Source organism: Sphingopyxis sp. (assembly GCF_050725615.1).
In the GTDB taxonomy this organism is placed as follows: Bacteria; Pseudomonadota; Alphaproteobacteria; order Sphingomonadales; family Sphingomonadaceae; genus Sphingopyxis.
Genome location: NZ_JBOHHU010000014.1, coordinates 1 through 56196, shown reverse-complemented (window position 1 = coordinate 56196; position 56196 = coordinate 1). Strand labels below are relative to the sequence as shown.

Genomic DNA, 56196 nt, shown 5'->3' with positions numbered 1-56196 from the left:
GTCCTCGCGGCCAACCGCGCCGCAGCGCGCAAGATCGCGGTTGCCGAAAGCTGCACCGGCGGCATGGTGTGCGCGGCGCTGACCGACATCGCGGGCAGTTCGGACGTCTTCTCGGCGGGGTTCATCACTTATTCGGGCGCGGCGAAACAGGCGCAGCTCGCCGTGAGCAGCGAAATTCTCGAGACGTTCGGCGAGGTGTCGCTGGCAACCGCCTGGGCGATGGTGACGGGGGCGCTGGCGAACAGCGACGCCGATGTCGCGGTGGCGATCACCGGCATCGCGGGCCCGGGCGGCGGGTCGGAGAAAAAGCCGGTGGGCCAGGTCGTCTTCGCGCGCGCGCTGCGCGGGCAGGACCCCGACGATTATTTCACCCAGCGGGTGCAGTTCGAAGGCGGCGACCGCGCGGGCATCCGCCATGCGGCGACCCTGTTCGCGCTCGACCTGCTTCAGCCCGAGAGGGACGCGCTGCGCCCGTCGGAGGATATTGCGCTGCCGGCGTGATGGCGAAGCCGACACGGCGCAGGGCTGGCCCGGGCGCGACGTCGCGCCTTGCCAAATGCGATGAAATCGGCCCAATCATGGCGCCATGAATCCACATCGCCGCACCCTGCTGATCGGTGGCTCGCTGATCGCGATGATCGCCCTCTATGGCGGCCTGAAGTCCTGCGCCTCGCCCGCGAACCGGTGGGGCAAGAAAGCAGGCCAACCGCCCCGAAAACCGGCTGGCGCGCCAAAGCCGCTGCGGGCGGAGGATATCGCGCCGGCGCTGGCTCGACTCGACACATGGTATGCGGCCCATCTTTCGCTCGATCGTTATGCCTTCAATCCGCCCGCGACGGACGACGCGCTGGACGCGCTCGCAAAGGTCCTCGGGGTCGAACTTCCGCCGTCCTACCGGCAATTATATCGCTGGCACGACGGCGAAAACGACGATCGGTCAGGTCATTTCTATGGCCTGCCCCTGCTGCCGCTCAAGGAGGTCGAGAATCAGTGGCGGGCGTGGAGCAAGGTCCTCGCCTATTTCAAAGGCGATCGTTACGCGGCCCCGGGCGGCGGCTGGCCGGCGGGAGCGGTCGACCCCGCCTATATCAATCCGCGCTGGATCCCGCTGACGCACGACGGATCGGGAAACCATATCGGCATCGACCTCGATCCCTGGCCGAAGGGGCGCGTCGGACAGGTCATCCTGTACGGCCGCGACGAAGATGTGAAGGTGGTGCTCGCCGACTCGCTCGGCGGGTTTCTCGGCTGGATCGCCGACCTGCTCGAGAGCGGGAATTACCGGCTGACGACTGGAGCCGGCGAACAACGGTTGCGCGATTTCGCGCTGCGCGATCCCCCGGTCGATCATTTTCACGACGGCGCGCGGAAGCTTCTGGGCGCGCCCGGCCTCTATATGTAGGTCAGGCGCGCGAGGGCGACGCGAGCGCGCCATATAGTTCGTCCGCCCGCGCCTCGAACGCCGCGATCATCTTGCGCAGCGCCTTGTCGAACATCTGGCCCGCTAGCGCCTCGAACATGCGGCTGCGGAACGCGAAATCGACCATGAAGTCGACGCGGCAGCCGCCCTCTTCACGAGCGGTGAAATGCCATTCGTTGGTGAGGTGGCGCATCGGGCCGTCGATATAGCTGACCGAGACCTTGTCCGGCCTTTCCTTGTGGACCCGGCACGAGAAGCTTTCGCGCAGCCCCTTGAAGCCGACGATCATGTCCGCGACCGCCTCCTGCTCGCTGTCGCTGCGGATACGCAGCGCGACGACCCAGGGCAGGAAGTCGGGATAATGTTCGATATCCGCGACCAGCGCGAACATCTGGTCCGCGCTGTACGGCAGGACGCGGCTTTCCTGATGCCTCGGCAAGTCGGGGATCAGTCCGTCGCGACGCGGGCGAGTTGCGCTTCCCGCGCCGCGCGCATGACCTCGAAATCGTCGCCCGCGTGATAGCTCGAGCGGGTCAGCGGCGACGCCGCGACCTGCAGGAAACCCTTGGCACGCGCGATTTGCGCATAGGCGTCGAACGCCTGCGGCGTCACGAAATCGATCACCTTGGCATGGCGCGGCGTCGGCTGGAGATATTGGCCCATCGTCATGAAGTCGATGTCGGCGCTGCGCATGTCGTCCATCACCTGGTGGACCTCCATCCGCTCCTCGCCGAGGCCCATCATGATCCCCGACTTGGTGAAGATCGACGGGTCGCGGCGCTTGACGCTTTCGAGCAGGCGCAGCGAGGCATAATAGCGCGCGCCGGGGCGGATCGTCGGATAGAGCCGCGGCACGGTTTCGAGATTATGGTTATAAACGTCGGGACGCGCATCGACGATCGCGGCGACCGCACTTTCGGGCTTGTTGCGGAAATCGGGGGTCAGGATCTCGATCGTCGTCGTCGGCGTTTCGCGGCGCAGCGCCTCGATCACCTTGACGAACTGGCTGGCGCCGCCGTCGGGCAAATCGTCGCGATCGACCGAGGTGATGACGATGTGGCTGAGGCCCATCTTCGCCGCGGCGATCGCGGTATGCTCGGGTTCGAACGGGTCAACCGCGCGCGGCATCCCGGTCTTGACGTTGCAGAAGGCGCAGGCGCGGGTGCAAGTGTCGCCGAGGATCATCACCGTCGCGTGCTTCTTGGTCCAGCATTCGCCGATGTTCGGACAGGCGGCTTCCTCGCACACTGTATTAAGGTTGAGCTCGCGCATCAGCTTGCGCGTCTCTGCATAGCCGGGGCTGGTCGGCGCCTTGACGCGGATCCAGTCAGGCTTGCGGGTGCGTTCGGACGGTTTCGGCAGCGGAGCGTTCATTCGGCCCACATAGGCGCGCACGTCGCTCTTCTCAACCATGCATCTTATGCTAAGGCGCGCGCATGACTCGCTTTGCAGATATGATCGATGGCTACCGGCGTTTCCGTAACGGCGGCTGGCGGGAACAGCGCGAACGCTGGGAGCAATTGGCCGAGGGGCAGTCCCCCAAGGTGATGGTGATCGCCTGCTCCGACAGCCGGTCCGAACCGTCGCAGATTTTCGACACCAATCCGGGCGAAATCTTCGTCGTGCGCAATGTCGCGGCGCTGGTGCCGCCGTTCGAGACGACGCCGGGCCGTCACGGCGTCTCGGCGGCGCTGGAGTTCGCGGTCCAGTTCCTGAAGGTCGAGGAAATCGTCGTCATGGGCCACGGCCTTTGCGGCGGCTGTCACGCCGCGCTCCACAAATCGATGGAGGGCGCCGAACCCGGGCGCGGCGGCTTCATCGCCGACTGGATCGCGATGCTCGACGATGCGAGCGCCGTGGTGCGCGCCGACTATCCCGATTTCGACAATCGCGACGCCGGGCGGGCGATGGAAATGGCAGCTGTGCGCGTGAGCATAGCCAATCTGCGCACTTTCCCCTGTATTCAGGAGAAGGAGAAGCGCGGAACGCTGAAATTGCGCGGCGCCTTTTTCGCGATCAGCGACGGGGTGCTGCATGTGATGGACGACGCGACGGGAGATTTTGCGCCCGCCTGACAGGGAGACGGACATGAGCAAGAATGCGATGTGGCTGACGATCATTTTCGTCGCCGCCATTGTCGGGGCGCTGCTGGGGCCGTCGCTCGGCAGCCTGGTCGGCGAAGGCACGATGCTCATTCTCGCTCCGCTGTTCCTGATCGGCGTCGTCATTTTCTGCATCTGGGCGCTGTCGAGCAACAAGAGCGGCAAGAAGGCCGATCCGGCGGCGCTCGCCGAGGCGCGGCGGATGGTGGCGCCCGAGGGAAAGGCGCGCATCTATATCACGCGCCGCGGCTTCGTCGCCGCGTTGCAGGGCATGAATGTCACGCTGGGCGGGGCGCAGGGGCAGATCAAGTCGGGCCAGATGCTGGTCGCCGATGTCGCGCCGGGCCAATATGTGATCCATGTCGCGACCGCCAAGGCCAAGCTCGCCAAGCCCGCCGAGATCATGGTCGATGTCGGCGCCGGTGGCGTCGTGGTTGTCGATGCGATGATCGAGATGGGGGCGCTGAAAGGCAGCGTGAAGCTGACCCGGCTCGACGCGGCGCAGGCGCGCGAGAATGTGTACGCGACCAAGCTGATCCTGTGGGAAGTGCCGCCGGCATAATTTTCGGGGCACGCGGCAACTCATCGCCGATATCGGGCGTTTCCCGGTCGAGGCGCCCCGCATCTGCGGGCAGCCGATTTTGCGCTTTTCCGGCAAAATGGCAAAGCCATGACAGTCGCAAACAGGGAGACAATATGGTCCTTCGCCAACATTTATTGGCCGCCCCGGCGCTCGCGTCGCGGCGGCGCCCCTTTCCCGGCGAAGACGATGATTATGCCAAGGCCCGCAAATCGCTGCTGGCCGAAGAGATCGATCTCCGCCGCAAGATGACGCGGATTGCCGAGCAGAGGCGCGCATTGCCACCCGGGCCGCTGATCACCGCCGATTACCGGTTCCGGGACGCCGATGGCGCCGACCTGTCGCTCGCCGACCTGTTCGGCGACCATGACACGCTGGTCGCCTATTATTGGATGTACGGCCCCGAGCGCGCACGCCCCTGCCCGATGTGCACCAACTGGCTGGGCGCGGTGAACGGCAACGCCAACGACATCAAGCAGCGCGTCGCGCTCAAGATTTTCGGCCGCAGCCCGGTCGAGCGGCAACAGGCGTTCGCGCAGGAGCGCGGCTGGCAGGCGCTCGATTTCGTACAGACCGTCGGCGACGATTATGCCCGCGACTATCATTTGCTGAACAAGGATGGATCGGAGAATCCGGCGCTGGTCGTCTACAAGCGCAACGGCAGCGGCATCCGGCTGTTCTGGAAGAGCGAGATGACCGCCGACATGGCCGACCCCGGCCAGGACCCGCGCGACGCGCCCGATATCGCAAGTTTGTGGAATGTGCTCGATCTGACGCCGGGTGGGCGCGGGACCGATTGGTATCCGGCGTTGGAATATTGAGCGCTTAAAGCCTCAAAAGCCCGGCATCGCGAGCTCCGGATTGTGGCCTTTGTGGCCTTAAGGCGACAAAGGATACGGTCGTGGACGTCCGGATTGTCTCCTTTGTCGCTTTAAGGAGAGGGTGCTGGCGCCTTACGAGGGAAAGAACAGAATAAGAACATATCGCAGCGAGGGATATTAGGAAAGCGAATTATTCGGGCTGGTGGGTTGACCGTTTTGGGGTGGGCAGCGGACGCCCATTTCGTCGTCATCCCGGGCTTGACCCGGGACCCGCCTTCTTTCTTTCGCCATCGGATCAAAGACAAGGCAGGCCCCGGGTCAAGCCCCGGGGTGACGGGAAACGAAACGTCGCGTTCCGCCCGATAGCGGGCGTTCCCGCTCACGGAATCGCGTAGGTCACCTGCGCCTGCCCGACCGGCTTGTCGGCATCGTCGGTCCAGATCCGCACGTCCATCACCGCCAGCCGCCTCCCCAGCCGCAGCAAATAGGCGTCGGCGAAGAGCGGGCCCGGGCGGCAGGGGCGCAGGAACTGGTAGTTGAGCGCGCTCGTCACCGCCATCGCGACGGGGCCGATATGCGCGAGCACGAGCGCATAGGCGGCCATGTCGGCAAAGCCCATCTGGGTCGGGCCCGAAATCAGCCCGCCGGGACGCAGCGCCTTGTCATTCGGATCCAGCCGCGCCTGGATATGGCCGGGCGCGGCGGACACGACATGACCGCGCGACCCCGGCGCCGACTGGGGAAAGGCCTCCGCCATGAAGGCGTTGAGCGCGTCGGCGTCCAGCCGGATCGCGTTCGATGAAATAGGCACGCCCTCCCCCATGCCGGTCAGCGCGTCAGCTTCTTGTACGACGTGGCGTGCGGGCGGGTCGCGTCGTCGCCGAGGCGGCGGATCTTGTCTTCCTCATAGGATTCGAAATTGCCCTCGAACCATTCGACATGGCTGTCGCCCTCGAAGGCCAGGATGTGGGTCGCGAGGCGATCGAGGAAGAAGCGGTCGTGGCTGATGACCACGGCGCAGCCGGCGAAGTTCTCGAGCGCTTCTTCGAGCGCGGCGAGGGTTTCGGTGTCGAGATCGTTGGTCGGTTCGTCGAGCAGCAGGACGTTGCCGCCCTGTTTGAGCATCTTGGCCATATGGACGCGGTTGCGTTCGCCGCCCGAGAGCTGGCCGACCTTTTTCTGCTGGTCGACGCCCTTGAAATTGAAGGCGCCGACATAGGCGCGCGTCTGCATCTCGTGCTTGCCGATGTTCATCATTTCGGCGCCGCCCGAGATTTCCTGCCAGACATTATTGTCGGGCTTGAGGTCGTCGCGGCTCTGGTCGACGAAGCCGAGGCGGACGGTGTCGCCGATCGTCACCTTGCCATTGTCGGGAGTTTCCTGCCCCGTGATCAGCTTGAACAACGTCGACTTGCCCGCGCCGTTCGGGCCGATCACGCCAACGATGCCGCCGGGGGGAAGCGAGAAGGACAGGTCTTCGAACAGCAGCTTGTCACCATAGGCCTTGGAGATGCCTTCGACCTCGATCACCTTGCCGCCGAGGCGTTCGGGGACCTGGATGACGATCTGCGCCTTGCCGGGGATGCGCTTTTCCTGCGCCTCGACCAGCTGATCGAAGCTTTTGATACGCGCCTTCGATTTGGCCTGGCGGGCTTTCGGCGACTGGCGGATCCATTCGAGTTCATCCTTGATCGCCTTCTGGCGACCGGCGTCCTCGCGCGATTCCTGTTCGAGGCGCTTGCCCTTCTTTTCGAGATAGGTCGAATAATTGCCCTCATAGACAAAATAGCGGCCGCGATCGAGTTCGAGAATCCAGTTCACGACATTGTCGAGGAAATAGCGGTCGTGGGTGACGAGGATGACGTTGCCCGGATAGTCGACCAGATGTTTTTCGAGCCAGGCGACGCTTTCGGCGTCCAAATGGTTGGTCGGTTCGTCGAGCAGCAGGATCGAGGGCTTTTCGAGCAGCAGGCGGGTGAGCGCGATGCGGCGCTTTTCACCGCCCGACAGATTTTCGACGCTCCAGTCGCCAGGCGGGCAGCGGAGCGCTTCCATCGCGATTTCGAGCTGGTTGTCGAGCGTCCAGCCGTCGACCGCGTCGATCTTTTCCTGGAGCGTGCCCATTTCCTCCATCAGCGCGTCGAAATCGGCGTCGGCGGGCGGATCGGCCATCAGCGTGCTGATCTCGTTGAAGCGGTCCATCATGTCGGCGACGCCGCGGACGCCGTCCATGACATTCTGTTTGACGGTCTTGGTAGGGTCGAGCTCGGGTTCCTGCGCCAGATAGCCGACGCTGATATTCTCGCCCGGCCAGGCTTCGCCCGAAAATTCGGTGTCCATGCCGGCCATGATCTTCATCAGGGTCGATTTACCCGTGCCGTTCGGCCCGACGATGCCGATCTTGGCATCGGGGTAGAATTGCAGGCTGAGATTGTTGAGTGTCGGCTTTTGCGCGCCGGGATAGGTCTTGGTCAGACCCTTCATCACGAAACTATATTGGGCGGCCATGGGATATGCTCCGGTCTTGGCTGGGCCGCGCGCGGGCGGCCGGGAGAGATGTTGCGCGCCGGTTAGCGAATGGGCGGCGGCTTGGCAATCGACGCTTGCGCGGGGCGGACGGGTGGTTACGACAGCGGCATGAAAAACAGCCTCCGCACCCTCGCCCTCGCCTCGGCCGTACTCGTCGCCGGCAGCGCCGTCGCCATTCCGCCGCCGCCGCCGCCCACCGCGACCGAACTCGCGCAAAGCGGCGACGATCCCGCCTGGTCGATCACCGAGGATCTGACCACCGAGATCGGCCCGCGCATGGCCGGGACCGAGGCCGAATCGGCGGCGCGGCGCTGGGCCGTCGCGCGGCTGCAGGCGATGGGTTTCGCCAATGTCCGCGAGGAACAGTTCGACATGCCCGTCTGGGTGCGCGGCGAGGAAGAAGCATCGCTGGTCGGCCCCTTCCTGCCGCAAAAGCTCGCCATCACCGCGCTCGGCAACAGCGCCTCCACGGGCGCGAAGGGGATCGAGGGGGATATCGTCTATTTCCCGAGCTATGACGCGCTGGTCGCAGCGCCCGAGGCGCAGGTGAAGGGCAAGATCGTCTTCATCGACCACCAGATGGAGCGCGCGCAGGACGGCAGCGGCTATGGCCAGTACGGCCGCGGCCGTTTCATCGGCGCCAATGCCGCGTCGAAGAAGGGCGCGATCGCGGTGGTGATCCGTTCGATCGGCACCGACAATCATCGCACCCCGCACACCGGCGGCACCAATTTCGAAAAGGGCGTGACGCCGATCCCGGCGGGGGCGCTGTCGAATCCCGACGCCGACCAGCTGGTGCGCCAGTGGCAGCGGACGCTGCGGATGCGGACCAAGGAAACGGCGTTGGGCTATACGCCCGAACCGCTGCGCCTGAAATTGCTGCTGACCCCGAAGCAGGTCGGGCAGCAGCATTCGGGCAATGTGATCGCCGAAGTGCCGGGCAGCGACCCCAACGCTTCCCCTGTCATCATCGCCTGCCACCTCGACAGTTGGGACCTTGGCACCGGGGCGATCGATGATGGCGCGGGATGCGGCATCATCACCGCGGCCGCCAAGCATGTGATGACCGCGCGCCAGCCGCGCCGCACGATCCGCGTATTGTGGGCGGGCGCCGAGGAGGTCGGGGTGTTCGGCGGCAAGGCCTATTTCGAGAAGCACGGGACCGAGAAGCATGCGGTGGCGCTCGAATCCGATTTCGGCGCCGACCGGGTGTGGCGCGTCGATTTCAAACTGCCCGCGAGCGCCAAGGCGCTGGAGGACCGGATCGCCGCCGAGCTGTCGGCGTTCGGGATCGTGCGCGGCAAGGAGCCGGCGGGCGGCGGCGCCGACATCGGCGCGCTGGTCGCGGCGGGGGTTCCCACGCTCGACCTGCAGCAGGACGGGACGCGCTATTTCGACCTGCACCACACTCCCGATGACACGCTCGACAAGATCGACCCGGTCCAACTGCGGCAGAATGTGGTGGCCTGGACCGCGACTCTGGCGATTCTCGCGAACAGCAGTGACGCGGAACTGCCATGAACTCAACCAAAAAGGTAGGATTTCCGCCGCGCCCGTTCCAACTCAATTATTTTTGTTGACGATTGTTACGGAACGGCTAAATCCCGCCGCTCGCGGGACGGGAAAGTTCCCCATCGCGTAAAGGCATTTTAGGGAGCCACACATCATGAAGAAATTTGCTGCTATCGCCGTTGCTGCCAGCATGTTCGCCCTCGCCGCTTGCGGTGAAAAGGCTGCTGAAGAGCCCGCCACCACCGAAGCTCCGGCCGCAGACGCCGCTGCTGAAGCTGGTGCCGACGCGACCGCCGCTGCTGCTGACGCGACCGCCACTGCCGCTGACGCGACCGCCAAGGCCGCTGACGCGACTGCCGAAGCCGCTGCTCCGGCCGCTGACGCCGCTGCCGCTCCGGCCGCTGCTCCGGCTGAAGAAGCCAAGAAGTAAGTCCCAGCCCTTCGGGGCATAGGACTGAACCGAAAGAGGCGGTCTTCCCCAGGGAAGGCCGCCTTTTTCGTGGGCGGTACCCGGGTTCAGCGGCGGATGGCCGGTCGTCCCGGCGCGCACGCTCAAAACCATCATCCCCTCGCCTTTCCGCTTGCCCTTCGGTGGCGGCAAACCTAAGGCGACGGCGGTTCGGGGAGTAGCGCAGCCCGGTAGCGCGCCTGCTTTGGGAGCAGGATGTCGCAGGTTCGAATCCTGTCTCCCCGACCACTATCCAAAAACTTGGCCAACCGGCCTCTATTTGCACCGGCCTTCAGTCAAAGGCCGATGGCAGACGGTCCGCTTTTTTCTGAATATTATGGCAAGCAGACGAACGAAACTTGCCGATCCGCGGCACGGGTGCCCGCGCGGGGACATCAAGCGCGTCGCCCACACTCGCCGCCGCTTGCATAGCCTGTTGTCATGCATGCATCTGATCTTTGCGGTCGCCATGGATCGCCTTCCTTCCTAATCGCTGGAACGACCGATTTTCCGGAGAGAGACGCCATGCCCTTCCGCCAGCCGCACCATCTCGTCGTCGCGCTTTGCCTTGGCCTCGCCGCGCCCGGGCCTGCTTCCGCGCACGAACCGGCCTCGCCGGATCCGCGCAGCGAGATCGTCTATCATGTATCGATCGGTGCGCCGGGCGAGGTCCCGCTCGTGGCCGTCAACGGCGGCCCCGGCTTCGATCACAGCTATCTCGTCAACGAGCCGGTCTGGAAGGAGATGTCCGCCCGCCGTCAGATCATCTTCTATGACCAGCGCGGCACCGGAAAATCGCCCCCCGCGCGAAGCCCCGACGATATGACCGTCGACGGCATGGTCCGCGATCTCGAAGCGCTGCGGCAGGCGTTGAAGGTCGAGCGGATCGACCTGCTCGGCCATTCGTTCGGCGGCATAATCTCGATGGCCTATGCCGCGCGCTACCCCCGGCATGTCGCGCATCTCGTGCTGGTCGGATCGGGCGCGGCCAAGCCCGCCGAACATGAATTTCTCTTCGACAAGCTTTATCCGGATATCGTCGCCACCATCCCCCCCGACTCCAGTCCGGCGGGTCAGATGGGATGCATCGCGATCGACGCCTATGACCGCATGTCCTATTACGATCAGCGCAATCGCGCCCTGGAAAGCGGCGACCCCGGCACCTTCTCGCAGCAGGTCTGCACCGAGGTCATGCTCGACGCGATGAAGGTCGACCTTTACCCTGCCCTCGCCACGCTCGATATCCCGACACTCGTCATCAACGGACGCTTCGATGCGAATGTCTCGCCGACCGTCGCCTACAAGATCAGCCAGACCATTCCCGGCGCCCGGCTGGTGTATTTCGAGCGCAGCGGGCATTCGCCGCAGGTCGAGGAGCCCGAGAAGTTCGCCCTCGAGGTCGAGCGCTTCCTGGCCGGCAGCGTCAGGAGATAGCGGCGACCGTCGGCGGTTGGGGGTTCGCCAGCACTTCGATCACCGCCTCGATCACCGCCTCGGCGGCATCCGCGCGGTGAACGACATAGAAGGCGTGGCCCGAGGTCATCGACCGGTTCGCCAGGCGCACGAGCTGGCCGGTTTCCAGATAGGGATCGACGATGCCGCGCCAGCCGAGCACCACGCCACGTCCTGCGAGCGCTTCCTGGAGCATCGGCGTATAGGCGCTGAACATCGGGCCGTGCTGCGATGGCGCGATGCCAAGATCGCCGAACCAGTCGAGCCAGTCGACACGGCCCTGGGCATCGGGAGCAAAGTGCAGCAACGGCGCTTGCGCCCATGCCTGCGGGCTATCTTCGGCGAGCCCCGGAAACTGCGCCAGCATCGCCGGCGCGCAAACCGGGAAAACTTCCTCCTCGAGAAGTTTGCGGTGGCGGAGGCCGGGCCAGTCGGACGGTTCGCCATAACGGATCGACAAATCCACCTCGTCCGCATCGAAGCTCTGATAGGTGTCGGAGGTGATCAGGCGGAGCTGCGCCTTGGGCAGCACAGCGCGCAGCATGCCGAAGCGGGGCATCAGCCAGTCGTGCGCCATCGCATAGGTGCAGGCGATGGTGAAGCTGTCGGCTTCGCCGCGCCGGCGACGAATGGCCTCCACGCTGTCGCGAATGCGGCCCAGCCCGGACAGGATCGCATCGGCCAGCGTTTCTCCCGCCCCGGTGAGCGCAAGACGGTTGCCGCTTCGCATGAAGAGGGTGACACCAAGGTCCGCTTCGAGGTTCGAGACGTGGCGACTGACCGCCGATTGCGCGATATTGAGCTCGGCGGCCGCGCGCGTGAAGCTGCGGTGACGCGCCGCCGCCTCGAATACCGCGAGCGCGTTGAGCGGTGGCAGGGACTGGCGCAGACTCCTCATCGCCTTTGCATATCAAAAAGGCATCGAGTGTCCACATTTCTCTTGTTACGGGACGGCTCCGCCGCGCCTAGGCTATCCGCCTTCTGGCCAGACCGATGGGGGACAAGTTGACCATAATCGTGTTCGAGAATGCCCGCGTGTTGAACGAAACTGCGGACGGTTATCGCGAGGATTGCCATGTGGTGGTCGAAGACGGCCGGATCGCGGCGGTCGATACCGGTCCGGCGCGCGTCGTCGATGCCGATATCGTCGACGTGCGCGGCGGCGCACTGCTCCCGGGCCTGATCGATGTCCATATCCATGCCAGGCTTTCCAGCGCCAATGCGGTCCAGCTTCTCGATCATCCGGCAACCTATTCCTCGGCCCATGCCGCGCGGATGCTGCGGCACGCGCTCGATTGCGGATTCACCAGCCTGCGCGATGTCGGCGGCGGCGACCAGGGCCTGGCGCAGGCGATCGAAGACGGGCTGATCCCGGGACCGCGTTTCTTCTATGCCGGCCGCACGCTGTCGATGACCGGCGGTCACGGCGACATGCGCCCCAGCCATGAGGATGTCGAGCCGTGCGGATGCAGCCGGATGAACATGATCGCGCATGTCGTCGACAGCGCCGACGCGGTGCGCCGCGCCGCGCGCGAGGAATTGCGCATGGGCGCGCATTGCATCAAGATCATGCTGTCGGGCGGTGTGCTTTCGCCCACCGATCCCATCTGGATGCAGCAGTTCACCGATGACGAGGTGCAGGCGGCGGTCGAGGAGGCGACGCGGTGGCGGCGCTATGTCGCGGCGCACGCCCACACGGCCGAAGCGGTGAAGCGCGCCGCGCAGCTCGGCGTGCGGACGGTCGAGCATGCGACGCTGATATCGTCGGAAGCCGCCGACGCGCTGCGCGAGTCCGGCGGCTTCGCCGTGCCCACCCTGTCGGTCGTGATGGCACTGACCGAGCGCGGCGCGGCGCTCGGTCTGCCCGCCGCAGCGGCGGCGAAGGCAAAGGAAATTTCTCATCTCGCCATGCAGGGTTTCGAGACCGCATGGCGCGCCGGCGTGCCGCTGGGTTTCGGCACCGATTTGCCCGGCGATGTATTCGACATGCAGGCGCGCGAATTCCTCTATCGCCGCGAGATCCAGCCCGCTGCCGCGATCCTGCGATCGGCGACCCTCACCGGCGCCGACATATTGGGGCGGCCCGACCTCGGCCGTATCGTTCCGGGTGCCACGGCGGACTTGCTCGTCGTCGATGGCGACCCGCTCGAGGATATTGCGCTGCTCGCCGAAGATGGCCGGCGCCTGCGCACGATTATGAAGGCGGGGCAGTTCCACAAGCGCGAGCCCCGGTCGGCATGACGGCACATATCTCGCCCGCCGACTCGCCGACGACTTTCGTTTCGACGCCGCCCGCTGCGACAGGGGCGGCGATCTATCTGGGCGTCGCGGCGGCAACGCTGCCGGCGGTCCTGCCGGTCATGGTGGGCGTCTTCGCGGATCGCTTTGGTTATGGCGTGGCGGGAGCGGGCACGATTGCCGCTCTCAACATGGCGGGAATCCTCGTCGGCAGCCTGCTATGCCCGCTGATCACCGCGCGTTTCGGCTGGGCTGCCGTCGTTCGTGCCGCTCTCGCCGTGATGATCGCCGGCAATTTGCTGACCATGCTCGACGGTCATTATGGCTATGTCGCGGCGACACGCGTCCTCTCGGGGCTGGGTGAAGGCGTCGTCGGCGGCATCTGTTATGCAGCGATGGGCCGGTCGGCACGCCCCGAGCGCAGCATCAGCATCTATTTCGCGGGTCAGTCGATCGTCGGCATGGTCGGCATGGGCAGTTTTGGCTGGATCGCAGCGAGCCTGGGATGGCCATGGCTTTTCCTGATCCTGTCCGCGATCGCCCTTCCCGGCTTCTGGCTTGCCCCCGTCATCGGCAGGGCGCAGCCCGCGTCAGAGGGCCCGCGCCGGGGTCGCCTGTCGGCCAACCCGCTCGTCATCGGGGCGCTGGCGTGCATCCTCCTCTATTTCATCGGCATGGCCTCGTTATGGCCGTTTCTCGAACGGATCGGCATCGGCAAGGGTCTCTCGCCCGGGACTGTCGCCTTTGCGCTGTCGGCATCGGCTTTCGGCGGTCTCGCGGGTTCGCTCGCCGCGAGCCTGGTGGCGGGTCGCTTGCCGCGAACCGCCGGCCTGTTGTCGGGACTCTGCCTGCTTGTCGCCGGGGTCGGCGGCCTCACCTTCCTCCCCGGCACCGCGCCCTTCATCCTGTCGGTCGGCCTGTTCGCCTTCGCCTGGCCCTTTCAATATGCCTTTCAGTTCGGCCTGCTGGCGTCGGTCGACCGCGACGGGCGGCTGATCGCGCTCACCCCGGCGATGACGGGGGGCGGCCTGGCCATCGGGCCGGCGATCGGCGGACTACTGCTCCAGAATCTGTCGCTGGGCGCCGTCACCGCCTTTTGCTTGCTGTGCGTGGCTGTCGCCGTCGCCGGGACGATCAGTCTGCGCCCCCGATCGACGGACTGAGGAAAATCCTTCCATCACATTTCGAGATGCTAACACAGAAATACTCTGCTGGCGGGCAGCGTTTTGCATGCGATTATCTCATGGAGCGGATTTCTTCCGACCGTCTTTGTCAGGAGCCTTCATGTCGATCGTCAACGCCACGCTATATCCCTTGTCCGATCCCGATCATCGCACCGCGATCGTCGGCAGGGCCGCCAGCCAGCTCGGGGAGGATGGCGCCGCCGCCTTCCCCGATTTCATAGCGCCCGCTGCCCTGGCCGACATGGTGGCCGAGGCCGCAGCGAAATTCCCGCTCGCCTATCGCCGGGACCAGCGGCTCGGTTTCAATCCGCAGGGGCCGATCGCGGACATGGCCGATGAAGAGCTGCGCAGCCGCACCTCGCCCTATTCGATGTGGATATTGGGCTCTGACCTTCTCGATCCGGCGGGTGCGCTGCGCCGCTTCTATGAATCGGAGGAGTTGATGTCGCTGGTCCGCGACGCGCTGGGCATCGACAGCCTTCACACGATCGCCGATCCGCTCATCAACATCAACCTCACCTACATGGGCGTCGGCGACCAGCAGGGTTGGCATTTCGACGACAACGACTTCGTCGTCTCGCTGTTGTTGCAGGAGGCCGAAACGGGCGGCGCATTCGAATATGCCCCCGGCGTCGACGATGCGCCGCCGGAGGATATCCACGCCATTCTCGACGGCGCGTCGCCCCGAACCCGGCTCCAGAAGGTCGGCGCGGGCACGTTGTTGCTGTTCCGCGGCCGCCGGGCGCTGCACCGGGTGACCGAGGTAGCCGGAAGCACCCAGCGGATCATCGCGCTGCTCAGCTACCATCGCGAGCCCGGCTTCATTTACGCCGACACGGTCAAGCAGAACGGGCTCGGCCGCACCGAGGTGCTCGCGGCGCGGTAAAGCCGGTCCCCCGCGCGGGCGGGGGTCGATACCAAAACAAGAAGATATTCGAGAGGGATTGATATGTTGAAGCGGACCATGATGATTTCCTTGCTGACGGGCTGCGTCCTTGCCCCGCCGGCTTATGCGCAGACCGAAGCCGGCACCGAGGACGGATCGAGCGGCGATATCGTCGTCACCGCCCAGCGCCGCGAAAGCCGGCTGCAGGACGTGCCGCAGGCGGTGACCGCCTTTGGCAGCGAGACGCTCGAACGCCTGGCGATCCGGGATACCGAAAGCCTGGCTCGCAACACGCCGAGCCTCACCTTCACCCCGGTCGGTCCCGGCGAATCCAATGTCGGGCTTCGCGGCCTCAGCACCGACCTCGGCCTCGCGCCGGCGGTCGCGGTCTATATCAACGACACGCCGTTCGATTTCCGGACCGACGTCTACAGCGGCACGCCGAGCATCGATTTGTTCGACATGCAGCGCGTCGAGGTGCTGCGCGGGCCGCAGGGCACGCTGTTCGGATCGAGTTCGACCGGCGGGACGATCCGCTACATCACCAACCAGCCCGACCCGTCGGGCTTCGCGGCGCATGGCGAAGCCATTGTCAACAGCGTCAAGGGCGGCGGACAGGGGTATGGCGCGAAAGCCGTCGTCAACGTGCCGATCTCGGCCAACGCCGCGCTGCGGGTGACCGGGACATATGAGAAGATCGCCGGCTATGTCGATCGCTACGACGGGACGCTTGCGGGCTTTTCGGCGCCGCAATCGAATGACAGGCTGGTCGAAAAGGACGCTAATAGCGCCGAAATCTTCGGTGTCCGCGCCGCGGTACGGCTGGAAGCCGGCGACGACCTCACCCTCACCCCCAGCCTGTTCTTCCAGCGCATCAACGGCGACAATCCGATGGCGACGCAAACCAACCTGCCGGGCTTCGGCCGCGCGAGCGCGATCGGCGAGGAGCCGTCGCGGACCGACCTGTTCGTCGCCAATCTGACCATCGAGAAAAAGCTTGGCGATCTCGACCTGGTTTCCTCAAGTTCCTTCCTGCGCAAGAAGGCGGACTCGCTGCACGACTATAGCTTGCTCAGCTATAATATTTTCGGCGAATTCGCCCCATTCGGCAGTCGAACACCGGGGAAGGCGGACACCTATGCGCAGGAATTGCGACTGACCTCGTCGAACAGCGGTCCGTTCAACTGGATCGCGGGCCTCTATTTCAGCCACACCGATCAGACACTGGGCGAGGATTTCGAGGGGCAGGCCTTTTCCGATCTGCTCGACGACCTGTTCGGCCCTGCGGGTGGGCCCATCGGACCCAACAGCTATAATTATCTCCAGAAGACGTCCGAGCAGCAGATCGCGGGCTTCGCCGAAGTCAATCTCAAGGCCACCGACAAGCTCGAACTGATCGCCGGGGTTCGCGTCTATCAATTGAAGAACACGCTGGAGGCGAGCTGCCGGGAAGCCATCCCCGGCGTCCTGTGCGGCGCCGACTCGCCGCGCGGCACGGCGAAGACGACAAGCGCGAGCCCGCGTTTCACGGTGAAATATCAGCCCATCGACAACGCGACGCTCTACGCCACCGTCTCGCGCGGTTTCCGGGCCGGCGGCGCAAACGCAGCGATTTCGCCGGCGCTCGGATGCGGGCTCGCCGAAGCCGCGGGCCAGGTCTTCGCCCCCGATTCGGTCTGGAATTACGAGGTCGGGGCAAAGGTCGAGACCGCCGACCGGGTGCTGACCCTAAACGGCGCCGCCTATCGCATCGAGCAAAAGGGTATCCAGCTTTCGATCCCGGACCCTTGCGGCATCCAGTTTTTCGCCAATGCCGGCGATGCCCGCATCGACGGCGCCGAACTGGAAATGAGCCTGCATCCCTCGCTCAACATCACCATCAGCGGCCAGATGAGCTATACCGACGCCCGGTTCTCGAAGGTCCCCGTCGATTTCGGCACGTCGGCGGGCTATGCCGAGGGCGACCCGATCCCCGAAACCCCGCGCTGGAAATTCTCGCTTTCGTCCGAATTGCGCCATCCGGTCAGCGACAGCTGGGAAGCCTATGCGCGGGCCGCCTGGCAACATGTCGGAAAGACGCCCTTCGGCATCGACGGCGCGCTCACTTCGGGACGCTTCCGCCCGGCGTATGATATCGCGAATTTCGACATCGGCGCCGAGGGCGACACGCTCGACATCAGCCTGTTCGTCCGCAACGCCTTCAACAAGCGCGGCATTCTCGGTATCGGTTCGGGTGCGGTGAGCACCATTGCGGGAGTGTTTGAAAATGTGACCTATGTGACGCCGCGAACGATCGGCCTCACCCTGCGCGTCAAGGGCTGATCGGCTGCTTCTCGGGGAGACGGAATGTGACCGGCAACAATTATTTCCCGCGCGAGGAATATGAGGCGCGCTGGAAGCGGGTGTGGGACGCGATGCGCGCCAAAGGCTATGACCATCTTCTCGTCTGGTCGCGCGGCGCCGGATCCTATGACCGGCTCGGCAATGGTCTCTGGCTCACGAACTTCGCCAACACCGGCACCGGCCAGGATTGGGCGGATGACGTCCAGATGGGCGCCTGGACCTTTTCGGCGGTGCTGTTCAGGGACGGCCGCGCGCCCGAACTGCACAGCGCGCAGCCGCCGCAAGAAACCGAATATGCCAAGGCCGTTTGCGGAGAGCTGATCGTCCACGAGCCGAGCCTGATCACGGGACTTCCCGAATATTTCCGCAAGCAGGGCATCGAAGGGCGCGTCGCGGTGGTCGGCGACGACGTGCTTCCCGGGCTTTACGACCGGCGCCTGCGCAGCCTGACCCCGCAGATCGAATGGGTGACCGACGAATGGTTCCTGCTCGAGCCCCAACGCGTGAAGTCGAAGCGCGAACAGGAGGCGTTCCGGACCGCCGGCGACATCACCACCCATGCATTGGCAGCGGGCATGGATGCGCTGATCACCGGTGAAAGTTCGGCGGAGGCCGCGGCGCGCACGGCGATGGAGATCATGCGGCGCGGCGGCTGTTTTTCGCGCATCGACATGCATCACGGTGCGCATGCCGAGCGCTTCCTGCTCGGCGACATGCTGTACGGTTACGACACCAGCGCGCCGAACAAGGGCGATATGGTGCGCGGCTGGATTCAGGGGCCGATCTTCCAAGGCTATTGGCTCGATCCCGGCCGCACCGCCGTTTGCGGGGGCCGCCCGACGAAGGAGCAGCGGCATATTTTGGAGGGCGCGACCGAGGTGTGCCGGGCAATCATCAAGGCGATCCGCCCCGGCGTCACCCCCCGGCAGCTCGGCGTGATCGGCGAAAAAGCGGCGTCGCGCTACGCGGGCGACGGAATCGACCTCAATCTGGGGATTTTCGGCCACCAGATGGGCACCTTCTATGGCCCGCATCTCATCCCGGTAGGCGACCCCGGCCCGCTGGACGAGGTGAAGGAAAAGCAGAGCCCATCGGCGAACGAAATCATGGTCAAGGAATATGAAAAGATCGACGAGCCCTATGAGCCCGGCATGCTGATTGCGGTCGAAGCCTTTATGAAACATCCGGGCGTGGGCATCAGCGGCCTCGAAGACCATGTCCTGGTGACCGCAGACGGCTGCGAGCAGATAACGAATACGCCATCCTATCTTTGAAGATGGCGCGATCGGCGGACGCCAGCTCTTCTTGCGGGACCCATCTTTCTTCTGAGGAACGAGGAATGCCAACGAACCGGCGACAATTTATCGCACGATCCGCGATCGGCGGGCTCGGCCTGGTCGCTGCGCCGCTTCTGCCGACGCAATCGGCGCGCGCGGGGGCGACGCGCCTGCCCGCCGATGAACGACGGATCATCGCCTCGATCGCGCGCTATTACCGGCTTGCACCCGAGGATGGCGAGCAAGGGGGCGGTTTCAGTTGGCTTCAGGTCGATCTGGGCGCCAGCCGACCGATCGACGCGATCCGCTTGCGCCCGCCCGAGTCCGACAGCGGGACAGGACACGGGTCGTCGATCCATTTCTGCATCGACGGTTCGGATGATCGGGATTTTGCAGAAATGCGGCCGCTCGCCAACTGGCGCGCCGAGCATTCGGCCGACCCCGCGAGTTTCCTGGCCCGCTTTCCGCAGAAAGCCGTGAATGCCCGATACATCCGGCTGAGCGCGAGCGCCGCCCTCCCCTATGGCGGCGCGCTGTTGCCGTCCGGACTTGCCACAATGGAGATCCTGACGGGCGGCACGACAATGTCTGTCGCGGTGCGGCGTCGGGACGCCAAGCGCCGTCGCGGCTGACGGCTCGCCGGTCGACGTCCATGCGGCGCCACGTTTCCCGCTGCGCCCCGATCAGGCCAATTTCTGAAATTGTTCGAACCGGCCCAGCGCAGCCTCGATCCGGCTTCGCAGGCCCGGCATTTCCGGGACGAGCCAGGTCCATTTCTGGATCGCCAGCGCGCCGGCCTTGCGATCCATCTTCGTGTCGATCGCGGCGATGACCCGATCGCCGACAAGCACCGGAAGCGCGAAATAGCCAAGCACCCGCTTGGCCGCCGGAACATAGGCCTCGAACCGGTGATCATGGCCGAAGAGCGCCGCGAGGCGCTTGCGCTGGATCACCAGCGGATCGAAGGGCGACAGGATATGAACCCGCCGCGTCCGTTCCAGGGTAGCACCCTCGTCGAGCGCGGCGGGCGTAGCCCAGTGGTTCGCACGCGCCAGGCCTGCAATCTCGATCGGCACAACAGCGCCGCTTGCGACGCGCTCGGCAACCAGCCGCGCCACCGCCGCCTTGGCCGGCGCGTCACCATAGGTCATGCTCTCCAGGCTGACGACGCCCTGTGTGCGCAGCCCCCGATCGAGCAGATAGGCCGCAAATTCATCCGGCGTCGCCGCCGTGACGGGCTCGGTCCAGCCAAAATGCCGGTCGGTCAGTTCGTAGGATTTTACCATCCCGGTCCGGGCGCTGATGGTGAGGTCGCCGACCCAGAAGCCATAGTCGAGCAGGCGCTTCGAAGGCTTCCGGCTCGCCCAGGGGTGCCGCTTCTCCTCCAGCTTCTCGTCATCGATGTCGCGCAGCGAAAGCGGCCCCTGATCGCGGATACGCGCAAGCATCGCGGCATAGGCGTCGGGGTCGACCCGGCCATGAAACGGATGGGCCTTGCACCGGCGGGCCGCCATCGCCGGAACGAAGAACCGGTAGTCGCTGGTCGGCACATAGGCGAGCGCATGGGTCCAATATTCGAACGCGGATTTCTCGCCCGACTGCACGGCGGCGAGCGACGTCGTCCGATATCCGGGGATCCGCGACCACAGGATGTGATGATGGCAGCGTTCGATGACGTTGATCGTATCGATCTGGACATAGCCGAGATGCCCGATCGCCGCAGCGACCGCCGACGGCCCCGCGCCAAACGGCGCTTTCTCATCGAGGCGCTGGGCGCGAAGCCATAACCGCCGCGCATCGGCCTGGCTGATCCCGACGATTTTTCCGCCCATAATATGCCCCTGACGTCGCCTGACCGACAACGCTTAGAGTCGAAGTGCGGTGGAGGCTATGGCGAGTGTCAACCTGACGCTTGTGGGCGGTTGCGGCCATCGCCAAAGAACGGAGCCCACCGGATCGGCGCGGGTCAGAACCCCGCGTAGAGGAACGGCGAAACCTGACCGATATGATAGAGACACACCGCCACCAGCGCCGCGAAGAATAGCGCCCAAGGCCAGGTGTCGCGCCACGCCGGGATCGTGCGGAACAGGCTGTAGCTTTCGTTGTCATAGGGCAGCAGCGCCGGTCGATAGCGCCGCATCAGTTCGACGCTGTTGGGCAGCAGATAGATGATCGCAAAGGCGAAGACGATCAGCCCCGCATATTTGGCGAGCGCCGACGGCAACGACCCGTCGCCGGCGAACAGCAGCGTCAGCAAATCCCATGCCGCCGCCGGCGAAGCCGAACGGAACGACGCGAAGGTCAGCATCATGGGGACCAGAAACAGCGCGCGGCCGAGGAAGCGGCGGAGCGTCGACGATGTCATTTTGCGCCAGCGTTTCCAGGCCTTTGTCGCACGAACTTCGGTTTCGATCACATACCAGATGCCGTGAATCAGGCCGAAGATCAGAAAGGTTTGCGCCGCGCCGTGCCACACGCCGATGACCTCGAAGTTGACCAGCAGCGGGATCCACAGCGACAAGGGCCTGGCCAGGGCCCGGGGCAGGCGGCGGCGCAATGCGAAGCGCGTTCCCCACAGCGACAGCGGCGTGAACAGGAAGCGCGCGATCACGCGGGTCAGCGTCATATGCCAGCGCCGATAGAAATCGACGATCCCGACCGCCTTCAGCGGCGAATAAAAATTGGCGGGATAGCGGATGCCGAACAGCAGCCCGATACCGAGCGCCATGTCCGAATAGCCTGAAAAATCGAAATAGAGCTGAGCATAATAAGCGGCAACGCCCCACCAGGCGTCGCGCGCGCCCATCGCGGGATCGATCGGCAGCGTGTCGAAAACCAGCGACGCGGGAATCGCGAGATTGTCGGCGATCGCGAGTTTCTTGAACAGACCGATGGCGATCAGCATTAGCCCCGCGACGATGTTGGCGCGGCGCACGCGTCCGAACCCCGTGGCGGCAACCTGCGGCTGAAATTCCTTGAGATAGGTGATCGGGCCGATGACGAGTTGCGGGAAGAAGGTCACGAACGCGGCATAGCGGACATAGCGTGCGACCAGCCCGGCGCCGTGACCAAGGAAGGCCTTGACGCTTTCCTCGCGAGCATGGGCGTCGGCGAGGAAGGCAGCCTGGTGGAAGGTGTAGAAGGAAAGGCCCGCCGGGATCGCGATCGCCCAAAAACCGCCGCGGTCGCCGATGTCGACGATCCCCGAAAAGATGCGATATTTGAACCAGCAAAGCAGCAGCAGGTTGAAGACTTCGCCTGCGATGAACAGCGAGCGCCGCGCAGCGCGCCGATCGTCGTCCATCCGGATCAGCAGCGTGCCGATCGCGAAATTGACCGTGACCGACGCCGCAAGCAGCACAAGGTTGAACAGACCGTGCGGCGCGTAGAAGATGAGCGATGCGGCGAGCATCACGCCCATGCCGACATTGGCGCCGAACCGCCCCGCCGCCAGATAGAAGATCAGGCACGCCAGCGGCAGGAACGCAAAGAGAAAGAGGGGATCGCTGAAAACCAAGTGCCGCCTGCCCCTTCCCTCGCCAGTCGGCGGCTATCTTACGCCCCGCCGCGTTGCAACGCCCGAGTTCGGTCCGTAAAGCCGCGATCGGCATTTGCCTCCATGACGCCGCAGCGATAGGGCGGGAGCTGCCGACCGGACCGCGCCGCAAACAAACGGGTTCGGGGCGGATTTTCAGGGGCGCCGATGGGCCGATCTTTTCCTTCTTCCGGTCGCGGCAGGCGCCGTTGGTGGCGCAGTCCCGCCGCGGTCGTCGCGGCGTTGGTTCTTGCCGGTTACTGGGCGATCGCGGCGCTCGTCATCGGCTCCGACGTGCGCGACATCTATCCCTGGGGCGTCGAACCAAGGCTTGCCTCCCGCCATCCGCTGAACGCCTCGATCGACCTGTTTTCGGTCGCCGCGAAAGATCGCGCCTCGAATTTCATCCTCGTCGGCGGATCGACGACGATGCGCTATACGCCCGAGCAGCTCGAGCGGAGCTTTCCCGGCGCGCACAACGCCTGGAACCTCAGCTATAGCGGCAGCCGCCCCGTCGATCGCGACACGCTGCTGCGCCTGCTCGCCGAATCCGGCACGCCGCGGCGGATATTGGTCTCGCTCGACTGGTCCTATGCCCTCGATCCCGATGAGATGCGGGCGGGGTTCAGCGCCTATCTCTATGACCGTTCCGCTCTGAACGACCTGAAGATGATCAACCGCGATACACTCGGCGCGATCCGGACCCTCGCCCGAACCGGTCGTCTCGGCATCGCGGCAAAACAGCCGCAGGCCGGGCGCGGAAGCCGCTGGCAGCTCTGGCATTCGCCCGCGCGGCTCACCGCAATGCGCCGGTCGATCGCGCTGCACAACTCGAAGCTGGCGACGGCGGGGCGACCGGGTTGCGATGCGCTGGCTCCGCTCGCCGACCAGTTGGTGCCGATGCTGAAAAAGCTCGCGGCCAGGGGGAACCGGATCGACCTGTTGGTGCCGCCCTATTCGCCGCTGATCTATTATCCCGTCGCCGGTTCGCGCGACCGCTCACAGGAAACGGGCGATGGTTTTTTTGCCGACCAACTGCTGCTCCGTCGCTGCGCGGTGACGATGACCGCCGATATTCCGGGCGTGGCGGTCTGGGCGCCCGACCGCGACCTTTCGTTGATCGCCGATTTCGACGGGTTCGACGATCCGGGCCATCTGGGTGACGCCGCGTTGCTGACCAAGACGCTGCAGGCGGTCGGGGACGAGCGCTATCGGCTGACTGTGGCCAATGTCGGCGCCTATATCGACGCGCTGCGCGCCTTCACGATGACCTATCGCCTGCCCCCGCCCGCACAACAGCCGAACGACCGCGTGGCTTTCGCCGACCCTCGCTTGTCGATAGGACGGCATCCGGAAACGCGGCCGCGTTTCGCAGGGCAAGGGAATGATATTCGGTGATTCCCGACGGCTATCCGAATCTGTCGCGCGCGATTGCGATGCAGGTCGCCGCATTTCCCGAACATGAATCCTATCTGGCGCGGCGCTTTGCGGGCGAGAATGCGGCGGCGCTGACCTTTGCCGACGAGTTGGCGGCGGTGATCGAACGCCTGTCCGGCGACGAACTCGCCACCGTCTATCGCGATTATCGCTGGCTCAGCGATATCGTGCTGGAGGAAGAGATTTTTTTCCGCCGCCATGGTCGGTACCGGCTGACGCGCTTCGCCGATGCCGTCGAGCAGGTCTATGCCAATGCGCCCTATATGGCGCGCTATATGAACGGGTTGCTCGCATCGCAATTATGGTGGCGCAACCATAGCGAGGTGATGCGCTATTTCCGCGATGCCTTCATCGCAGGCCATGCGCCGGGCGCTTCGCACCTGGAGGTCGGGCCGGGGCATGGGCTGTTGCTGGCGATCGCCGCGACGGCGCCGGGCCATGGCCTGTGCGAAGGCTGGGACATCAGCGATGCGTCGCTAGCCCATTCGCGCGAAGGACTGCGCCGGCTGGGAATCGCGGACGAAGCGGTGGCGCTGCGCAAGATCGACATCTTCGACGCGCCCGACGCGCAGTTCCAGTCGATCGCCTTTTCCGAAGTGCTCGAACATCTCGAAGACCCGCTCGCGGCGCTGCGGGCGCTTCACCGCCTGCTCGCGCCGGGCGGACGCCTTTTCGTCAACGCGCCGGTCAATTCGCCCGCACCCGACCATCTTTATCTTTTTCGCGCCCCCGAAGAGGTCGAGGACATGATGCGATCCGCGGGCTTCATCATCGAAGGCAGCCTGTTCGCTCCCTGCACCGGCGCGACCCTCGATCGCGCGCGCCGCTTGACCCTGACGATTTCGGCGGCTGTGATCGGCACCAGATGATGGAGACCTTCCCTTGAGCGAGACTCTGACCAAGATTGCCGATGTCATCGCGGACCTGTTCGACGATCATGCGGACGCCGTCACGCGCGAGACATCGGCCGCCGACATCGAGGATTGGGACAGCCTCGCCAATATCCAGCTGGTGGTGATGGTCGAACGCCAGTTCGGCATCCAGTTCGCGACGAGCGAGATCCAGAGCTTCCGCAATGTCGGCGATCTGGTCGACGCGGTCGACCGCAAAAGGACGGCGTGACGATGGACATCGCTGTCGGCGACCGGATCGCGCATGATTTTTCCGTCTCGGCGGACGATATGCGCGGGTTCGCGGCGCTGTCGGGCGACACCAGCCTGGTGCATGTCGATGCCGATTTCGCCCGGGCGCGCGGGTTCGACGATGTCATCGTCTATGGCGGGCTGATGCTCGCGCAACTGTCATATGTCGTCGGCATGAAGCTGCCCGGACCGACGGGGACCTCGACGCGCTGGACGATCGATTATCGCGGCCCACTCTATGTCGGCGAGGCCGCGACGATCGAATTTGAGGTTGTCGGCGTCTCGCCGGGCACCGGGCTGATCGATGGGAAATACCGGATTCGCACGGCGGGACGCCTGATTGCAAGCGGCACGACGCAAAGCCTGATGCCGACCGATCCGGACCGGCCATGACCGACGCCGCGACGATGCTTTGGCGCGCGCCGATGCCCGCAGACTGGACCGAGCGGGCGAAGGCGATGACCGCGCGGTTGAAGGCCGGCGCGATAGACGATGCGTCGGAAGCCGAAATCGAGCTGCGGCGGCTCGCCGGGTGCCGGCTCACGCCGTCGGCGGAATTGCAGATGCAGCGGCTGGCGCACGCCTATGCGGCGGCGAACCTGCCGGCCGAACATATGCGGCGATTGCGCATCGGGCTGCTCGGGGCAAACACGCTAAGCTTTCTCGCCGCTCCGCTGGCGGCCGCAGGTCCGGTGCGCGGCCTGATCGTCGACGTCGTCGAGGCGCCTTACGACCAACTCGCGCCCTTCGCTTACGGCGCGGCATCGCCGTTCAGCGACGATGCGCTCGATGCCGTAGTGGTGGTGCTCGACGCCGACGCCTTCGGTAGCGGTGACGATGCGGCGGCGCTGATCGATGCGGTGGCGGCGCGAATCCGTTCGCTCGGCGCGACACCCATCGTCGCGACCCTCCCCGCCCCCGCCGCGATCGCGATGAGCGGCGACCTGATGACCGCGACGAGCACGCGGCGGCGGGTCGCGACGGTCAACGACCATATCGTCGCCCGCGCGGCGCAAGGACGCTGGCGCGTCTGGGACATGGACGGGCTCGCGGCGCGGGTCGGCTATGACCGCTGGCACGACCCGGTGCGCTATCATCTGGCGAAAATCCCGTTCGCGGTCGATCTCGCGCCGCTTGCCGCCGACCATCTGGCGGCGCTGCTCGCCGCGATGGCGGGCAAGGCGCCGCGCGCGGCCATCGTCGATCTCGACAATATGCTGTGGGGCGGCGTGATCGGCGACGACGGGGTCGAGGGCATCCGGATCGGCCAATACTCGGCCGAGGGCGAGGCCTTTGCCGCAGTCCAGCGCCATCTGCTGGCGCTGCGCGAACGCGGTATCGTGCTGGCGGTTTGTTCCAAGAACAGCGACGCCGCCGCGCGCCAGCCGTTTCGCGATCACCCCGACATGCTGCTGCGCGAAGAGCATTTCGCGCTGTTTCAGGCCAATTGGAACGACAAGGCGAGCAATGTGCGGGCGATCGCCGACGCGCTGCGGCTGGGCGAGGACGCGCTGGTCTTCATCGACGACAATCCCGCCGAACGCGACCGGGTGCGGCAGCAATTGCCGCTCGTCCTTGTGCCCGAAATGGGCGACGATCCGGCCTATTATCCGCGCTTGCTGCTCCAGTCGGGGCTGTTCGAGCATCTGCCGCTGACGCCCGACGATCGGACGCGCGCCGAAGCCTATGGCGCCGAGGCCCGGCGAGTTGCGGTCCGCGACCAAATCGGCAGCTACGACGACTATCTGCGCTCGCTGGGCATGGCGATGACGATCCGGCGCTTCGATGCCGTCGGCCTGCCCCGTATCGCGCAACTGGTCCGCAAGTCGAACCAGTTCAATTTGCGGTCGATACGGTACAATGAGGCGCAGCTCGGCGCGCTCGGCGACAGTCCCGACCGATTATGCTGGCAGGTGCGGCTGACCGACCGCTTCGGTGACCATGGGATGATCGCCGTCGTCATCGTCGATACATCGGACGAAGCGTGGTTCATCGACAGCTGGCTGCAATCGTGCCGCATATTGGAGCGCGGCGTCGAGGCGGCGATTATGAACGCGTTGGAAGCCGCCGCGACGGCGGCGGGCGCGGTGCGGATCATCGGCGAATATTTCCCGAACGCTCGCAATGCCCTGGTCGCCGATTTCTATCCGCGCATGGGGTTTGCGGCGCGAGGCGATGAAGAGGGGCGGTTCGCCCTGGAACTCGCCGCCCGCGCACCTCGATCGGTGCAGATCGCGGTCGATATCGCGCCCTAGCCCGCCGAGGTCGCGATCAGCCGCGCGTAGAAATCGATCATACGTTTGAAGCTGTCGATCGCCATATGTTCGTTGGTGCCGTGGATCATCGCCGATTCCTTCAGCGAGAAATGCATCGGCATGAAGCGATAAACGTCCTGCGACACCCCTTCCATGCTGCGGCTGTCGGTGCCCGCGACGACGAGGATCGGCGAAAGGACCGCGCCCGGCGCATCGGCGCGCGCGGCGGCGGCGACCCATTTCCAGCCCTGCGAGCTGGTCGACGACACGCGCGACGGTTCGCGCGGGGTGCCGACCCAGGCAAGATCGACCGGCAGATCGCCGACCGCCGACCGCGCGCGCGCCATGACGTCACTTGAGCGATTCCACGGCGCGATGCGATAGTTGATCAGCGCATTGGCCGATTGCGGCAGGACATTTTCCTTGGGGCTGCCCTGCAGCATCGTCGGGGCAATGGTGGTGTGAAAGGCGGCGGCGCTCGACGGCGCCGATTCGAGCTGGCGCCTCAGCAACGGCGAAAACAGCCATTGGTTGGCGACCGCCATGCGGGTGTTGCCGCCCTTGGCCGCCGCGAGCGCGTCGAGCATCGAAGCGCCGGGGCCGCGCACCTCGAGCGGGAAGGGCTTGTCGGTGATCGCGGTGATCGCGCGCGCGAGGGTGCCGACGCCGGTTTCGGCGGGGGGCATCGAGCTGTGCCCGCCCGGCGCGTTGGCGGTGACCTTGAGCGTCGCATAGCCCTTTTCGGCAATGCCGATCAGGATCGCGGGGCCGCCGATGACGGGGGTGTCGGTGAGCACGAGGCTGCCCTCGTCGAGCGTGAAGATCGCCTTCACCCCCTCGGCTTTCAGCTTGGCGGCGGCCGCGACCGCGCCGGTGCCACCGGCCTCCTCGTCATGGCCCGAGACCAGATAAATGCCGCGCTTGGGTTTAAAGCCCGATCTGGCGAGCGCCTCGATCGCCTCGAACAACCCGATCAGAGAGCCCTTGTCGTCGACGGTGCCCCTGCCCCACACCGCATTTTCGGCGATCGTCCCGGCGAAGGGCGGATATTTCCAGTCCTTCTCGGTGCCCTCGGTCACCGGCACGACATCCTGATGCGCCATGACGATGATCGGCGCGAGCGCGGCGTCGCTGCCCGGCCAATGATAGACGAGCGTCTTGTTCGGCAGGATCGTCCGCGTCATCGCGCCGTGCGTCGCGGGATAAGAGGCCGCGAGCCAGGCGTGGAGCCTGTCCCATTCGGCAAGTTCGTTGTCGGCGACGTCCTGGTGCGAGATCGTCCGGATCTGCGCGGCGGCGCTCAGATGCGCGACGGCGGCGTCGAGATCATAGGCGGGCACGGCGGCGAGCCGGACATCGCTGCCGTCGGCGATATCCGCCGGCCTGAACGTCGCGGTGCGGACCGCCACGGTTCCGGCGATCACGGCGACCACCGCCAGGCCGCCGAGCAGGATCGTTCGTTTCTTCAAGATCATCGCTCCCCGATATTTCGGCGCATTGGAGCGGGACAGGTTTCAATTTGCAAGGGAAATGGTGGGCCCGGCAGGACTCGAACCCGCAACCTAGCCGTTATGAGCGGCCGGCTCTACCATTGAGCTACAGGCCCCCGAGGGGATCGACGCCCGATAGCGGAGGGCGGCGAGCCTTGGCAAGCGCGATCAGGCCGCCGGGCCGTGCCGTTGCGCCATATCGAGAATCTCGGCGGCCGTGGTCGGCGCGACCCCGCGCTGCGCCAGATGCGCGAGCACGACGTCCCACCAGCGATAGAAATCGGCCAGATCGGCGTCGGTCCGGACATAGGGGGTGTTGCCCGGCTGCAGCGACGGCGAATGGAAGGAGAAGTTGAGCACCGGCAGCCGCGCGTCGATCGCAATGTCGATCGCCTGGCACGCGCGGTCGGCGGGAATCCCCTCGGGCGTCAGCGCGATCCGTTCGGCGAGGCCGAGCCGCGCCAGCGCCGCATGGCTGTTCGACGAGGTCCGATGATAGAGCCAGCCCCCGGCGCGCCCGAGCAGGCCGCCGAAGACGGTGGTTACCGGCAGTTCGAGGAGCGGCGCGCCACCGGTTTCGACCCACCAGGGGTTCAGCGGCATCGCGCGATAATCGGGGCCGTGGCCGGGACGGTAGTCGAAACCCGACCGCACCGACGTGTCGCAGCGAAAGCCCAATTCCGCCAGCATCGCGGCACTGTCGGGGCCGAGGCCGTAGCGGCCGGCGCGATACACCGTCGGCGCGGCGCCGAAACGGCCGGCGATCGCATTGCGCAGCGCGGCCATCTTGGCGCGCTGCAAATCGGGCGGCAAATTGCCGGTATAGCTGTTGCGCTCGTTCACCTCTTCGTCGTGCGGCGGGGTGACCCAGGGGTGGAGTTGGGCGCCGATCTCGCAGCGCCCGGCGGCCCGCGCCGCGCCCAACAGGGCGACCGCGCGGTCGTCGGCGACGATCGGCCAGTCGACCAGATAGATGGGCGCCACGTTCGCGGCCTCGAAATAGGCCTGGCAATCGGCGAGCGCCGGGACCGAATCGAGCCGGTAACCGGTGCGCGCAAAGGGCGCGGCCCAGTCAAAATCCTCTTCGGTATCTACGGTCACCCAGAAACGCGGCGCTTCGTCCGGTCGCAGCTGGACCAGATCCGACGCCGATGGCGGTCTCAACAGATTGCCCGCCCGATGCACCGAGCTTGTCCCCCGCACGAGGCGCCCTGCCCCGATCAGTCTTCGTGGCTGTGGACCACCGGGTCCGCAGCCGACGCCGGGGTGGCTGAGGGAAGATGCAAGGTCAAGGCGTTATGACCGATATCGAGGTGACCGCCCGCCGCCCGCGCAAGGCTGTCGACGAGGCGAAGCGAAAATCCGAGGCTGAGAATCGCGGCCCCGGGGGCGTCGCCTTCGGGGCTGTAGCTCGGGTCGAGCAGGTCGCGTGCCGGGGTGAAGCGGATCGCCATCGGGCGGACGAGGCGCAGTTGCAGCACTTCGCGATGCACCGGATCGACGAGCAATTGGCCGACGAGCGATGCGTTCGATTCGGAGACATCGACGAGCGCGGTGATCAGGCGTCCGATCATCCGCCGCGCGCTGATATCCTCGACCGCAGCGTGGAACGGCCCGCCGATGCGCGAAATGCTGATCCCGACGCCATGGTCGGCGAACAACGGCGCAAGGTCGCGTTCGACCTGCGCGGTAATCGCCTCGACATCACTGTGGCCGCTCGCCGGAACGGGCGTGTCGGCGACCGGCTGGGTCGCGGCCTGCAAATCGTCGATGATCGCCTGGATCGCCGTGGCGTCAGCGACGATCGTATCGGCCATCGCGCGATAGGCGCCGCTGACGGGACCGAACATCTGGCCCGAGATGATCTGCGCGAAGCCGGAGATCGCGTTGAGCGGGCTGCGCAGCTCATGGATCAGCTGGCGGATCGAATCGCCGGCGCTGTCCTCGGTCGGCAGGCCATAGGGGATTTCGTTGCGCTGCGGGCGGCGGGCGCTGCCGCGATAGCCGCGAAACTGGCCGCTGCTGCGGTCGAACCAGGGAAGCGCCGAAAAACGCCATTCGCCGGCGTCGCTCTCAGCGCCTTCGAGCGTCATGCGCGCGTTGATCATTTCGGCGCGCTGGCGGAAGGCGCCCGCCGCGACGCCGTCGGTGCCCGGTTCGCCGCCCAGCGCCGCTTCGGCGATCGACAGGCCGATCACCGCACCGCGCGGGATGCCTTCGACCCAATGGATGACACCGTCGGGCCCGGTTTCGAACAGGAAGGAGGCGCGCGCAGCCGGCGCCGGTCGCGGCGCGGCGGCGGGCTGGCCGCGTCCCGCCTGATATTTGTCGATACGGCGCACCAATTCGCTGATCTGGCTCGGTTCGGCGTCCACCGACGTCGCCGGTTCGGGCGCGGCTTCGACGGCGGTTGGCATCGCGGGCTCGGCGAGGTTGGCCGGTTGCGGCAGCGCGACCGACGCCGCCCCCAGGCTTGCCAGCGCCCGGTTCACGCCCTCGGGCAAATCGCGGCGCGCGGCGAGGAAGGAGCGCGCCATCGGACCGGTCGCGGGCAGCAGCGCGAGCCAGTCCTGCTCGGCGAGTTGCGCATCGCGCAGCATCGCGAGCGACACTGCGGGCACATCATTGGCGTAGAGCGCGACGATCGGCGCAAAACGGCTGTGCCGCGCGATCGCCCGGGCGCAGTCGCGGCGTACCGTTTCGGGAATTTGCGGCCGCAAAACCGCGAGCGCGTGCAGCGATCGGCGGATATCGTCATCGGCCAGTTGATTGCCGCGCTGCGCCAGAATATCGGAGAGCTGACGCCAGGCCGCAACGCAGGACCGCCGATCGGCCGGCGCCTGACGCAATATGGTTGCGATCATCGTATCGGCGGTCACGCGGCGCGGGCCCCCACCCTTTTAAACTGGTTAGCGTATCTTTACCGGCTAGCGTGAATCACCTGGTCAGGAAAGCGCCTTAACCAACCGCGTCGCATTGTGGGACAATTGCAATCGCCTGAAATATTATTATGGTCACCGGCACCAGAGGGAAGCGGAAGTTACAATGATGGCGAGCCAGAAATTCGATCAGATCGACCTGCAAATCCTGCACGAACTGCAGAAGGACGGGCGGATGACCAATGTCGAGCTCGCCCAACTGGTGGGGCTGACCGCCCCGCCGTGCCTGCGCCGGGTACGCGCGCTCGAGGAATCGGGCGTGATCAAAAGCTATCACGCCGACCTCGACGCTGCGAAGCTCGGTTACGGGATCACGGTGTTCGCGATGGTCAGTCTGCGCAGCCAGGCCGAATCCGATCTGAAGGCGTTCGAGGACTATGTCGGCGCGCTCGCCGAAGTGCGCGAATGCTATATGCTGAACGGCGAGATCGATTTCATGCTCAAGGTGGTCGCCCGCGACCTGCAGAGCTTCCAGTCGTTCCTGACCGCCCATCTGACCTCGGCGCCCAATGTCACCAGCGTCAAGACCTCGCTGACGATCCGCACAGCGAAGCAGCTCGCCGGGATTCCGGTCGAATCCTGAGGGCTTCGATCTCGAAACGACAACAAGAAAGGGCGCCATCCTGACCGGATAGCGCCCTTTTTCGTTCGAGGTCGGGAGACTAGTTGCCCGTGGCCGGAGCCACCGCTGCTGGCGCGGCGGCCGGCGTATTGATCTTCACGAGCCACAATTGCGCGAGCCGCTTGCGCGGGCCGACGACCTCCGCAAAGCTGGCCTTGGCGCCCGCGACATCGCCGGCTAGCGCCTGGGCGACGCCCATGCGATAGGTCCACAATTCCTTGTCGCCGCCCGCCGCGACGGCCGCCTTGTACAGCGGCACCGCATCGGCGTAGCGGCCGTAACCGACCATCGCGTCGCCGGTGGCGCCCGCGACCTTCGGATTCGACAGCGTCGAAGGCTTGGCGGCGTAAGCGGTCAGCGTCGTTTCCTCGTCGCCGATGCGCTCGCCCTGCGCCTTGGCGATCTCGTCGAGTTTGGCGTCGGGGGTCGGAATCACCTTGGTGTCGCGGCCGACCTTGATCAGCGAGACGACTTCGCCCGGCAGCGCCGCTTCGGTCGCGAGCCCCGCATATTCCAGATATTCGGGGCGCTGGAGCATCGAATTGGTCGCGCGCATCAGGCGCAGCACGTCGAGTGCGATCTCCTTGCTCTCCCCCGACTGCTGCAACAGCGTGAACAGCGTCTGGCGCCATACCTGCGGCTGCGGATAATCGCGCATGCGCAGCGTCATCAGGTCGAGCACTTCGTCGTTGCGCTTGGCGGTCTGGAGCGCCTTGATCGGGCGGACATAGAGCTCGTCCGACGGACGCTGGCCGGCGGCGCGTTGCGCCTCGATCGCCGCCTTGGCGATCTCGATGCCCTTGTCGACCTGGCTGGTCTGCAAATAGCTGTCCATCAGCAGGACGTCGAGCTGCGGCTCCTTCGACCCTGCGGCCTTGGCGGCCTCGAGCCGCTGCGCGGCCTTCGCATAATCCTTGTCGCCATAAGCGAAGTTGCCCGAGAAGAAATTATAGGTCGCAAGGCTTTCCGGCGGGGTGATGCCCGTGGCGAGCATCGCGTCGAGCCCCTTCGCCTGCGTCGCCTTGTCCTTGTTCAGGATACCGAGCTGGAGCTGGTAGAATGCGACCCAATATTTGTCTTCGGTGGTCGATGCCGTCGGTTCACCCTCGGTCAGCGCCGTCTGGAGCGCCGCGACATCCTTGGCGTTGGTCGCCTCCATCATCTTTTTGACGGCGGGGCCAAATCCCTTGCTCACGGCGATGGTCGTGCCCTTTTTGGCTTCGTCTTCCTTCTTCGGCTTTTCCTTGGCCGCCACGGGGGTGGCTGCCGTCGCCATCAGCGCGCAGCCCAGCACGGCGGCCATCGCCGTCGCGGGCATCGAGCGAAAACGGGTGAACATGTGAAATCTCTCCTTCGATTCGACCGCCGCGCGCATAGGCACGCGCAGGTTCGGCCGCGCCTGTAACGCGGCTAAACCTGTGTCGTTGCCATGGCAAGACAGGCCCGATTGATATTTGCACTGGCAGGGGGCGGCTGAACGGCGATTGAACCCCGTCCGGGCCTTTTGTTCAGGCGACTTCGTCGATCGCCTGGTTGATGTCGCGCAGGATTGCCGGATCGCCGGGCGCCCCGGCCATCGCGGCCTCGGCGAGCTGGATCAGCGGAATGATGCCAAAGGTCGCCGCGAGTCCCTTCAGGCGGAGCGCGGCGACGTTCCAGTTGGCGTCGCAGCGGGCGCGGCGCATCAGGTCCGACAGGTCACGCGCGCTGCCGGTAAAGGCGTTGCGCAGGTCGAGCGCCATCGCCGCATCGTCGCCGATGGCGGCGGTCAGATAGCGATCGAGGGGCCCACTGTCGAAAGACATTCCACAGCCTTGACAGCGCATGGTTAAGTTTCCGTTTCGCGACGGCCATTTGCTGCTAAGATGCGCCTATGACGGGGGATAAGAAAATCGTCGGTTTGTGGCGGGAATCCGCGACAAATCCGGAACCGGACAGCCAGGCCGCAGAGCCGGGCGCGATCGCCGCGCCCGACACCGCGACGGCTGTTGTCGACGAAACGCCCGCAGAACGCGACTGGCTCGACCTGTCGGCGCTCCGCGACGACGCCGCGCCCGACGACATGAACGACGGCGGATCGCCGTTCCGCGACCGCGTCGCCCCGGCCCTGCTGATCTTGCTCGGGCTCGGCTGGACCGGCTTTGCCGCGATGGCGGCGACCGACGGCTTTACCCGCGCGCCCGCGATGGCCGAATGGCCGGGCCTGATCGCGACGATCGCCATGCCGCTGACCCTGCTCGCGGTGCTGTGGATGGCGCTGCTGCGCTCGAGCCGCTCCGAACAGGCGCGGTTTGCGCGCGTCGCCGCCGCGCTGCGCGATGAAAATGCAGCGCTCAACCAGTCGATGCATTCGCTCGGACTGCATCTGGCCGATGCGCAGCGCCAGCTCGCCGAGCAGGCGACATTGGTCCAGCAACTCGGGCTCGATACCGTGGCGCGGCTCACCGAAAGCAGCGACAAGCTGGCCACCAACGCGTCGGTGATCGCCAATGCGCACGACCAGCTCGCGCGCTCGGGCGACGTCGCGCTGCAGCGGATGGACGGATTGCTCGCCGGCCTGCCCCGCATCGACGATGTCGCGCAGCGGCTCGCGGGCAATTTCCGTGAGGCCGGGCTTGTCGCGCACCAGCAGGGCGCCAGCCTCGAGGCCAAGCTCGCCGCGCTCGCCGAGGAAGCGGTGAAGGCGGCGGAGACCGGCGAGGCATCGGCGGCGACCCTGCACGACGCGATCGGATCGCTCGAAGCTCGGACAAAGCAGGCCGAAACCGACCTGCTCACCGCGTCGGCGCAGGTCACCAGCGCGCATGATGCGACGCTGGCGCAGATCACCCAGGTCGCGGCGGCGCTGCACCATGAGCTGACCTCGACCGTCGATACGATGAGCGCGCGGCTTGGCCAGACATGGCAGCAGTTCCGCGACGGCGTCGCCAATTCCGCCGGGCAGCTCGACGACCGGCTCGCGGTCGCGCGCGAGGCGAGCGACGACATCGGGGTCCGGCTTGCGGCGCACGGGGTCGCGAGCGAGGAATTGTCGGCGCGGATCACCGGCCATGTCGCCGAAATCGGCGACCGGCTCGAATTTCTCGATGTCAGCGTATCGGCGAGCGCAGGCGTCATCGGCCGCGCGATCGACGACACCAAGGCACAACTCGCAGCCTTCATGGAGCAGACCGAGTCGGGCAATGGGTCGGCGCGCCAGCTGATCTCGCACGCCGAAGCGCTGCTGCTCGCGCTCGACGCGGTGACGCGCGAGATGGACGAGACATTGCCGCACGCGATCGACCGCATGGCGGCGCATGGTCAGGCGACCAAGACCTCGCTCGGCGATCTGAAACCATTGCTCGAAGCGTCCGAGCTGGTCGCGCAATCGACGCTGTCGCATGTGAATGCGGTGCAGGCGACGCTGGCGTCGAACGAGACGCAGATGGCGGGTCATGCCGACAGCCAGCAGGCGCTGGTCGAGCGGATCAACGCCTCGCTGGCCGAGGCCGATGCGGCGCTCGCCAGGCTGCGCGACGGCGCCGACCAGTTCGCCGAACAGGGCGGCGCGAAGATGATCGCAACGCTGGGGCAGGTCCGCGCGACCGCCGATTCGGCCGCTGAGCAGGCGCAGGCGACGCTGGAGGCGCTGGTGGCGGGCGCGCGCGACGCGATGCAATCGACCGCGACCGAGGCGATCGATGCGGCGTTCCGCACCGAGATCATGGCGCAGCTCGACGCGATCGGCGAAGCGTCCGAGCGCGCGGTGACGGCGGCGAACAACGCCACCGACCGGCTGATGCGCCAGCTCATCACGATCATGGACACCAGCGCCAATGTCGAAGCGCGCGCCGCCGAGGCCGACGCGGCGATCGCGGCGTCGGACCGCGATTCGCTGGCGAAGCAGGTCGGATTGCTCACCGAATCGCTGAAGTCGACCGCGATCGACGTCACCAAGATCCTGTCGAGCGAGGTCAGCGACACCGCCTGGGATGCTTATCTGAAGGGCGACCGCGGAGTGTTCGCGAGGCGCGCGGTCAAGCTGGTCGAGAATAGCGAGGCGAAGGAAATCCTGCGCATCTATCAGAATGACGACGCCTTCCACGCCTCGGTCAATCAGTTCATCCATGATTTCGAAGCGATGCTGCGCCTATTGATGGGCGCGCGCGACGGGTCCGCGATCAGCGTCACCCTGCTGTCGTCGGATATCGGCAAGCTCTATGTCGCGCTGGCGCAGGCGATCGACCGGCTGCGGGGGTAAGAAGCCACGGCGTCATAAGATACCGTTCGCCCTGAGCCTGTCGAAGGGCTATTTTTCCCTTGGCAGCTGAGAGTGGCAGGATGGTGCTTCGACGAGCTCAACACCGATCGGCCTTGGGTGGGACCTTGATCGGTCGCGTGTCGCTTAAGCTCGCCCGCTCAGCACGTCGGGATCAGCCCAGCCGTTCACATAGGCCACATAATAGATCACGAAACACACCGCCGCCGCGATCGTCATCTGGAGCAGGACGCGCTTCGGGCGGAAGGTCGCGGGCGCGCCATGGTCCTGTCCCGCCACAAATGGCGTGTCGGCATCTTCGCTGCGCCGCCCGTGGAAAGGCAGCACAAAAAAGGCGCTGAACACCCAGAACAGGGTGAAGATCGCGAGGGCTGAGGTCCATTTCATGGCGCCGCTCCCTACAGGTCGACGAGCATGACGTCGACCACCGGCTTTTTGCCGGTCCAGTCGGTCGCGATGCGGCGGACGCCGAGGCGGATCGCCTCGCGCATCTTTTCGACATCCTTCGATGGCGCAAGCGCGGCCTGTTCGGCGGCTTCGCGCATTTCGTCGATGAACGCCTCGCGATCGTCCTCGACCGGAACGCCGCGATAGCTGACGGCGCTTTCGGTGAATTTGCCGTTCGTGAAGATCACCGCGACGGTGATGTGGCCATTGACCGACAGCTTGCGCCGCTCGTTGATCGTCTCGCCATCGGCGGGCAGGATGACGTCGCCGTCGAGGATCAGTCGGCCCGAGCGGACGCGCTCGATGATCTTCGCGGGGCCGGGAGCGAGGCGGACGAGGTCGCCATTTTCCTGGATCAGCGCATCCGGCACGCCGCGTTCGAGCGCAAAGCGCGCCTGTTCGTGCATGTGGCGGATCTCGCCATGCACCGGCACGACGAGCTTTGGCCGCAGCCAGCCATAGAGCGCGGCGAGTTCGGGTTGCCCCGGGTGGCCGCTGACGTGGATATGCGCCTGTTTCTCGGTCACAGTCAGCACATCCTTGGCGGCGAGCTGGTTCATAATCCGCCCGATCGCGACCTCGTTGCCCGGAATCTGCTTCGACGAGAAGACGACGGTGTCGCCGGCCTCGAGCTTGATCTGGTGCATGTCGGCGGCCATGCGCGCGAGCGCCGCGCGCGGTTCGCCCTGCCCGCCGGTGGCGATCACCATCACCTTGTTGCGCGGCAGGCGCATCGCCTCATCGAAATCGACGGTGGCGGGGAAATCCTTCAGATAACCGACCGAGCGCGCGACCCCGAGGATGCGGTCGAGCGAGCGGCCCGCGACGCACAGGGTGCGTCCCGTCGCCTTGGCGACCTCGCCCAGCGTCTTGAGCCGCGCCGCGTTCGACGCGAAAGTGGTGACGATCACCCTGCCCTTCGCCGCGCCGACCGAAGCGAGCAGACCGTCGAAAAGGCCGCCTTCGCTGCCCGACGCCTCGGGATTGAAGGCATTGGTCGAATCGCCGACGAGGACGTCGATGCCCTCGTCGCCGATCGCGGTCAGCGCCTTCGCCGACGAGGGTGTGCCGAGCACCGGATGATCGTCGAGTTTCCAGTCGCCGGTGTGAAAGACGCGGCCATAAGGCGTGTCGATCACCGCCGCGCTCATCTCGAGGATCGAGTGGGCGAGCGGCATCAGGCGGATGCCGAAGGGGCCGAGCTGGAATTGCGCGTCGATATCGACGGTCTTGATCTTGACCTCGCTCGTGAGGCCTTCCTCGGCGAGCTTGTGCGCGATCAGCCCCGCAGTGAAGCGATTGGCGTAGAGCGGCACGCCGAGATCGGCCGCGAGATAGGGCAAGGCGCCGATATGATCCTCATGCCCGTGGGTCAGGACGATGCCGAGCAGGTCCTTCTTGCGATCCTCGATAAATTCGAGGTCGGGCATGAGGATGTCGATGCCGGGATAATCATGGGTGCCGAAGGTCACGCCCAAATCGAGCATGATCCATTTGCCGTCGCAGCCGTAGAGATTGGCGTTCATGCCGATCTCGCCCGATCCGCCGAGCGCGAGAAAGAGCAGTTCCTTGCCGGGTTTGGTCATGCTGCGGTCCGTTGGTTGTACAAATGCATTAATCCATTGAGAGTGAGGTCGGGGTCGATACGATCGAAAAGATGCGCCTGTTCCTGAAACAGCGTCGCGAGGCCGCCGGTGGCGATGACGGTGAGCGGTTTGCCGATTTCGGCCTTCATCCGCGCAATCAGCCCCTCCATCATCGAAACATAGCCCCAATAGACGCCGATCAGCATCTGGCTTTCGGTGGTGCGGCCGATGACGCTGGTCGTTGCAGGGGCCTCGATCGCGATGCGCGGCAGCTTGGCGGCGGCGGCGACGAGGGCTTCGAGCGACAGGTTGACGCCGGGCGCGATGATCCCGCCGAGATAGGCGCCGTCGGGCCCGATATGGTCGAGCGTCGTCGCGGTGCCGAAGCTGATGACCAGCTTGTCCTGGCCGGGTTCGAGCGCCTGCGCCGAGATGGCGTTGACCGCGCGGTCGGCGCCGACCGATTGCGGCTCGTCGACCTTGAGCGCGATGCCCCAGGTCACCGGTTCGCGCCCGGCGACAAGCGCATCGACGCCGAAATATTTATGCGCGAGCAGTTGCAGATTGTGAAGCGCGCGCGGGACGACGGTCGAGATGATCACCGCCTCGACCTGGCCGCGATCATGGCCCTCGATGCGCAGCAACTGGTCGAGCCAGACCATATATTCGTCGGCGGTGCGGCGGTCGTCGGTCGCGATGCGCCAGCGCGCGAGCAGCTCGGTTCCCCGGAACAGCGCGAATTTGGCGTTGGTGTTGCCGACGTCGATGGCGAGCAGCACGGCTAATTCCCCTCTTCGAGCGGTCGGCGCAGTTCGACATCGCCAGCATGCACCACCATGGTCTCGCCGCCGTCGCGGCGCAAGCGCAGCGCGCCGTCGGGCGCGAGGCCGTCGAAAACCCCGTCGATGCCCTGTTCGGAGATATGGAGCGGCGTGCCGATCGGGTGCGCCTGCGGCAACCAGGCGGCGATGATGCGGCCCACGCCTTCCTGTCGCCAGGTCCACAGCGCGTCGGTCATCGCGATCGCGAGTGCGTCGGCGAAGCGGTCGCGATCGAGGCTGGCCCCCTTGTCGGTGAGCGCCGCCGTCGGGCGATCGGGCAGGTCGGGCGCGGCGACGAGGTTGACCCCGATGCCGATCACGATGCTGTCGCGGCTCCGCTCCATCAATATGCCGGCGCATTTGGCGCCGTCGACCAGCAGGTCGTTGGGCCATTTGAGCTGGGCGCCGAGACCGGGCGCCAGCGCGGCGACCGCTTTGGCCAGCGCCACCCCGGCGACCAGCGCCAGCGTCGCGGGTGACGGATCGCCGGCGGTCATATGGACGACGGTCGAGCCCATGAAATTGCCCTGCCCGTCGTTCCACCCGCGCCCGAGGCGCCCGCGCCCAGCGGTCTGGCGGTCGGCGACGAGCCAATGCCCCTCGCCCACATGCTCGCCGCTGGCCAGCCGCGCCAGCAGGTCGGCGTTGGTCGAACCTGTCTCGGCGATCCGCTCGATCGGCGGGATCAGAACAGCACCGACGCGGCGGCGGCCGAAGCGACGCCCAGCATGGGAATGAAGAGATAGCCGATGACCGACAACCACAGCGCGCTGACCGCGACGATCGTGCCTTCGACGATATTGCCGCCGCCGCTGATCTCGACGTCCGACTTGTCGTCGAAGTACATCGTCTTGATAATCATAATATAATAGTACGCGCCAATGACGGAGGCGACGATGCCCGCGACCGCCAGTGGCACCAGGTTCGCATTCACCGCCGCCTGGAACGCCAGATATTTCGGCCAGAAGCCGAACAGCGGCGGAATGCCGGCGAGGCTGTACATGAACACCGCCATCGCCGCCGCAAGGCCGGGGCGACGTTCGGACAGGCCGGCGAGCGCCGGAATGCTCTCGATCTGATTGCCGTCGGCGTCGCGCAGTTGCAGCACCACCAGGAAGGCGCCGAGCGTCGTCACCACATAGACGAGCAGATAGGTCAGCACCGCCTGCACCCCCGCCTGCGTTCCCGCAGCGAGGCCGATGAGCATGAAGCCGACATTGTTGATCGACGAATAGGCAAGCAGGCGCTTGATATTCTTCTGTCCGATCGCGCCGACTGCGCCGAGGATGATCGAGGCGAGCGCGAGGAAGATGATGATCTGTTGCCAGGCGCCGATCGCGGGGCCCATCGCGTCGACGACAACGCGCGTCATCAGCGCCATCGCGGCGACTTTCGGGGCGCTCGCGAAAAAGGCGGTGACCGGGGTCGGCGCGCCTTCATAGACGTCGGGGGTCCACATGTGGAACGGCACCGCGCTGACCTTGAAGCCGAGCCCCGCCAGCACGAAGACGATGCCGAAGATCAGCCCGATATTCACATCATCGCCCATCGCCTTGGCGATGCCCGCGAAATCGGTCGTGCCACTGAAGCCGTAGAGCAGCGAGATGCCATAGAGCAGCATGCCCGAGGCGAGCGCGCCGAGGACGAAATATTTAAGGCCCGCTTCGCTCGACCGCTCGTCGCCGCGCATGAAGCTGGCGAGCACATAGGCGGCGAGGCTGTTGAGTTCGAGACCGACATAGAGGGTCATCAGGTCGCGCGACGACGCCATGATGCCCATGCCGAGCGCCGCGAACAGGATCAGCACCGGATATTCGGCGCGCATGCCGCCGGTGAAGAAGCGCGGCGCGACGAGGATCGACACGGCGCTGGCGCCATAGATGATGAGCTTCGCGAACCCGCCGAAATTGTCGACCGACAGCGTGCCCGAAAAGACTGAGGCGTTGGTGCCGAACAGCGCGACCACTGCGACGGCGGCGGCCCCGAGCGTCAGCAGCGCGGCCAGCTGGTACAGCCCGACCTGGCGATCGCCGAGGAAGGTGCCGAGCATCAAGGTGACCAGCCCGCCGATCGTCAGGATCAGTTCGGGCCAGATGAGGGCGAGATCGGCGGTCATTGGCTGCCTCCCGCATGATGGGCTTCGCCGGCGGGTGCCTCATGGCCGGCGCCATGTTCGGCGGCCGCCTTGGGCTTGCCCGCGCTGACATGTGCGTCGCCGGCGGGCTTCGCGGGGGCAAGGCGCGCGACCACGGTGGTCACGTCGCCGCGCATCGGCGCGAGGAAGCTTTCGGGATAGACGCCCATCCACAGCGCCACGGCGGCCAGCGGCACCATGATCGCCCATTCGCGGGGATTGAGATCGGGCATTGCCTTCACATCGTCCTTGGTGAGTTCGCCGAATATGATCCGGCGGTAGAGATAGAGCATGTACGCGGCGCCGAGGATGATGCCGGTGGTGCAGACGAAGGCGACCCAGCTCGAGGCTTCATAGATGCCCGCGATGCTGAGGAATTCGCCGACGAAGCCGCTGGTGCCCGGCAGGCCGATCGACGCCATGGTGAACAGCATGAAGAACAGCGCATAGGCTGGCATGTTCACCGCGAGCCCGCCGTAACGGTCGATCTCGCGCGTGTGGAGCCGGTCGTAGATCACCCCGACGCAGAAGAAGAGCGCAGCCGAGACGACGCCATGGCTGAGCATGACGATCATCGCGCCCTCAATGCCCTGCTGGTTGAAGGCGAAGAGGCCGGCGGTGACGATCGCCATGTGAGCGACCGACGAATAAGCGATCAGCTTCTTCATGTCGCTCTGCACCAGCGCGACGAGGCTGGTGTAGACCACCGCGACCATCGACAGCGCGAAGACGATCCACATCAGCTGCGCCGAGGCGTCGGGGAACATCGGCATCATAAAGCGGACGAAGCCGTAACCGCCCATCTTGAGCAGCACGCCCGCCAGGATCATCGAGCCTGCGGTCGGCGCCTGCACATGCGCGTCGGGAAGCCAGGTGTGGACCGGCCACATCGGCATCTTAACCGCGAGGCTGGCAAAGAAGGCGAGCCACAGCCAGGTCTGCATATGGACCGGGAAGCTGTAGTTCATCAGCGTCGGAATGTCGCTCGTGCCCGCCTCCGCGATCATCGCGATCATCGCGATCAGCATCAGCACCGAGCCGAGCAGCGTGTAGAGGAAGAATTTGAACGCCGCATATTTGCGGTTCGCGCCGCCCCAGATGCCGATGATGAAATACATCGGGATCAGCCCGGCTTCGAAGAAGATGTAGAAGAGGACCAGATCCTGCGCACAGAAGACGCCGATCATCACGACTTCCATGATCAGGAACATCGCCATGTAGAGGCCGACGCGCTTGGTGATCGCCTCCCAGCTAGCGAGGATGCACAGCGGCATCAGGAAGGTGCTGAGCAGGATGAGCATCAGCGCCAGCCCGTCGATGCCGAGCTTCCAGGCGAAGGCGTCACCGAACAGGTTCGCGCTTTCGGTGAACTGCCACTGGGCGCCGCCGATGTCGAACTGGGCCCACATCAGCAGGCTGAGCACGAAATTGATCAGCGTCGCGCCGAGCGCCACGAACTTCGCGTTGCGGTCGCCGACGAACAGGCAGGCGACGGCCGCGACCGCCGGAACGGCGAGCAGCAGCGAAAGGTAGGGAAGCCCGCTCACAGGAACTTCACCATGGCCCAGCTGGCGAGGCCGACGAGGCCGAGCAGCATCACGAACGCATATCCATAAACATAACCCGATTGCAGCCGCACCGCGAGCCGCGTTCCCCCTGCGACGAGCGCCGCCGCGCCATCCGGACCGAAGCGGTCGATGGTCTGTTCATCGCCGCGCTTCCAGAAGAAGCGGCCGAGCGCAAAGGCCGGCTTGACGAAAATCGCGTTGTACAGCTCGTCGAAATACCATTTGTTGTAGAGAAACTGGTGGAGCAGCTTGAACTGCGCCACAAAGCGCCCCGGCAGACTGGTGTTGCGGATATAGCTGTTCCAGGCGAGGAACAGCCCGATCGCCATCACCGTGAACGGCGTCCATTTAACCCACAAGGGCACTTCGTGCGCGGCGTGCATCAGATGCGCGTCGAACGCGAGGCTGCCGTTCCAGAACGCCATGCCCTCCTCGGGATAGATGAACTGGTGGTGGAAGGCGATGCCCGCGAACACCGCGCCGATCGACAGCGCCACCAGCGGGATCAGCATGCTGATCGGGCTTTCGTGCGGGTGATAGCCCGCCGTGCCGTCGCCATGGCTGTCGTGATGATGGTGGTCGTCGTGTGCCGCATGGGCGTGATCGTCATCGCCGTGCGCGTCGTGCACCGCGTGCTGGATATGCTCGCTCTGGTCCCAGCGCGCCTTGCCATAGAAGGTCAGGAAGACGAGGCGCCACGAATAGAAGCTGGTCAGGAAGGCGACAAAAATGCCGACCCAGAAGGCGATGACCCCGCCACCGCCGCTCGCGAACGCGGCTTCGAGGATGCCGTCCTTCGAATAGAAGCCGGCGAAACCCGCGACGCCCGCGATGCCGACGCCGGTGATCGCCAGCGTCCCGAGCATCATCGCCCAATAGGTGATCGGGATCCGTTTCCGCAGCGCGCCATAATAGCGCATGTCCTGTTCATGGTGCATCGCATGGATCACCGAACCGGCGCCGAGGAACAGCAAAGCCTTGAAGAAAGCGTGGGTGAACAGGTGGAACATCGCCGCGCCATAGGCGCCCGCGCCGGCGGCGAAGAACATGTAACCGAGCTGCGAACAGGTCGAATAGGCGATGACGCGCTTGATGTCCCATTGCGTCGTCGCGACGGTCGCCGCGAAGAAGCAGGTCGCGGCGCCGACGAACATCACGACGCCCTGCGCGACGTCCGAGGTTTCGAACATCGGCGACAGGCGGCATACCATGAACACGCCCGCAGTGACCATCGTCGCGGCGTGGATCAGCGCCGACACCGGGGTCGGACCCTCCATCGCGTCGGGAAGCCAGGTGTGCAGCCCGAGCTGCGCCGACTTGCCCATCGCGCCGATGAACAGCAGCAGACAGAGGATCGTCATCGTGTCGAGGCGCATGCCGAGGAAGGTGATGCTGCTGCCCGCCATGCCCGGCGCGGCATTGAGGATGTCGGGGATCGAGACGGTGCCGAACACGAGGAAGGTGCCGAAGATGCCGAGCATGAAACCCAGGTCGCCGACGCGGTTGACGACGAACGCCTTGATCGCGGCGGCATTGGCGCTCGGCTTCTTGTACCAGAAACCGATCAGCAGATAGGAGGCGAGACCGACGCCTTCCCAGCCGAAGAACATCTGGACGAGGTTGTTCGCGGTCACCAGCATCAGCATCGCGAAGGTGAAGAGCGACAGGTAAGCGAAGAAGCGCGGCTGGTCCGGATCCTCCTCCATATAGCCCCAGCTATAGAGGTGGACGAGCGACGAGACGGTCGTGATGACGACGAGCATCACCGCGGTCAGCGTGTCGACGCGGAGTTCCCAGTTGAACTGCAGCGCCCCCGAGCTGATCCAGTGCAGCACGGTGACAACCTCGGGCGTGCCGGTGTTCCACACGAAGGACAGGAAAATCGGCCAGCTGAGCGCGGCGCTGGTGAACAGTGCCGCCGTCGTGACGAGCTTGGCCGCGAACGGGCCGATGGCGCGCTGGCCCAGCCCTGCGACAAGCGCCGCGAGCAGCGGCAGGAATACGATCGCCTGAATCACCGGCTTACCCCTTCATCCGGTTGGCGTCATCGACCGCAATGGTGCCGCGGCCGCGGAAATAGATCACAAGAATGGCGAGCCCGATCGCCGCTTCGCCGGCGGCGACGGTCAGCACGAACATCGCGAACACCTGCCCGACGAGGTCGCCGAGCGCCGAGCTGAACGCGACGAGATTGATGTTCACCGCCAGCAGGATCAGTTCGATCGCCATCAGGATGACGATGATATTCTTGCGGTTGATGAAGATGCCGAGCACGCCGAGCGTGAACAGCACCGCCGAAACGGCGAGATAATGGCCGACGGAAATCACAGCTCCACCCCCTGCCCGACGCCCGGATCGACAAGGCGCGTAGCATCCTGCGGGCGGCGCTTGTTCTGGTCCGAGATATTCTGGATGCGCACCCCGCCGCGCTGGCGGTGCGTCAGCACGATCGCGCCGATCATCGCGACGAGCAGGACGATGCCCGCCGCCTCGAAGAGGAAGATGTAGCGCGTGTAGAGCAGTTCGCCGATCTGCTGGATATTGCTCTTGTCGGCGACGACCGGCGCCACCTTTGCCGCAAGCTCGACCTTGCCCGCGCTCCACGCGCCGACCGCAAAGATGATCTCGGCCGCGAGGATGATCGCGACGAGCGCGCCGAGCGGCAGGTAGCGCACGAAACCCGCGCGCAATTCGGCGAAATCGATGTCGAGCATCATCACGACGAACAGGAACAGCACCGCGACCGCGCCGACATAGACGATGACGAGCAGCATCGCGATGAACTCGGCCCCGACGAGCAGCATCAGCCCCGCCGCGTTGAAGAAAGCGAGGATCAGCCACATCACGCTGTGGACCGGGTTGCGGGCAAAGATCACCATCGCCGCCGAAGCGATCACGATGGTGGCGAAGAGCCAGAAAGCAGCGACCTGAATCATGTGCGCGCGCCCTTATCGATAGGGCGCGTCGGCGGCAAGATTCGCCGCGATCGCGCGTTCCCATTTGTCGCCATTGGCGAGCAGCTTGGCCTTGTCATAGAGCAGTTCCTCGCGCGTTTCGGTCGCGAATTCGAAGTTCGGCCCCTCGACCACCGCATCGACCGGGCATGCTTCCTGGCAAAAGCCGCAATAGATGCATTTGGTCATGTCGATGTCGTAGCGCGTCGTGCGGCGCGAACCGTCGTCGCGCGGCTCGGCCTCGATCGTGATTGCCTGCGCCGGGCACACCGCCTCGCACAGCTTGCACGCGATGCAGCGTTCCTCACCATTCGGATAGCGCCGCAGCGCATGCTCGCCGCGGAAACGCGGGCTCAGCGGGTTCTTCTCGAACGGATAGTTGATCGTCGCCTTCGGCTTGAAGAAATATTTGAGCGTGAGGGCGTGCGCCTTCACAAATTCCCACAAGGTGAAGCTTTTGACGAGATGGGCGATGTTACTCATGAATACCTCGTCAGCATCAGCCAGCCGGAGATGAGAAAGATCCAGATCAGCGAGATCGGCAGGAAGACCTTCCAGCCCAGTCGCATCAACTGGTCGTAGCGGTAGCGCGGAACGGTCGCCTTCACCCAGCTGAAGATGAAGAAAAACGTCAGGATCTTGATGAACAGCCACACCCAACCCGGGATGTCGATCCCCGGGAAATCGATGTTGAGCGGCGGCAGCCAGCCGCCCCAGAACAGCACGGCGTTGAGCGTGCACATCAGCAGGACGTTGGCATATTCGCCGAGCCAGAAGAGCGCGAAGCTCATCGACGAATATTCGGTCTGGTAACCCGCGACGAGTTCGCTCTCGGCCTCCGTCAAATCGAACGGCGCGCGCGCGGTTTCGGCGAGCGACGAGATCAGGAACATCACCGCGAGCGGGAAGAGCAGCGGATAGAAGCCGAAGCCGTTGAACAGGCCGAGCGCCGCGCCGTCGCCGCCCTGCGCCTTGACGATGTCGTTCATGTTGAAGCTGTCGGCGAACAGCACGACGCCGATCAGGATAAAGCCGATCGAGACTTCATAGGAGATCATCTGCGCCGAGGCGCGCATCGCCGAAAAGAAAGGATATTTCGAGTTCGACGCCCAGCCCGACAGGATCACGCCGTAAACGCCAAGCGACGAGATCGCGAGGATATAGAGCAGCCCGACATTGATGTCGGCGAGCACCGCGCCCGAGTTGAACGGGATCACCGCCCACGCCATCAGCGCGACGGTGAAGGTGATGATCGGCGCGATCAGGAACAGCCCGCGATTGGCGCCGGTCGGGATGATCGTTTCCTGCAGGAATACTTTCAGGCCATCGGCGAAGGACTGGAGCAGACCAAAGGGGCCGACGACGTTCGGGCCGCGGCGCAGCGCGATCGCCGCCCAGATCTTGCGGTCGGCGTAGATGATCATCGCGACGCTGAGCATCAGCGGCAGCGCGATGAGCAGGATGCCGGCGATCGTCGCGACGCCCCACGCCCAGGTCGGGTCCATGCCCCACGAGATGAAGGTCTCGGTCATTTCTTCGCGCCGTCCTGATTGCGCCAGCCGTTATGCGGGCCGGGCTTTTCGCTCTTGGGCGCGTTGAAACCGCGCCAGACGGCGTAGCCCATGCCGACGAGCAAGGTGCTGGCGATGATATGCACCGGGGTCATTCTGCGGCCTCCGCAAAGGTGACGCCATGGACCAGCTCTTCGGAGCAGCGCTGCATCGTCGGCGACGCGCGGCAGATGGCGTTGGTGAGATAGAAATCCTTGATCGGCGACGGGATCGCGCGGGCCTCGGGCTTGGCGGGCAGCTTGGGCGCCGTCCAGCCATAGTCGGCGAGACCTTCGACACCGAGCGCGGGCACCGCGGCGATCATCGCGGCGCGGCATTCGGCGAAGCTGTCGAAGCCGATATTGACGCCGAGCGCGTCAGCCAAAGCCCTGAAAATGCTCCAGTCCTCGCGCGCGTCGCCGGGTGCGAACACCGCCTTTTCGCTGCGCTGGACGCGGCCTTCGGTGTTGACCGTGGTGAAGTCCTTTTCAGTCCATGCCGCTGCGGGCAGGATGACGTCGGCGGCATGCGCGCCCTTGTCGCCATGATGGCCGACATAGACCTTGAACGTATCGGGCAGCGCAGCGAAATCGACCTCGTCGGCGCCGAGGAAGAAAGCAAGCTTGGGCTTCGCCGCAATCACGTCCTTGATCCCGCCGGGCAGGCCATAGCCGAGCATCAGCGAGCCCATACGCGCGGCCGAGAAATGGACGACATTATAGCCGTTCCAGCCGTCCTTGACCGCGTTCACCGCCTTGGCGAGCGCGAGGCCCGCGCCGTGGACACCGGGCACCGACAGAGCGCCGCCGCCGAATACCAGCATCGGCCGCTCGGCGCCCTTCAGCGCGTCGGTGACATGCTTGGGCAGCTTCGCGACCAGCGACGCATCGTCGCCGAGCCATTCGGCCTTGTAGGTGAGATCGGTTTCGGGGCCGATCGCAAAGACCTTGGCGCCCTTCTTCCACACCGCCTTGCGAACGCGCGTGTTGATCAGCGGCGCTTCCCAGCGCAAATTGGTGCCGACGAGCAGGATCACATCGGCATTTTCGGCCTCGGCGATGGTGGTGTTGAAATTGACCGCCGACAGGCTGGTGACGTCATAGTCGAGCCCGGTCTGGCGCCCTTCGAGCAGCGTGCCGCCGAGCGCGGTCACCAGCGCCCTGGCCGCGAACATGGTTTCGCAATCGGCAAGGTCGCCGGCGATCGCCGCAACCGACGCACCGGCATTCACCGCCTTGATCGCGGCAAAGGCCTCGGCCCAGCTCGCTTCGACCAGCGCGCCGTCCTTGCGCACATAGGGCCGATCGAGGCGGCGACGGACGAGGCCGTCGACATGGTGGCGCGTCTTGTCGTTCGCCCATTCCTCGTTCACCTCGTCGTTGACGCGCGGCAGCACGCGCAGCACCTGGCGCCCGCGCGCATCGATGCGGACGTTGGTGCCGACCGCGTCCATCATGTCGATGCTGAGCGTCTTGGTCAGCTCCCACGGCCGCGCCTCGAACGCATAGGGCTTCGAGGTCAGCGCGCCGACGGGGCACAGGTCGACGACATTGCCCGACAGCTCGCTCTGTACCGCGTTTTCGAGGTACGATGTGATCTGCATATTTTCGCCGCGATAGATCGCGCCAATGTCTTCCACGCCCGCGACTTCCTCCGCAAAGCGGACGCACCGCGTGCACTGGATGCAGCGGGTCATCACCGTCTTGACGATCGGACCCATATATTTCTCGGTGACCGCGCGCTTGTTCTCGTCATAGCGCGTCGCGCCGCGGCCATAGGCGACCGACTGGTCCTGCAGATCGCATTCGCCGCCCTGGTCGCAGATCGGGCAGTCGAGCGGGTGGTTGATGAGCAGAAACTCCATCACCCCCTCGCGCGCCTTCTTGACCATCGGGCTGTCGGTCTTGATCACCTGCCCCTCGGCAGCGGGCAGCGCGCAGCTGGCCTGCGGCTTCGGCGGGCCGGGCGCGACCTCGACGAGGCACATGCGGCAATTGCCCGCGATGCTCAGGCGTTCATGGTAGCAGAAACGCGGGATTTCCTTACCCGCCAGCTCGCACGCCTGCAGGACGGTCGCGCCCTGCGGAACGTCGAGTTCTACGCCATCTACGGTAACTTTAGGCATCTTTTTCCACCAAAATCGTAATGTTCCCCGTGTCGGAGATCGCCATGAATTGATCGTCCGGGACGTACACCGCACCCAGTTTCTTCCGCAGCGTCTTTAGCTCTTTCTCGTCCGCAGCAGCGGCTGCCGCGAAGGTTCCACATTTTGCAATGATGCGTGCTTCGAGCTTATCCCAGCGTGGTTGCGCGGTCTTGAGTAGCGGGCGCTTTCGGAATTTCGCCTTTGCGAAATTGACCATGAACTTGTGGTCACCCGTCGCCGACGCGACCTTATAGCCGCATTGCGCCCACGCCCGAACCGTCGGCGTCACCTTGACGCACGCCTGTGCAGACACCGCAAAATGCAGCGCACCCAGCATCGCCAAGGTCGACGCGGTACCGCGCATCAGTCGCCCTCCCCCCAATGCTGGTTGTCAAACCAGCGTCCCGAGGTCTTCGGCGCGGTAAGGCGCCAGCCATTCTTTGCCGACGGCTTCGGTTTCGACGAACCCCACAGGACCCGCACGCCGAACGCAAGCATCGCCATCACGACGATCAGCAGAAGGCCAAGGCGCTCCGCGTCGCTCACTCGGCCGCCTCCAGCGCGCCGCCGTTTTCGAGGATGCGGCGTTCGATTTCGGGGCGGAAATGCTTGATCAGGCCCTGGATCGGCCAGGCCGCCGCGTCGCCGAGCGCGCAGATGGTGTGGCCTTCGACCTGCTTGGTGACGTCGTAGAGCGTGTCGATTTCGCTGATATGGGCATCGCCGGTGCGCAGCCGTTCCATCACGCGCCACATCCAGCCGGTGCCTTCGCGGCACGGGGTGCACTGGCCGCAGCTTTCATGCTTATAGAAGTAACTGATGCGACTGATCGCCTGGACGACGTCGGTCGACTTGTCCATCACGATCGCGGCGGCGGTGCCGAGGCCCGAACCGACGGCTTTCAGCCCGTCGAAGTCCATCGGGCAGTCCATGATCTCGACCGCCGGAACCAGCGGCACCGACGAACCGCCGGGGATCACCGCGAGCAGATTGTCCCAACCGCCGCGAATGCCGCCGCAATGCTTGTCGATCAGCTCGCGGAACGGGATGCTCATCTCTTCCTCGACGACGCACGGGCGCTCGACATGGCCCGAGATCTGGAAAAGCTTGGTGCCCTTGTTGTTCTCGCGCCCGAAGGACGAGAACCACGACGCGCCGCGGCGCAGGATCGTCGGGACGACCGCGATGCTCTCGACATTGTTGACCGTGGTCGGGCAGCCATAGAGGCCCGCGCCCGCCGGGAACGGGGGCTTCAGGCGCGGCTGGCCCTTCTTGCCCTCAAGGCTTTCGATCATCGCGGTTTCTTCGCCGCAGATATAGGCGCCGGCGCCGCGATGGACGAAGACGTCGAAATCATAGCCCGACTTGGCGGCATTCTTGCCGAGCAAGCCGGCGTCATAAGCCTCCTGCACCGCCGCGAAGAGCGTCTCGGCTTCGCGGATGAATTCGCCGCGAATATAGATGTACGCCGCACGCGCGCGCATCGCGAAGCCCGCGATCAGCGCGCCTTCGATCAGCTTATGCGGATCGTGGCGGATGATCTCGCGGTCCTTGCAACTGCCGGGCTCGGATTCGTCGGCGTTGATGACGAGGAAGCTCGGGCGGTCGGCGCGCGGTTCCTTGGGCATGAACGACCATTTGAGCCCCGTGGGGAAACCCGCACCGCCGCGACCGCGCAGCCCCGACGCCTTGATCGTTTCGATGATCGCGTCCTGTCCCGCGGCCATCAGATTCTTGGTCTTGTCCCAATCGCCGCGCGCCTGCGCCGATTTGAGGTTCCACGGCTGGAAGCCATAGATGTTGGTGAAGATGCGATCCTTGTCGGCGAGCATTAGCGGCGCTTTCCGAAAAGCCGTTCGGCGAGGAAATAGAGGCCCGCGATCACCGCGACGACGAGCAGGATCGACGCGATGCTGATCGCGATGTTGAGCACCAGCCCGAACACCACAAGGACGACGAGAACGACGAAAATCAGCCCGGCGAGCTGGAGGAGTTTCTGCCCTTCCATCACCAATCCTTCCGGTAATCATGGTTCGCCGCGACCATTTCGGTCAGCGTCGTCGGGCCGCCCTGCGGCTCGCTGGTGTGACGATCGGCCAGCTGCGTGCCCGCCTTGGGATTCTCGCCCGCCGCCAGCGCGTCGAGGATCGCGGCGGTGCGGTCGAAATCCAGGTCTTCGTAATTGTCGTCGTTGATCTGGACCATCGGCGCGTTGGTGCAGGTGCCCATGCACTCGACCTCGGTCAGCGTGAACAGGCCGTCGGGCGTGGTCTTGCCCTTGACCATGCCGCGATTCTTGCACGCCGCCATCACATCGTCCGATCCGCGCAGCAGGCACGGCGTCGTGCCGCACACCTGGACATGATAGCGGCCGACCGGCGCCATATTGTACATGGTATAGAAGGTCGCGACCTCGTAGGCGCGGATGAAGGGCATATCGAGCTGGCCCGCGATATATTCGATCACCGGCACGGGCAGCCAGCCCTGGGTGTTCGTCTCGGCGCCGACCTGGCGCTGCGCGAGGTCGAGCAAGGGCATCACCGCCGAACGCTGGCGCCCCGCGGGGTAGCGCGCGATGACGCCCTTCGCCTTTTCGGCATTTTCGGCGGTCCAGACGAACGCGCCCCAGCGCGCGCGAACTTCGGCCTCATCGGGGATTTGGGGGGCGTCGGCCATTAGCGGACAAACTCCACACGCGACACCTTGTCGCCTTCGAAACTATAGATGGACATGACCTCGAACGGGTCGGCCTCCGGCGAGCGAGCGACCTTTTCGTGCAGGACGACGAAATCGCCCAGCGTGTAGCCCGAGAGGATTTCGGCGCGGTTCTGCGGAAATTCGGCGAACATCGCCTTCAGTCCGTCGCGCACGCCTTCCCTGCCGTCGCGAACGACCGCACCGCGATAGCCGGCCTCGGCCGCGTCGTCGGTCATCAGCGCGACATAGGCGTCGGCATCCTGCGCATTGTAATGCGCGATCATCGTCTCGGCGATGTCCAGCTTGCTCACCGGTCGCACTCCCCGAACACGACGTCGATCGCGCCGATGATCGCGGTGGTGTCGGCGAGCATATGGCCTTTCGACATCATGTCCATCGCCTGCAGGTGCGAGAACGCCGTCGGGCGGATCTTGCAGCGATACGGCTTGTTGCTGCCGTCGCTGACCAGATAGACGCCGAATTCGCCCTTGGGGCTTTCGGTCGCCACATAAACCTCGCCCGCGGGGACGTGGAAACCCTCGGTATACAGCTTGAAGTGATGGATCAGCGATTCCATCGAGCTCTTCATCTCGGCGCGCTTCGGCGGCACCACCTTGCGGTCGAGGCTCGCGATCGGGCCGGTCGGCATGTCGCGCAGGCACTGTTTGATGATCTTCGCCGACTGATAGACTTCCTCGACGCGGACCATGAAGCGGTCGTAGCAGTCGCCGCGCGTACCGACGGGAATGTCGAAATCCATCTGGGCATAGGCGTCATAGGGCTGCGACTTGCGCAAATCCCAGGCGATGCCGCTACCGCGGATCATCGGGCCCGAGAAGCCCCAGGCCAGCGCATCTTCCTTCGACACCGTCGCGATATCGACGTTGCGCTGCTTAAAGATGCGGTTGTCGATGACCAGGCTCATCGCGTCGCCGAACAATTCGGGCAGCCGCTTTTCGACCCACTCGCCGATATCGACAAGCAGCTTTTCGGGCACGTCCTGATGGACGCCGCCGGGCCGGAACCACGCCGAATGCATACGCGCGCCTGAGGCCCGCTCAAAGAAGTTCAGGCAATCCTCGCGCAGCTCGAACACCCACAGGTTCGGCGTCATCGCACCGACGTCCATGACGTGCGACCCGATGTTGAGCATATGGTTGCAGATGCGCGTCAGCTCGGCGAACAAGACGCGCAGATATTGCGCGCGCGCCGGGACTTCGAGGTCGAGCAGCTTCTCGATCGCCAATACGTACGAGTGCTCCATGCCGAGCGGCGAGCAATAGTCGAGCCGGTCGAAATAGGGCAGCGCCTGAAGGTAGGTCTTATACTCGATCAGCTTCTCGGTGCCGCGATGGAGCAGCCCGACATGCGGATCGACGCGCTCGATGATTTCGCCGTCGAGCTCCATCACCATGCGCAGCACGCCGTGCGCCGCCGGATGCTGCGGGCCGAAGTTGATCGTGTAGTTGGTGACGACCTGGTCGCCCGCCGTGTCGGCGGTGTCGACCGGATAGCCGGTGAACATGTCGCTGCCGTGGTGCTTGACCTGAGGAGCGTCGGTCATGCGTCACCTCCTGCTTTGGGCTTGCGCGGCGCGCGCGGCTTGGCGGGCGCCTTTTCGGCTTTGGTCGTCGCGGGGGTCTTGGCGGGCTTGGTCGCCGCCTTCGCGCTCGCGCCGTCGCGGCTGGTCTTGGCGGCCTTGATGTTCGCCTTGGCCCCTGCCCCGGTCTGCTCGGGCTTGTCGGTGGTCTTGGGGGTCGGCGGCGGCGAGGCCTTCGCCTTGTCGTCGGCGGCCTTGACCTCTTTCGCGGTCATCGGCGTCGGCGCGCCCTTGCCCGGCGCCTCGCCGGTACCGCCGGCCTTTTCGTCGCCGGGCAGCACATAGTCGGCGCCTTCCCAGGGCGAGAGGAAGTCGAAGTTGCGGAAATCCTGCGCCAGTTTCACCGGTTCATAGACGACGCGCTTGTCCTCTTCGCTGTAGCGCAGCTCGATATAGCCGGTCAGCGGGAAGTCCTTGCGCTGCGGATGCCCCTGGAAACCATAGTCGGTCAGGATGCGGCGGAGGTCGGGATTGCCCGCGAACAGCACGCCATACATGTCGAACACTTCGCGTTCGAGCCAGCCGGCGTTCGGCCACACCGGCACGATCGTCGGCACCGGCGTCGCCTCATCGGTGGTGACGCGGACGCGCAGGCGATGGTTTTTCGTGATGCTCAGCAGGTGATAGACGACCTCGAAGCGCTCGGCGCGGTCAGGATAGTCGACCCCGGCGATTTCCATCATCTGCTGATAGTCGAGTTCGTCGCGCAGGCTCACCATCACCCCGGCGATCGCGTCGCGCGCCACGGTGATGCTGTCCTCATCGGCAGCGAAGTCATGCGCGAGCAGGTCCTTGCCGAGCAGCTTCCTGAGCGCGACGGCGAGGCCCGACTGCGGGGCGACCAAAGGTGCGGGATGGCCCATCAGCGTTCGATCGTCCCGGTGCGGCGAATTTTCCGCTGCAATTGCATCACGCCATAGAGCAAGGCTTCGGCGGTCGGCGGGCAGCCGGGGACATAGATGTCGACCGGCACGATGCGGTCGCAGCCGCGCACCACCGAATAGCTGTAATGGTAATAGCCGCCGCCATTGGCGCAGCTGCCCATCGAGATGACATATTTGGGGTTCGACATCTGGTCGTAGACCCGGCGCAGCGCCGGCGCCATCTTGTTGCACAGCGTGCCCGCGACGATCATCACGTCGGACTGGCGCGGCGAAGCGCGCGGCGCGACGCCGAAGCGCTCCATGTCATAGCGCGGCATGTTGACGTGGATCATCTCGACCGCGCAGCAGGCGAGCCCGAAGGTCATCCACCAGAGCGAGCCGGTGCGCGCCCAGTTGAACAGATCCTCGGTCGAGGTGACGAGAAAGCCCTTGTCGCCGACCTCGTTGTTGAGGTCGTCGAAAAAGCCCGCATCGGGTGCGGTACCCGGGGCGACCGGCATCTGGCCGGGCATCAGGATGCTCGAATTGCTCATTCCCAATCCAGCGCCCCTTTCTTCCATGCATAAACAAGGCCGAGCGCGAGTTCGGCGAGGAAAATCATCATCGTCGCCCAGCCGGCCCAGCCGATTTCCTGGAGGCTGACCGCCCAGGGAAAGAGGAAGGCCGCTTCGAGGTCGAAGATGATGAAAAGAATGGCGACAAGATAGAAGCGCACGTCGAACTGGCTGCGCGCATCCTCGAACGCGGGAAAGCCGCATTCATATTCGGTGAGCTTCGCGGGATCGGGCTGATGCGCTCCGGTCAGGCGCGAAACGCCCATCGGCAGGAACACAAAGGCGGCCGAGAGGCCGACAGCCACGAACAGGAAGATCAGGATCGGCAGATATTGCGTCAGGTCGACCATGGGGGCTCGCAGTTCTTCTGTTGTCTATTGGGGTGTTTGCCACCCTTATTGCGGGCGCTTTAGGCCAGCGGGACGCGCCTCGCAAGCGCTGCGGACAGGAAAATAACGCCCATGTGACCAAAAGCATATTGTCCGCTGGCAAGAGCGGCCAAGGCCATGTTACGCCGCCATCGGGTCGGTCGGCCGCGCGCTTCGCGGATGGTTTCAAACGGGGGAATATCATGGGCAGATTTTCAATGAGCGGCGGATGGGCGTTCGCCGCAGCGGCGCTGCTCGCCGCCGCGCCGGCGCAGGCCGAACTGGTCAATGCGCAGAACCCGCAGGCGATCAAGGCGATCGTCGAGTCGCAGGGCTGGCCGGCTAAGATCGTCGCCACGCCGGGCGAGAGCCCCTATATCGAAAGCAGCCGCAACGGATTGAAGTTCCTCGTCCCTG

General features: G+C 65.2%; 56 protein-coding genes, 2 tRNA genes and 1 pseudogene (1 of these 59 only partly in view). 23 read left to right on the top strand and 36 right to left on the bottom strand.

Annotated elements, in window-relative coordinates; all coding sequences use genetic code 11:
- Positions 1-501 carry the 3' portion of a CinA family protein gene (locus ACREB7_RS05300; RefSeq protein WP_431591240.1) on the top strand. The gene continues 54 nt to the left of window position 1, outside the view, so only the last 501 of its 555 coding nucleotides appear in the window; its start codon lies beyond the left edge, outside the window; it ends in the stop codon at positions 499-501.
- 85 nt (positions 502-586) lie between these two features.
- Positions 587-1402: an SMI1/KNR4 family protein gene (locus ACREB7_RS05295; RefSeq protein WP_431591239.1), complete on the top strand. Its 816-nt coding sequence runs from the start codon at positions 587-589 to the stop codon at positions 1400-1402.
- Position 1403: 1 nt separating this feature from the next.
- Here the strand turns inward: ACREB7_RS05295 and ACREB7_RS05290 are convergent, their stop codons facing one another.
- Positions 1404-1859, bottom strand: coding sequence for a type II toxin-antitoxin system RatA family toxin (locus tag ACREB7_RS05290; RefSeq protein ID WP_431591238.1), 456 nt, complete (start codon positions 1857-1859; stop codon positions 1404-1406).
- Positions 1860-1867: 8 nt separating this feature from the next.
- A complete protein-coding gene (lipA, locus tag ACREB7_RS05285) occupies positions 1868-2833 on the bottom strand; it encodes a lipoyl synthase (RefSeq protein WP_431591237.1) in 966 nt (321 codons plus the stop codon).
- Positions 2834-2856: 23 nt separating this feature from the next.
- Between lipA and ACREB7_RS05280 the strand changes: the two genes are divergently transcribed.
- From ACREB7_RS05280 to ACREB7_RS05270, 3 genes are all read left to right on the top strand, one after another.
- Positions 2857-3495 carry a carbonic anhydrase gene (locus tag ACREB7_RS05280; RefSeq protein WP_431591236.1) on the top strand — a complete coding sequence of 213 codons (639 nt, stop codon included), beginning with the start codon at positions 2857-2859 and terminating at the stop codon, positions 3493-3495.
- Positions 3496-3508: 13 nt separating this feature from the next.
- Complete coding sequence (locus ACREB7_RS05275; RefSeq protein ID WP_431591235.1) at positions 3509-4084, top strand: hypothetical protein; 576 nt, start codon at positions 3509-3511, stop codon at positions 4082-4084.
- Positions 4085-4218: 134 nt separating this feature from the next.
- Entirely contained in the window at positions 4219-4923 is a 705-nt protein-coding gene (locus tag ACREB7_RS05270) for a DUF899 family protein (protein ID WP_431591234.1), read from the top strand.
- A 379-nt stretch (positions 4924-5302) separates the two neighbouring features.
- Here ACREB7_RS05270 and ACREB7_RS05265 read toward each other — a convergent pair whose 3' ends face one another.
- Positions 5303-5734: a PaaI family thioesterase gene (locus tag ACREB7_RS05265; RefSeq protein WP_431591233.1), complete on the bottom strand. Its 432-nt coding sequence runs from the start codon at positions 5732-5734 to the stop codon at positions 5303-5305.
- Between the two features lie 17 nt (positions 5735-5751).
- Positions 5752-7431 (bottom strand): energy-dependent translational throttle protein EttA, encoded by a 1680-nt coding sequence (gene ettA, locus ACREB7_RS05260; RefSeq protein ID WP_431591232.1) that lies wholly within the window; start codon positions 7429-7431, stop codon positions 5752-5754.
- A 129-nt stretch (positions 7432-7560) separates the two neighbouring features.
- Between ettA and ACREB7_RS05255 the strand changes: the two genes are divergently transcribed.
- The 4 genes from ACREB7_RS05255 (at position 7561) to ACREB7_RS05240 (ending at position 10846) form a co-directional block, all read left to right on the top strand.
- Complete coding sequence (locus tag ACREB7_RS05255) at positions 7561-8973, top strand: M28 family peptidase (RefSeq protein ID WP_431591248.1); 1413 nt, start codon at positions 7561-7563, stop codon at positions 8971-8973.
- Positions 8974-9118: 145 nt separating this feature from the next.
- On the top strand, positions 9119-9394 hold the full coding sequence (locus ACREB7_RS05250) for a hypothetical protein (RefSeq protein WP_431591231.1): 276 nt from the start codon (positions 9119-9121) through the stop codon (positions 9392-9394).
- A gap of 190 nt (positions 9395-9584) precedes the next feature.
- Positions 9585-9661: transfer RNA gene (locus ACREB7_RS05245), tRNA-Pro, on the top strand.
- Positions 9662-9937: 276 nt separating this feature from the next.
- Positions 9938-10846, top strand: a complete 909-nt coding sequence (locus ACREB7_RS05240) for an alpha/beta fold hydrolase (protein ID WP_431591230.1) — start codon at positions 9938-9940, stop codon at positions 10844-10846.
- On the opposite strand, the gene ACREB7_RS05235 is transcribed toward ACREB7_RS05240, so the two are convergent.
- Positions 10836-11762, bottom strand: a complete 927-nt coding sequence (locus ACREB7_RS05235; RefSeq protein WP_431591229.1) for a LysR substrate-binding domain-containing protein — start codon at positions 11760-11762, stop codon at positions 10836-10838. The genes ACREB7_RS05240 and ACREB7_RS05235 overlap by 11 nt on opposite strands.
- A gap of 107 nt (positions 11763-11869) precedes the next feature.
- Between ACREB7_RS05235 and ACREB7_RS05230 the strand changes: the two genes are divergently transcribed.
- From ACREB7_RS05230 to ACREB7_RS05205, 6 genes are all read left to right on the top strand, one after another.
- Positions 11870-13105: an amidohydrolase family protein gene (locus ACREB7_RS05230; protein WP_431591228.1), complete on the top strand. Its 1236-nt coding sequence runs from the start codon at positions 11870-11872 to the stop codon at positions 13103-13105.
- Positions 13102-14265 (top strand): MFS transporter, encoded by a 1164-nt coding sequence (locus ACREB7_RS05225; protein WP_431591227.1) that lies wholly within the window; start codon positions 13102-13104, stop codon positions 14263-14265. The genes ACREB7_RS05230 and ACREB7_RS05225 overlap by 4 nt, the downstream gene beginning before the upstream one ends.
- A 121-nt stretch (positions 14266-14386) precedes the next feature.
- Complete coding sequence (locus ACREB7_RS05220) at positions 14387-15172, top strand: HalD/BesD family halogenase (RefSeq protein ID WP_431591226.1); 786 nt, start codon at positions 14387-14389, stop codon at positions 15170-15172.
- Between the two features lie 63 nt (positions 15173-15235).
- Positions 15236-17494, top strand: coding sequence for a TonB-dependent receptor (locus tag ACREB7_RS05215; RefSeq protein WP_431591225.1), 2259 nt, complete (start codon positions 15236-15238; stop codon positions 17492-17494).
- 26 nt (positions 17495-17520) lie between these two features.
- Positions 17521-18789, top strand: a complete 1269-nt coding sequence (locus ACREB7_RS05210; RefSeq protein ID WP_431591224.1) for a M24 family metallopeptidase — start codon at positions 17521-17523, stop codon at positions 18787-18789.
- Positions 18790-18791: 2 nt separating this feature from the next.
- Positions 18792-19424, top strand: coding sequence for a discoidin domain-containing protein (locus ACREB7_RS05205; protein WP_431591247.1), 633 nt, complete (start codon positions 18792-18794; stop codon positions 19422-19424).
- Between the two features lie 51 nt (positions 19425-19475).
- On the opposite strand, the gene ACREB7_RS05200 is transcribed toward ACREB7_RS05205, so the two are convergent.
- Positions 19476-20624: a winged helix-turn-helix domain-containing protein gene (locus ACREB7_RS05200; protein ID WP_431591223.1), complete on the bottom strand. Its 1149-nt coding sequence runs from the start codon at positions 20622-20624 to the stop codon at positions 19476-19478.
- A gap of 134 nt (positions 20625-20758) precedes the next feature.
- The gene (locus ACREB7_RS05195; protein ID WP_431591222.1) at positions 20759-22309 is read right to left on the bottom strand and encodes an MBOAT family O-acyltransferase; all 1551 of its coding nucleotides are present in this window, start codon (positions 22307-22309) and stop codon (positions 20759-20761) included.
- Positions 22310-22495: 186 nt separating this feature from the next.
- Between ACREB7_RS05195 and ACREB7_RS05190 the strand changes: the two genes are divergently transcribed.
- Genes ACREB7_RS05190 through ACREB7_RS05170 form a run of 5 tightly spaced genes read left to right on the top strand, consistent with a single transcriptional unit; the run spans position 22496 to position 27161 of the window.
- A complete protein-coding gene (locus ACREB7_RS05190; RefSeq protein WP_431591221.1) occupies positions 22496-23725 on the top strand; it encodes a hypothetical protein in 1230 nt (409 codons plus the stop codon).
- Positions 23722-24633 carry a class I SAM-dependent methyltransferase gene (locus tag ACREB7_RS05185; protein WP_431591220.1) on the top strand — a complete coding sequence of 304 codons (912 nt, stop codon included), beginning with the start codon at positions 23722-23724 and terminating at the stop codon, positions 24631-24633. Before ACREB7_RS05190 ends, ACREB7_RS05185 begins: the two co-directional genes overlap by 4 nt.
- Before the next feature lie 13 nt (positions 24634-24646).
- Positions 24647-24886, top strand: coding sequence for an acyl carrier protein (locus ACREB7_RS05180; protein WP_431591219.1), 240 nt, complete (start codon positions 24647-24649; stop codon positions 24884-24886).
- Positions 24887-24888: 2 nt separating this feature from the next.
- On the top strand, positions 24889-25299 hold the full coding sequence (locus ACREB7_RS05175) for a MaoC family dehydratase (RefSeq protein WP_431591218.1): 411 nt from the start codon (positions 24889-24891) through the stop codon (positions 25297-25299).
- A complete protein-coding gene (locus tag ACREB7_RS05170) occupies positions 25296-27161 on the top strand; it encodes an HAD-IIIC family phosphatase (RefSeq protein WP_431591217.1) in 1866 nt (621 codons plus the stop codon). Before ACREB7_RS05175 ends, ACREB7_RS05170 begins: the two co-directional genes overlap by 4 nt.
- On the opposite strand, the gene ACREB7_RS05165 is transcribed toward ACREB7_RS05170, so the two are convergent.
- The 4 genes from ACREB7_RS05165 to ACREB7_RS05150 form a co-directional block, all read right to left on the bottom strand.
- On the bottom strand, positions 27158-28636 hold the full coding sequence (locus tag ACREB7_RS05165; RefSeq protein ID WP_431591216.1) for a M20 family peptidase: 1479 nt from the start codon (positions 28634-28636) through the stop codon (positions 27158-27160). The two genes, ACREB7_RS05170 and ACREB7_RS05165, sit on opposite strands and share 4 nt — an antisense overlap.
- Positions 28637-28692: 56 nt before the next feature.
- A tRNA-Ile gene (locus ACREB7_RS05160) sits at positions 28693-28767 on the bottom strand.
- 52 nt (positions 28768-28819) lie between these two features.
- Positions 28820-29836, bottom strand: coding sequence for a polysaccharide deacetylase family protein (locus ACREB7_RS05155; protein WP_431591215.1), 1017 nt, complete (start codon positions 29834-29836; stop codon positions 28820-28822).
- A gap of 35 nt (positions 29837-29871) precedes the next feature.
- Positions 29872-31530 (bottom strand): histidine kinase dimerization/phospho-acceptor domain-containing protein, encoded by a 1659-nt coding sequence (locus ACREB7_RS05150; protein ID WP_431591214.1) that lies wholly within the window; start codon positions 31528-31530, stop codon positions 29872-29874.
- A gap of 169 nt (positions 31531-31699) precedes the next feature.
- Between ACREB7_RS05150 and ACREB7_RS05145 the strand changes: the two genes are divergently transcribed.
- Complete coding sequence (locus ACREB7_RS05145; RefSeq protein WP_431591246.1) at positions 31700-32173, top strand: Lrp/AsnC family transcriptional regulator; 474 nt, start codon at positions 31700-31702, stop codon at positions 32171-32173.
- A gap of 79 nt (positions 32174-32252) precedes the next feature.
- On the opposite strand, the gene ACREB7_RS05140 is transcribed toward ACREB7_RS05145, so the two are convergent.
- Both ACREB7_RS05140 and ACREB7_RS05135 read right to left on the bottom strand, forming a co-directional pair.
- On the bottom strand, positions 32253-33551 hold the full coding sequence (locus tag ACREB7_RS05140; protein WP_431591213.1) for a tetratricopeptide repeat protein: 1299 nt from the start codon (positions 33549-33551) through the stop codon (positions 32253-32255).
- Between the two features lie 169 nt (positions 33552-33720).
- Positions 33721-34017 (bottom strand): Hpt domain-containing protein, encoded by a 297-nt coding sequence (locus tag ACREB7_RS05135; RefSeq protein ID WP_431591212.1) that lies wholly within the window; start codon positions 34015-34017, stop codon positions 33721-33723.
- A 68-nt stretch (positions 34018-34085) separates the two neighbouring features.
- On the opposite strand from ACREB7_RS05135, the gene ACREB7_RS05130 reads away from it, so the two are divergent.
- A complete protein-coding gene (locus ACREB7_RS05130) occupies positions 34086-36452 on the top strand; it encodes a hypothetical protein (RefSeq protein WP_431591211.1) in 2367 nt (788 codons plus the stop codon).
- Positions 36453-36596: 144 nt separating this feature from the next.
- Here the strand turns inward: ACREB7_RS05130 and ACREB7_RS05125 are convergent, their stop codons facing one another.
- The 23 genes from ACREB7_RS05125 to ACREB7_RS05015 are packed head-to-tail and all read right to left on the bottom strand — an operon-like array spanning position 36597 to position 55761.
- Positions 36597-36857 (bottom strand): DUF1467 family protein, encoded by a 261-nt coding sequence (locus ACREB7_RS05125; RefSeq protein WP_431591210.1) that lies wholly within the window; start codon positions 36855-36857, stop codon positions 36597-36599.
- Between the two features lie 11 nt (positions 36858-36868).
- Entirely contained in the window at positions 36869-38503 is a 1635-nt protein-coding gene (locus ACREB7_RS05120) for a ribonuclease J (protein ID WP_431591209.1), read from the bottom strand.
- On the bottom strand, positions 38500-39282 hold the full coding sequence (locus ACREB7_RS05115; protein ID WP_431591208.1) for a type III pantothenate kinase: 783 nt from the start codon (positions 39280-39282) through the stop codon (positions 38500-38502). The genes ACREB7_RS05120 and ACREB7_RS05115 overlap by 4 nt, the downstream gene beginning before the upstream one ends.
- Positions 39283-39284: 2 nt before the next feature.
- Positions 39285-40088, bottom strand: a complete 804-nt coding sequence (locus tag ACREB7_RS05110; protein WP_431591207.1) for a biotin--[acetyl-CoA-carboxylase] ligase — start codon at positions 40086-40088, stop codon at positions 39285-39287.
- On the bottom strand, positions 40010-41440 hold the full coding sequence (gene nuoN / locus ACREB7_RS05105) for an NADH-quinone oxidoreductase subunit NuoN (protein ID WP_431591206.1): 1431 nt from the start codon (positions 41438-41440) through the stop codon (positions 40010-40012). The genes ACREB7_RS05110 and nuoN overlap by 79 nt, the downstream gene beginning before the upstream one ends.
- The gene (locus ACREB7_RS05100) at positions 41437-43005 is read right to left on the bottom strand and encodes an NADH-quinone oxidoreductase subunit M (protein ID WP_431591205.1); all 1569 of its coding nucleotides are present in this window, start codon (positions 43003-43005) and stop codon (positions 41437-41439) included. Before ACREB7_RS05100 ends, nuoN begins: the two co-directional genes overlap by 4 nt.
- Positions 43002-45044 (bottom strand): NADH-quinone oxidoreductase subunit L, encoded by a 2043-nt coding sequence (gene nuoL, locus ACREB7_RS05095; RefSeq protein ID WP_431591204.1) that lies wholly within the window; start codon positions 45042-45044, stop codon positions 43002-43004. The genes ACREB7_RS05100 and nuoL overlap by 4 nt, the downstream gene beginning before the upstream one ends.
- 4 nt (positions 45045-45048) lie before the next feature.
- Entirely contained in the window at positions 45049-45354 is a 306-nt protein-coding gene (nuoK, locus tag ACREB7_RS05090; protein ID WP_077145858.1) for an NADH-quinone oxidoreductase subunit NuoK, read from the bottom strand.
- On the bottom strand, positions 45351-45962 hold the full coding sequence (locus tag ACREB7_RS05085; RefSeq protein WP_431591203.1) for an NADH-quinone oxidoreductase subunit J: 612 nt from the start codon (positions 45960-45962) through the stop codon (positions 45351-45353). The genes nuoK and ACREB7_RS05085 overlap by 4 nt, the downstream gene beginning before the upstream one ends.
- Before the next feature lie 12 nt (positions 45963-45974).
- Entirely contained in the window at positions 45975-46463 is a 489-nt protein-coding gene (nuoI, locus tag ACREB7_RS05080) for an NADH-quinone oxidoreductase subunit NuoI (protein ID WP_431591202.1), read from the bottom strand.
- The gene (gene nuoH / locus ACREB7_RS05075; protein WP_431591201.1) at positions 46460-47512 is read right to left on the bottom strand and encodes an NADH-quinone oxidoreductase subunit NuoH; all 1053 of its coding nucleotides are present in this window, start codon (positions 47510-47512) and stop codon (positions 46460-46462) included. Before nuoH ends, nuoI begins: the two co-directional genes overlap by 4 nt.
- Entirely contained in the window at positions 47509-47646 is a 138-nt protein-coding gene (locus ACREB7_RS05070) for a hypothetical protein (protein WP_431591200.1), read from the bottom strand. The genes nuoH and ACREB7_RS05070 overlap by 4 nt, the downstream gene beginning before the upstream one ends.
- Positions 47643-49655, bottom strand: a complete 2013-nt coding sequence (gene nuoG / locus ACREB7_RS05065) for an NADH-quinone oxidoreductase subunit NuoG (RefSeq protein WP_431591199.1) — start codon at positions 49653-49655, stop codon at positions 47643-47645. The genes ACREB7_RS05070 and nuoG overlap by 4 nt, the downstream gene beginning before the upstream one ends.
- The gene (locus ACREB7_RS05060) at positions 49648-50040 is read right to left on the bottom strand and encodes a hypothetical protein (protein WP_431591198.1); all 393 of its coding nucleotides are present in this window, start codon (positions 50038-50040) and stop codon (positions 49648-49650) included. The genes nuoG and ACREB7_RS05060 overlap by 8 nt, the downstream gene beginning before the upstream one ends.
- Positions 50040-50222: a hypothetical protein gene (locus tag ACREB7_RS05055; RefSeq protein WP_431591197.1), complete on the bottom strand. Its 183-nt coding sequence runs from the start codon at positions 50220-50222 to the stop codon at positions 50040-50042. Before ACREB7_RS05055 ends, ACREB7_RS05060 begins: the two co-directional genes overlap by 1 nt.
- On the bottom strand, positions 50219-51508 hold the full coding sequence (gene nuoF, locus ACREB7_RS05050) for an NADH-quinone oxidoreductase subunit NuoF (RefSeq protein ID WP_431591196.1): 1290 nt from the start codon (positions 51506-51508) through the stop codon (positions 50219-50221). The genes ACREB7_RS05055 and nuoF overlap by 4 nt, the downstream gene beginning before the upstream one ends.
- A complete protein-coding gene (locus tag ACREB7_RS05045) occupies positions 51508-51684 on the bottom strand; it encodes a hypothetical protein (RefSeq protein ID WP_431591195.1) in 177 nt (58 codons plus the stop codon). The genes nuoF and ACREB7_RS05045 overlap by 1 nt, the downstream gene beginning before the upstream one ends.
- Complete coding sequence (locus ACREB7_RS05040; protein ID WP_431591194.1) at positions 51684-52352, bottom strand: complex I 24 kDa subunit family protein; 669 nt, start codon at positions 52350-52352, stop codon at positions 51684-51686. The genes ACREB7_RS05045 and ACREB7_RS05040 overlap by 1 nt, the downstream gene beginning before the upstream one ends.
- Positions 52352-52657: a nuclear transport factor 2 family protein gene (locus ACREB7_RS05035; protein WP_056352291.1), complete on the bottom strand. Its 306-nt coding sequence runs from the start codon at positions 52655-52657 to the stop codon at positions 52352-52354. The genes ACREB7_RS05040 and ACREB7_RS05035 overlap by 1 nt, the downstream gene beginning before the upstream one ends.
- 23 nt (positions 52658-52680) lie before the next feature.
- On the bottom strand, positions 52681-53898 hold the full coding sequence (locus ACREB7_RS05030) for an NADH-quinone oxidoreductase subunit D (protein WP_431591245.1): 1218 nt from the start codon (positions 53896-53898) through the stop codon (positions 52681-52683).
- Positions 53899-53933: 35 nt separating this feature from the next.
- On the bottom strand, positions 53934-54836 hold the full coding sequence (locus ACREB7_RS05025) for an NADH-quinone oxidoreductase subunit C (protein ID WP_431591193.1): 903 nt from the start codon (positions 54834-54836) through the stop codon (positions 53934-53936).
- Positions 54836-55390, bottom strand: a complete 555-nt coding sequence (locus tag ACREB7_RS05020; RefSeq protein WP_431591192.1) for a NuoB/complex I 20 kDa subunit family protein — start codon at positions 55388-55390, stop codon at positions 54836-54838. Before ACREB7_RS05020 ends, ACREB7_RS05025 begins: the two co-directional genes overlap by 1 nt.
- The gene (locus tag ACREB7_RS05015) at positions 55387-55761 is read right to left on the bottom strand and encodes an NADH-quinone oxidoreductase subunit A (protein WP_431591191.1); all 375 of its coding nucleotides are present in this window, start codon (positions 55759-55761) and stop codon (positions 55387-55389) included. The genes ACREB7_RS05020 and ACREB7_RS05015 overlap by 4 nt, the downstream gene beginning before the upstream one ends.
- 221 nt (positions 55762-55982) lie before the next feature.
- Here ACREB7_RS05015 and ACREB7_RS05010 point away from each other — a divergent pair.
- A pseudogene (locus ACREB7_RS05010) lies at positions 55983-56196 on the top strand (YbjN domain-containing protein); the annotation flags it as partial.

Excerpts from the sequence above, each read along its gene's own strand:
- ACREB7_RS05295 (WP_431591239.1), top strand. The coding sequence starts at position 587 with ATGAATCCACATCGCCGCACCCTGCTGATCGGTGGCTCGCTGATCGCG.
- lipA (WP_431591237.1), bottom strand. The coding sequence starts at position 2,833 with ATGGTTGAGAAGAGCGACGTGCGCGCCTATGTGGGCCGAATGAACGCT.
- ACREB7_RS05280 (WP_431591236.1), top strand. The coding sequence starts at position 2,857 with ATGACTCGCTTTGCAGATATGATCGATGGCTACCGGCGTTTCCGTAAC.
- ACREB7_RS05275 (WP_431591235.1), top strand. The coding sequence starts at position 3,509 with ATGAGCAAGAATGCGATGTGGCTGACGATCATTTTCGTCGCCGCCATT.
- ACREB7_RS05270 (WP_431591234.1), top strand. The coding sequence starts at position 4,219 with ATGGTCCTTCGCCAACATTTATTGGCCGCCCCGGCGCTCGCGTCGCGG.
- ettA (WP_431591232.1), bottom strand. The coding sequence starts at position 7,431 with ATGGCCGCCCAATATAGTTTCGTGATGAAGGGTCTGACCAAGACCTAT.
- ACREB7_RS05255 (WP_431591248.1), top strand. The coding sequence starts at position 7,561 with ATGAAAAACAGCCTCCGCACCCTCGCCCTCGCCTCGGCCGTACTCGTC.
- ACREB7_RS05250 (WP_431591231.1), top strand. The coding sequence starts at position 9,119 with ATGAAGAAATTTGCTGCTATCGCCGTTGCTGCCAGCATGTTCGCCCTC.
- ACREB7_RS05240 (WP_431591230.1), top strand. The coding sequence starts at position 9,938 with ATGCCCTTCCGCCAGCCGCACCATCTCGTCGTCGCGCTTTGCCTTGGC.
- ACREB7_RS05235 (WP_431591229.1), bottom strand. The coding sequence starts at position 11,762 with ATGAGGAGTCTGCGCCAGTCCCTGCCACCGCTCAACGCGCTCGCGGTA.
- ACREB7_RS05225 (WP_431591227.1), top strand. The coding sequence starts at position 13,102 with ATGACGGCACATATCTCGCCCGCCGACTCGCCGACGACTTTCGTTTCG.
- ACREB7_RS05220 (WP_431591226.1), top strand. The coding sequence starts at position 14,387 with ATGTCGATCGTCAACGCCACGCTATATCCCTTGTCCGATCCCGATCAT.
- ACREB7_RS05215 (WP_431591225.1), top strand. The coding sequence starts at position 15,236 with ATGTTGAAGCGGACCATGATGATTTCCTTGCTGACGGGCTGCGTCCTT.
- ACREB7_RS05205 (WP_431591247.1), top strand. The coding sequence starts at position 18,792 with ATGGCGCGATCGGCGGACGCCAGCTCTTCTTGCGGGACCCATCTTTCT.
- ACREB7_RS05200 (WP_431591223.1), bottom strand. The coding sequence starts at position 20,624 with ATGGGCGGAAAAATCGTCGGGATCAGCCAGGCCGATGCGCGGCGGTTA.
- ACREB7_RS05190 (WP_431591221.1), top strand. The coding sequence starts at position 22,496 with ATGGGCCGATCTTTTCCTTCTTCCGGTCGCGGCAGGCGCCGTTGGTGG.
- ACREB7_RS05175 (WP_431591218.1), top strand. The coding sequence starts at position 24,889 with ATGGACATCGCTGTCGGCGACCGGATCGCGCATGATTTTTCCGTCTCG.
- ACREB7_RS05170 (WP_431591217.1), top strand. The coding sequence starts at position 25,296 with ATGACCGACGCCGCGACGATGCTTTGGCGCGCGCCGATGCCCGCAGAC.
- ACREB7_RS05165 (WP_431591216.1), bottom strand. The coding sequence starts at position 28,636 with ATGATCTTGAAGAAACGAACGATCCTGCTCGGCGGCCTGGCGGTGGTC.
- ACREB7_RS05145 (WP_431591246.1), top strand. The coding sequence starts at position 31,700 with ATGGCGAGCCAGAAATTCGATCAGATCGACCTGCAAATCCTGCACGAA.
- ACREB7_RS05140 (WP_431591213.1), bottom strand. The coding sequence starts at position 33,551 with ATGTTCACCCGTTTTCGCTCGATGCCCGCGACGGCGATGGCCGCCGTG.
- ACREB7_RS05135 (WP_431591212.1), bottom strand. The coding sequence starts at position 34,017 with ATGTCTTTCGACAGTGGGCCCCTCGATCGCTATCTGACCGCCGCCATC.
- ACREB7_RS05130 (WP_431591211.1), top strand. The coding sequence starts at position 34,086 with ATGACGGGGGATAAGAAAATCGTCGGTTTGTGGCGGGAATCCGCGACA.
- ACREB7_RS05125 (WP_431591210.1), bottom strand. The coding sequence starts at position 36,857 with ATGAAATGGACCTCAGCCCTCGCGATCTTCACCCTGTTCTGGGTGTTC.
- ACREB7_RS05120 (WP_431591209.1), bottom strand. The coding sequence starts at position 38,503 with ATGACCAAACCCGGCAAGGAACTGCTCTTTCTCGCGCTCGGCGGATCG.
- nuoN (WP_431591206.1), bottom strand. The coding sequence starts at position 41,440 with ATGACCGCCGATCTCGCCCTCATCTGGCCCGAACTGATCCTGACGATC.
- ACREB7_RS05085 (WP_431591203.1), bottom strand. The coding sequence starts at position 45,962 with ATGATTCAGGTCGCTGCTTTCTGGCTCTTCGCCACCATCGTGATCGCT.
- nuoI (WP_431591202.1), bottom strand. The coding sequence starts at position 46,463 with ATGAGTAACATCGCCCATCTCGTCAAAAGCTTCACCTTGTGGGAATTT.
- nuoH (WP_431591201.1), bottom strand. The coding sequence starts at position 47,512 with ATGACCGAGACCTTCATCTCGTGGGGCATGGACCCGACCTGGGCGTGG.
- ACREB7_RS05070 (WP_431591200.1), bottom strand. The coding sequence starts at position 47,646 with ATGACCCCGGTGCATATCATCGCCAGCACCTTGCTCGTCGGCATGGGC.
- nuoG (WP_431591199.1), bottom strand. The coding sequence starts at position 49,655 with ATGCCTAAAGTTACCGTAGATGGCGTAGAACTCGACGTTCCGCAGGGC.
- ACREB7_RS05060 (WP_431591198.1), bottom strand. The coding sequence starts at position 50,040 with ATGCGCGGTACCGCGTCGACCTTGGCGATGCTGGGTGCGCTGCATTTT.
- nuoF (WP_431591196.1), bottom strand. The coding sequence starts at position 51,508 with ATGCTCGCCGACAAGGATCGCATCTTCACCAACATCTATGGCTTCCAG.
- ACREB7_RS05045 (WP_431591195.1), bottom strand. The coding sequence starts at position 51,684 with ATGGAAGGGCAGAAACTCCTCCAGCTCGCCGGGCTGATTTTCGTCGTT.
- ACREB7_RS05040 (WP_431591194.1), bottom strand. The coding sequence starts at position 52,352 with ATGGCCGACGCCCCCCAAATCCCCGATGAGGCCGAAGTTCGCGCGCGC.
- ACREB7_RS05035 (WP_056352291.1), bottom strand. The coding sequence starts at position 52,657 with ATGATCGCGCATTACAATGCGCAGGATGCCGACGCCTATGTCGCGCTG.
- ACREB7_RS05030 (WP_431591245.1), bottom strand. The coding sequence starts at position 53,898 with ATGTTCACCGGCTATCCGGTCGACACCGCCGACACGGCGGGCGACCAG.
- ACREB7_RS05025 (WP_431591193.1), bottom strand. The coding sequence starts at position 54,836 with ATGGGCCATCCCGCACCTTTGGTCGCCCCGCAGTCGGGCCTCGCCGTC.
- ACREB7_RS05020 (WP_431591192.1), bottom strand. The coding sequence starts at position 55,390 with ATGAGCAATTCGAGCATCCTGATGCCCGGCCAGATGCCGGTCGCCCCG.
- ACREB7_RS05015 (WP_431591191.1), bottom strand. The coding sequence starts at position 55,761 with ATGGTCGACCTGACGCAATATCTGCCGATCCTGATCTTCCTGTTCGTG.